Source organism: Gemmatimonadota bacterium (assembly GCA_026706845.1).
Lineage (GTDB): Bacteria > Latescibacterota > UBA2968 > UBA2968 > UBA2968 > VXRD01.
The window spans coordinates 1-53,090 of the sequence record JAPOXY010000141.1 but is presented as its reverse complement, the minus strand read 5'-3'; the positions used below and the strand labels follow the sequence as shown (position 1 = coordinate 53,090).

The following is a 53,090-nucleotide window of genomic DNA, read 5'->3' as shown; positions in this document are numbered from 1 at the left end:
TCGAAATCCCCCGAATATCGAAACCCTGCTCAATAGCACCCCTAAATCCAACACCTCAAAACGCTGCCTGGGCAGTGTCCCCGTAAACGCGCTACCGACAACGCGCACATCGAGCACATTGGGCAACAAACGCCGCTTAAACAGCGTCTCGATACGCCAATCCAACAGCATCCGAACCTGTGTAAAATCAAAATCACTACCGAATTCCGGCCGACTGTGTTCAACCTCCAGCGTAATTTTTCTTTGTCCAAAAATAAGTGCAAGCCCCGAATTTCTACCCTCGATATCCGCGTGCAAAAATACAGAACGCAAATTGCCCGGATCAATGCCTGGATTTGGCCGTTGCACATCAATATCCCCACTCAAATGCCAATCCGTCGTCTTCTCCACCGAACTGTGTTGCGCAACATGAATCCCACCGCTCAACCGCACACCCGCCCTTCGCGGACGACCAAACCGATAGCCCGCCGTTCCTCTTACACCCTCGCGCCAGAAAAAATCAAAATAATCCTCTAAACCATCAATTTGCTGAAAACTGGCCTTAAACCGGCTATATAATCTCGACCGATAGCGCGTATCTGTCCCGCGAAATCCCTCAAGCGAAACAAATCCCTTTTTGTCCGCTCCCCAGCGCACCGTTGCCTTGCCATTCAAAGACCACCGTTTCAAGCCGAAATTATACGCACCTCCACCTGCAAAAGCCGCTCGGCTTCGACTCGACCTCGAAGAAATTTTTGAACCCAGATGCCCGCCATCCACGCGATTGAACCACACCTCGGATTTGAATCGAAACGGCAATTTGCGTCCCTTCTTACCATCCTCCTCATTCTTCTTTTCCTCATCCTCCTTCACAAAACGCGCCAAAAACCCCTTTGGCTCATACGCTTTATCCAGCGTCATCGTGCTGTCAATGCGCGCATAAGCCTCTTGCTCAATATCATCCAACGGCACGGCGAGTCCTGTTTGAACGAGTAAACTATCCTGCTCGACACGCATAGAATCAACCACTACGATGCGATCCTGATCATAAAGCGAATCGGGCAACGCGACATTCACCTCATACCCCGTCAAACGAGAAATGCGCTGTCTCTCAAAAGGCGGAAATTTTAAACCAACCATTCCAACTTTAATATTTATATCCGACTGATAGCCCACCGGCAAATAGTAATCACCACCGAAATTGCTAAACTGTTGGCGCATAGTAATATTCAATTCGCGAATAGGCGGTGGAAACAAAAACGCCCGATTTGGCGTCAGTTCCACCTCCACGAGCGCGTACACACTATCAAGCACAGCCACGCGACCATTAAAAGCCGTCTTGAGGCTGTGTTTGGGTTTCACATCAATATCGTAAATAATGCGATCATCCATTTTGCGACGGCCTACGAGCACAAAATCATAGTGCTCCAATGCATCGGGATGCGTAACGCCAATCAAATTATGACCGAAGATTTTCGTCTCATCATCGTACAAATTCACACCCGCAGCCGCGGGCAGTGCAATCCCCAAATCCAAATTCTCTGTCTCGCGTTTGTCCTTAACGACCTCTCGCCACCCTTTTTTTTGATCCCAAAAACCATCGGATAAGCTCTCGACAATCGCGACAATCTCAGTATCCTTGTATAAAACAAACCGCGAATAAGCCTCAACGCGAAACGTCTCCAGACTATCCCACCACGTTTGCTTCTGCGCGATAACCTTACGCATAATATTGGGACCCATATCCTCAGCTCTCACCACGAGCGTCTCCAACTCAATCGGCACTGGCTCCAGAGCAAAATCGCGCACATCGGCTGCGTCCTCCGTCACCTGGTGCTGCTGCGATCGATAGCCTATATAACGCACCTCCACCACCGCGGGAAGAGAGCGCAAAGACAGCACATACTTGCCCTCGGTATTCGAAATCGTGCCATCATAAGCCCCCAGAACATGCACCGTCGCAGCGGGAAGCGGCTCTCCTGTTGACGCATCGGTCACAGTGCCCTGAATCACCTTTGCCTGCACCTGAGCAGCCAGCAAAAGAACGGCAAATAGCCATATCCAGCGCGTTGTCAAGACGCATTTCTGTACCTGTCTAATAGCATCCCTCATCTTTGGCATATCTTGGCCCGAAAGTAGCCTATCCATCATGAAAAGGCTTGTGTTTTTACTACTTTTACCAAATTTTGGAAGGTTAGTCAATTCATATATAGCCAAAACGGCCGCCCGTCGTCTATCCACGGGCAAAACGCCCCATATTGTGTCGCTGAATTCCTACGTCTCTCTCTCTGAGGCACATAAGTCGCCAGAAACACCAGTCGCCCAACCTCCAGCCTTCATGTTGACTGGTCATGGCAAATAGGCTATTTTTAGATATGGGTTAAAAAATTGATTGTAACCGGGACGAGCAAAACCGGAGAGACAAAATGGACAAAGTTTTTATCTATTGGGACGATTCCAACATTTTCATCAGTGCTCAACAAGTTGCCATTGACCGGGAAGGCGAATCTGTGCGTTCTCGCGTGCGTATTCACTTTCGGAATCTGCTGGAACTGGCGTGTGCCGGACGAAAAATTGAGCACGCTGTCGCCGTTGGCTCTATCCCACCAGAACTACGGCACGTCTGGAATCGTTTGGAGAACGAAGGCGTTACCATCAAGCTATTGGAACGCGGTGCAATACAGGGGCGAGAACAGGGCGTGGACCAGGTTTTGCAAACCGAGATGCTGCGCGATGGATTCGATTATAACGGCAACCCAGGTATTGTGGTCATGCTCACAGGAGACGGAGCCGGCTTTGATGATGGCGTCGGCTTTCACGCTGACCTGGAGCGCATGCGACGCCGAGGTTGGCGTATTGAAGTTTTGTCGTGGCGGCATAGCTGCAATCGCCGGATGCGGGAATGGGCGGAGGAGAACGGTAAATTTATTGCATTGGATGATTTCTACGACAGCTTAACCTTTCTGGAACGAGCTGCTCCAGGCGAACCCATCGCCGCTCCACGCTATGCGGTCCCAGTTGACCTTAACCGGCGTCTCCCTGAGAAATGATGTAACACCGATCATTAAGACGGGAAGTTGCACAACTTGGAATCTATATTTCCGCACGTTTTTCATACATCACAAGCCCAATGATCATGAAGATGATACCCGTAAAAATGGTATAGACACAAGGAGCCACATTCACAACTCCAAAAGGAGGCATCGCAATTTGTCCTAAGAATTCAAACGCCCTCTCCCCTTGCAGGAAAAGCCAGCCATATAAAAATACGGATACCAGACAAAAAGCAATCGCAGTCAATCCCCGATACCGTTTAACCGAAAACTTCACTCCCTCCATCCCGGTCACAAGACCGAGGATGAAAACCATATACGTCACAAGAATCAAGCCCGTCACCAGAGTAAAATGGGGAAATGACATCAACTCTATTACGCCATCTACAAACTCGGCCTTACGCACCATCCAGAAATACAGACTGCAAACTACCATTCCACCGCCCACAAAGCCTACACTCGCGACCGCAGCGACCTTTGTCAAATTCACGATATATTGTGAATCTCGTATCGCAAACATCTGATAATGCGTTTCGGATCGCCACTCGGAATTGAAGGCATGCGCCAGCAAAAAGGGCAAACTCAGAACAAGAGTAAAAACAGCCAGCATTGGCCAGAAATAGCTGAAACTGGGCCAAAGAATAAAAGGAAGATTATCGCCGGACTCGATCACATCCTTAAAATGCCAAACATATTCTACCTGCATAATCCCATAAGCATTCATCCCCGCAATTAAAAGCAGCACAAATAAAAAAAGGATTTTATGCGCTTTGAGTTCCTTCACGTATAATGCAAAAAATGGTTTCATATCACGATCCCAAGTAAAGAGTATTCGACCACCATTACACAATTCGGAATTTATATTTCCGCGCGTCTTTCATACATCACAAGCCCAATGATCATAAAGATGATACCCGTAAGAATGGTATAGACAAACGGCGCCCACGCTATTTGTCCAGAAGGCGTAGGAAGGATTGAGATTTGCCCTAAAAAATCTAACGCCATCTTTCCTTGCTGAAAAAATCGGATGTATAAAAACACGGCAAGTGCAAAAAAAGCGACCGCAGTCAATCCCCGATACCGCTTGACCGAAAACTTTATGCCTTCCATCCCGGTCACAAGGCCGAGGATGAAAACCATATATGTTACAAGCCCTAAACCACACATAAAAACAAAATCCCAAAATAAGGTAACCTCCATCCCATCAAATGATAGAATTTGACCTGGCAGATTGGCCAAAATCAGTAAATACAGGCTTCCTATAACAATCCCACCACCCACAAAACCAATACTCGCAACCACAGCGACCTTTGCCAGAATCACCGTGTATTGTGATACTGGCAACGCAAACATCTGATAATGCGTTTCCGATTTCCACTCAGAATTGAAGGCATGCGCCAACAAAAAGGGCAGACTGAGAAGAACGAGAAAAATTGCTATCGTCGTCCAAATAAATATCTGTTTGAATGCCTCTTCGAAATCCAAACCATCTTCTATTCGGATAAGCCCATACGCATTCAACCCCGCGATCAAAAGCAACAAAAATAGAAAAAGGGTTTTATTCGCTTTGAGTTCCTTCACGTATAATGCAAAAAATGGTTTCATGGCATACTCCTTGAAAGCACTGGATCGCGGCTAAAAACCTGCCGCGATGACGGGAGCCTGATCCTGCATGTTCTAAGTAGGGGACCGTCCCCTACAACAGAATAGTACCAAACCCTACATTACCGGGCGGGCACGGGGGCACCGCCCCTACGCTGATGGACGGACATAGAGACACCGCCCTCTCACATCGCCACCATCTCAAACATCTCGGAAAGCGACTCTCCCCGTTCCTCACGTAGCGCATCTGCATTGCCGGAAAGTGCGATCTCGCCCTCTTTCATAAACATCACATCTTCGATAAACTCGCCCACTTCATGGACCAGATGCGTCGAAATCAAAATCGTCTGCTCCCCAAATCGAAACTCGCTAAACAAAGCCTCGACAATGCGCTTGCGCGACGGGGGATCAATACCGGATAGCGGCTCATCCATCAAAACCAGATCACTCGGCCAGGAAAACGCGCACACCACCTTGAGCCGTCCCTGTTGACCCCGCGAAAGCGCGCCCACCTTCTTATCCTCATCCAGCCCCATAAAACTCAGCAACTCGCGCGACTTATCCATATCCCACCCTGGATAAAAACGCGCCAGAAACTCCACCTGCTCCATCACCTTCATCCAATCGTAAAACGGATTGATCTCCGCCAAATAAGCCACATGCTGCCGGGTCTTCACACTCACCGCTTGCCCCATCACCTCGGCGGATCCCCGCGACGGACGGGTCAAACCAGCTAGAATGCGGAACAAAGTACTCTTCCCACTCCCGTTCTCGCCCAACACACCTTGCACACGCCCGCGCTCAACCTGAAAAGAAACACCGCGTAGCGCCCACGCGCCCGGATATCGCTTCCAAACATCTCGAACATCGATCATCATGTCAAATCCTCCTCTATATCGCGCAACAAATCGGCAATTTGCTCGCTGGAAAGATCCAATTCTCCAACCTCGGCAACAAACCGCGCAACAGCACTCTTTGCCAACGCCCGCTTCTCAGCCTCAATCTTCTTCCCATCCTCTGTCACAAACGAACCCTGCCCACGCCGCGTAAAAACAAACCCCTCTCGCTCAAGCTCTGCATAAGCCCGCGCCATTGTATTGGGATTCACGCCCATTTCCTTCGCCATATCCCGCACCGAAGGCAACTTTGACCCCGGCGAATAAACCCCGCGCACCGAACGCTTTTTGATCTCGCCGATAATTTGCAAATAAATAGGCGCATTTGGATCAAACTCATAAGGTGGCATACAAATGCCTCCTGACTTTTTTTACAGTCATAGATCGAACCTCATATTTCCGCGCGTTTTTCATACACAACAAGCCCAATAATCATAAAGATGACGCCCATCAGAATCGTATAGATAAAAGGTCCCACATCAATTGCAAATTCAGCAGGAGGAGACATTGAAATCTGTCCGAAAAATTTGAATGCCCTCTCACCTTGTTGGAAAAGCTGACCGTATAAAAATGTGGATAAAACAAAAAAAGCAACCGCAACCAATCCCCGATACCGCTTAACTGTGAACTTCACTCCCTCCATCCCGGTCACAACACCGAAAATAAAAATCATATACGTCATAAGTACCAAACCAACCACAAGAGCAAAATCAAAAAATGCCGTAACTTCTGTTCCTCCTACTGACAATATCTTTACGTTCGGCAAAGCGGCCTTACGCGCTGCCCATAAAGACAGACCGATAGTCACAATTACGCCGCCTACAATGCCCTTGCTCGCAACCGCAGCGACTTTTGACAGAATGACCGTGTACTGAGGTACCGTTAGTGCAAACATCTGATAATGCGTTTCTGATTTCCATTCGGTATTGAAGGCATGCGCCAGCAAAAAGGGCAGACTAAAAACGAAGATAAGAGCAGCCAGCCCTGACCAGGGAATATTGAGAATTTGAATATGTCCCCCTGTCTCTTTTTTTATTTCTAAAAACGTAAAATTTTCTACCAGGATAAGCCCATAGACATTCATCCCCACAATCAAAAGGAGCAAAAACAGAAAAAGTGCTCTATTCGCTTTGAGTTCCTTCACATATAGGGCAAAAAATTGTTTCATGTCATACTCCTTTGAAATCGCGGTAGACTGGATCGCGGCTCAAGTTTGCCTCTGCATGCTTTAGGCAGGGGACATGCCGCGATGATACTCTCTTCTCACGTTTTACGTTTTATCCCTGACCTTCTTTCAACAATTCAAGAGCAGCGTTGATCAACGGATCCTGATCCCCAAGCTCGTCGAGAAATTCGACGTGAACATCCGGTGATATACCCTTACCCTCGAACGGCTCTCCATCGGGCGTCAAAGCCACCCACGACGGAAGAAACACGGTTACCCCATTCGCCAGGAAAATGGGCTTTGGATTGCCCGAACTACCGTAGGACTTCTCGCCCATCAGTGTGCATTGCGGTGCCTGCTTCATCATCAACAAAAACGCCTCGCAACTGCTCATATTGACCGGCCCCATCAAAACGACCGTGCGTCCTCGAAACCCGGGCCGAATTGGCTTCAGCGTTCGCTTCTTGATCCTGGAAAAACCAGAAGGACTGGAAGTGTCGCGATTGAGATGACCGGCATATACCACAGATCGCTCGACAAATCGACCGGCGATCTTTCTCGCCAACCGCTCGTCTCCCCCACTGTTAAATCGAATATCCAGAATCAAGGTATCATCCGGCGACAGCCCATCGATCCATTTCGCGGCGGCCTCGATATCTCGGGCCGCTTTTTGTGCCCAACTTCCAATCACCAGATACGCCGGTCCATCCGGAAACCTCCCGGTAGCCACCACGCGATTGACGGATCGAAGCTGAGGTACTATTCGTTTCAGCAACTCTCGATCTGCGTTGGGGCGAACATTGCGTCGAAAACCAGCTAATCGATCACCATCCGCATCGAGCCAAATATGCGCGTCGCGGGCGACCTCAAGAAGTTGTCCGGCAAGAATGGCAAACTGGCCGGGCGTCTTCGCATCAATCAACCGCGATTCGAACTCGGCAAACCTGGCGTCCCAATCTATGCTCCGCAGATCGCGATGGGAATACTTCTCCTCAATGGCCGACCTCAACTGCTTCAACGATTTCCGATTCTTTTCTGGATCCAGGGGTTTCACATCGCCTGAAAGAGCAGTCCCGAAAGAAATGGGACAGGGAACCGCGGAAAGCCCATTGATTCCCCGAAACTTCTGAGACCGCTCTGAATTAATGCCCAGGCTGTATTCGCGGCCCGGCTTGAGTTTAACAGGAAGCACAATAGTCGTATCAGAAATCCACCGGGGCTTTCCGGCAACCTCTGGGAACATAGATTTGTTCCCTATAATCGTAAACGACATGCCGCGCCTCATGGGCTGGTCAAAAGTAACGTGCAATTCCGTCGTAGCGGCATCTACCGACTGCGCGCCGTTCTCCGGCACAGTCCGTACCACACGGGGAGGTTCCTCGGCACCTGCGGTCATGCATCCGATGAATAAACAGAAGCCCAATAGTGTTCGACGCGCTGTTGCGAAAATCCCGAGACCAGAGCGATAGGACTTAAAATATCGAGCAATCATTTGACCCTCCAATCGAGTGAAAAACCAGTGGTGTCTTAGTGTTCTACCTAAATAATACACTGGCACGCCACAACTGTCAAGCGGAAAAATAAAAAAATCCTCAAAACCCGAAGGCTTTGAGGATTTACGTCGATATATGCCGAGAGAGTCGGAAAAAGGATTTCCCTCCTACTTCACATCTAGATCGCGGCTGAAACCATGTCTCTATGACAGCCAAATTATATCATTGCTCCTGCCACATCCTGGCCCGGGTTATGAAAACTGAGGGATCTTGTCGCCACTCTCCATAGCCGATACGTCGGTCATCCGTCAGATAATTGATCTTATCATCAATACAGGCAGCCAAATCCGCATCCTCAACCGCAAGGGAAAAACCGCCATACTCAACCGCAGCATCCAGCGCCGTCACCACAAACGCACCACCCGAAGCATGAACCGCATCGCGGTTGCCGACCTCCCCTCGGGCAAGCGCATCTACCCTACCAGACGCAAGCGCACCGAGCAATTCTTCTTCGCTGGCTCCCAGATAAACCACCTGTGGCATCGTATCTACAGGCGGATAAAGATGCCGCCTGCCATCGAGATTGGACGACGCGCCGGCAGCAGTAATAAAATAATCTGCACTCCCATCGGCGACCACTGTATCCATTTGCGTTTCAACACGCACACCTGCAGCCAAAATACCATCGGCATTGACAAGACCCGTCAGCACCAGTAAACGCGCCTCCCCCGTCGTACTCGCCAGCACACCCACGCGCACCTCGCTGGTCAAATCGTCGTGGCTTGTCCAGCGCATCCCATCTTCGGCACGCACCAGAAGCGATTGACGAAACGCAATATGCCCCGAAGTAAAAGTCACCACCTGATTGCCCATCTCATCGCGGGTTCGAGAATCGAGAATCGTAATACCACCGCCGACAATATCGTATTCCGGACCAGCCGACAGCAGCCAGATATTGGGCCAATCCGCAATACTGCGCCGGGAAAACGACAGCCCCGCGCCATCCATCGCTTCAAGAGCCGTCAACAAATCCGCCTCATAACCCACATGCGTATTAAACCCGGCAGAATTCGGATCGGGATCCGAACTGGAACTAACCGGCGCAAAAAAAGCGAAAAAACCAAAATTGAGAACGCGATCCGCGCAAGCCGACGACGGAGACATCCTCGTCACACTCGCCCTCCTCCCAACGGGCAAATTGACCACCAACTCATCGCCGGCATTAATCGGAATACTCGACCATAAACCGATCACGCGCCCATCCTGCGATACACGCGCCTGATAATAACCCGTCGCATCGCCCGCAATCTCCAACCGCGCCCGACCATCTTCATCCGTCATTCCCGACCACGCATACTCTGCCGCCTGTCCTGCGACAGAACGCGCAAACTCGACCATTGCACCACTTATGGGCCCATCATCCTGCTGCACAGAAGCCACCACCACAGCCCCCGACGCATTATTTTGCACAGCCAACTTACTCAGCGGCTGTCCAACCTGCTCATCTACCTCCATCATCACGCGCTCGCCGCCACAGTGCCACATCAGTCCTGCGACAAGGACCAGCACAACCACACCGCTAAACCCTCTCAACACTACAATCCTCCTCATATTATATAGTCCTCAGGCTACACTCACTCATCTCTCTTGTGCTTCATCCTTTGATAGCGCGTCACCTGATTCTTATTTTTTATAAAAGCAACCACAACGATCACCACAAACACACCAACAGCCAACAGACTTCCCACCTCTTTTTTTGGATGATCCATCCACCACGCCAGGGCAATCACCGCCCCAACGGATATGCCAGCCATCACTATCTCGCGTATCATTTTTCGCCCCTTCAAAAATGTAAATCCCTTCAAACCTCTTCGCATCCACCAAAAAATACACCATCGACAAATTTCAGTCCACATAAAAAGATTGACACAGGGACTGGAACAAGTAACACTATCATTTATATAATTTTATATATATCTTGAAACAGCACTCCAATGCACAACGTCAATAATAACAAACAAAACCTCTGGATCGCGGCTCAACACCATGCCGCGATGACGAGGGCTATCACCCGTATAACACTTTATGGGGCAGGCTTTCACAGTGAACTGGTCTGGTCCCGTGTAGAACCATCACGGGATGACGCGACCAGTTGTAAACTGTTCCACACTTCACATGCTCTTAACCATCACAACCACATACAACCCCGCAACCGACCTGGGCTATCTGCTACACAAACATCCCGGACGTGCACAGACCTTTGACCTCTCCTTTGGTCACGGACATGTATTTTATCCCGAAGCCACCGATGAAAAATGCACGGCTGCCCTATTGCTTGACCTCGACACCATTGGCCTCAAACGCCGTCGCCAAAACACCTTTGCACTTCGCGATTACGTCACAGATCGTCCCTATGTCGCCTCCTCGTTCACCAGCGTAGCCATCGCCCGCGTATTTGGCAGCGCGCTCAAAGGCCAGTGCGCCGACCGACCAGACCTCGTTACCCGGGCCATTCCCTTGCGCGCAGAAATCCACGTTCTACCGTGTCGCGGTGGCGACCAACTGCTCAACGACCTGTTTCAGCCATTGGGATATAAAGTCACAGCCAAACCGCACCACCTCGACGAAAAATTCTCAGAATGGGGGTACAGCCCGTATTACACCGTCGCACTCGAAGCAAACATCCCACTAAAAAACCTGCTCACTCATCTCTACGTCCTCATCCCCGTACTCGACGACGACAAACACTACTTCGTCAGCCAATCTGAAATCGACACCTTGATGCGCCGCGGCGAAGGCTGGTTATCAGACCACCCCAAACGCGACCTCATCATTGACCGATATCTCAGACACCAGCGCATCCTCACCCAGGAAGCCTATCGCCTTATGGATGAACAACCCCTATCGCGCAATATCAAAGACAACGAACTCGTCGTCGAAAACAACCTCAGGCTGAACCAGCAACGACACAATGCCGTACTCAAAGAACTCGAAATCAGCGGCGCACAACGCGTAATCGATCTCGGCTGCGGTGAAGGTCACTTCACACAAGTCCTGTCAGAACGCCCCCAATTTACCAAAATCCTCGGCATGGAAGTTTCACACCATGCCTTGAGCCGCGCCAAAAAACGCCTCGAGCAACCCATACAGCGCAACCGCATTGAACTCATTCACGGATCGCTATTTTATCGCGACACGCGCCTCGACAGCTATGACGCCGCAGTACTCTTAGAAGTCATCGAACACCTCGACCCATCGCGACTACCCGTCTTCGAACGCGTCGTATTTGAATATGCCCATCCCAACACCGTCATCATCACCACCCCAAACGCCGACTTCAACACGCTTTGGGAATCTCTTCCCGCCGGGCAATTTCGCCATCCCGATCACCGGTTCGAGTGGTCGCGCAAACAATTTCAACACTGGACGCAAGGCATCGAAAAAAAATTCAACTACCACACAACAATCAAACCCATCGGTCCCGTAGATCCCAAAGCAGGCCCACCAACGCAAATGGCCGTATTTAATACAAAATAAACCATGAACATCTCACTCCCCGAAATCTCCCTCGTCGTCCTCATCGGCGTATCTGGCTCTGGCAAATCCACATTTGCCAAAACCCACTTCAAACCGACCGAAGTCCTCTCCTCCGACTACTTCCGCGGACTCATCAGCGACGACGAAACCGATCAGACCATCACAAAAGAGGCATTTGAAACCCTCCACTACGTGGCAGCCAAACGCCTCGCCAATTACAAACTCACCGTTATCGACGCCACCAGCGTACAGGAAAGCGCCCGCAAACCCCTCGTCGCACTGGCCAAACAACATCACGTCTTCCCCATCGCCATCGTCCTCGATATGCCCGAAGACCTCTGCCGCGAGCGCAACAAACACCGCCCAGACCGCAACTTTGCGCATCGCGTTATCGCACAACAACGCCATCAACTCCGCCGCTCGTTCAAACGCCTCAAACGCGAAGGATTTCGTCGCATCTACACCCTGCGCTCAGAAGAGGAAATCCAGCGCGTGTGCGTCACACGCGAAAAAGTTTGGCCCAACCACCGCGACGAACGCGGCCCCTTTGATATCATCGGCGATGTACACGGCTGTTACGACGAACTCCTCGCGCTACTCGACAAACTCGGCTACGACATTCAGTCCAACCATATAACACCACCGCCGGGACGCAAAGCCATCTTCCTCGGCGACCTCGTAGATCGCGGTCCCCAAACACCCCAGGTACTCGATCTCGTCATGCAAATGGTCGATTCCGGCGCCGCCCTCTGCATCCCCGGCAATCACGACACGCGCCTCGTTCGCGCGCTACAGGGCAAAAAGGTCAGACCCACTTATGGCCTTTCCGAAACCCTCGAACAACTCGAATCATATCCCATTGAAGTCCACAAACGCTATGCAAAATTCCTCGACAGCCTCGTCAGCCACTACATACTCGACGACGGCAACCTCATCGTTGCACACGCCGGAATGAAAGAAGAACTCGCCGGACGCACCTCGGGCACCGTGCGCGCCTTCGCGCTATATGGCGAAACCACGGGCGAAACCGACGAACTTGGCCTGCCCATCCGCCTCAACTGGGCGGCGCGATATCGCGGCACAGCCACCGTCGTCTATGGACACACCCCCGTATCCAATCCCGAATGGCTCAACAACACCATCAACATCGACACAGGCTGCGTCTATGGCGGCGCACTCACAGCCTTGCGTTATCCCGAAAAAGAATGCGTTTCCGTACCCGCGCTCAAAACATATAGCAAACCCTCGCGTCCTCTTACCTCTCAGACCACGCGCTCTGCACAGCAAACGCACGACGACATGCTCGACATCGACGACGTCAGCGGCAAACGCGCTGTAGATACCTTTCTCATCCCGCGCATCACCATCCGCGAAGAACACGCCACTGCCGCACTCGAAATAATGAGCCGCTACGCCATCGACCCCAAATGGCTGATCTACCTGCCGCCGACCATGTCCCCATCAAAACCCAGTTCGCGCCCCAACATCCTCGAACACCCCGATGAAGCTTATGCCTACTACCGGGAAAACAACATCGCTCAGGTCATAGCTGAAGAAAAACACATGGGATCCCGCGCCATTGTCATCCTGTGCAAAGACGACGAAGTTGCCCGCTCGCGTTTTGGCCTATCCGAACCCGCACCCGGCGCGTGTTATACCCGAACAGGCCGCTCCTTCTTTGACGATACAACCCTCGAAACCGCGTTCCTCACGCGCCTCCAAAACGCCGTCTCCAAAACCAACCTCTGGAATGACCTCAACACCACATGGATAGCCCTCGACTGCGAACTCATGCCCTGGTCTGCGCGCGCACAACAACTATTACAAGAACAATACGCGGCTGTCGGCGCCTCTGCCCGCACCTCGCTCAACGCCACCATCGAAGCCCTCAACGCCACCGCGACCAACAATATCGACGTCGCCGACTGGCTCGCCAAATACAGAGCCAGTTCACAACGCATCGACCACTACATCCACGCATACCGCGCCTACTGCTGGCCCGTTCACAATCTCACAGACCTCAAACTCGCGCCCTTTCACATCCTCGCCACAGAAGGAAGCGTTCACCACAACCAGCCACACACCTATCACATGGAAACCCTCTCAAAACTGTGCATGACTGATCCCGAAATCCTCCACGCCACATCATACCGCATCGTCGATCTCAACGACACACAAAGTTGTGACAACACCACCGCATGGTGGAAAGAAAAAACAGCACAGGGTAGCGAGGGCATGGTCGTCAAACCCATAAATTTCATTGCGCAAAATAAAAAAGACCGGCTGATCCAGCCCGCCATCAAATGCAGAGGACGCGAATACCTCCGCATCATCTACGGTCCCGAATACACCACTCCCGAAAATCTCGAAAAATTGCGCTGGCGCAATGTCAAAACCAAGCAATCCCTTGCCCTGCGCGAATTTGCCCTGGGCCTCGAAGCCCTCAGCCGCTTCGTTCAAAACGAGCCCCTGCGCCGCATCCACGAATGCGTCTTCGGCGTCCTCGCGCTCGAAACAGAGCCCGTAGATCCGCGGCTGTAGTCAGGAAGGAGGTCGCAAATGTTTCTCAAAAAAGCATTTCTATTTGTTACCACCCTTGCATTGCTGGCCCTTGTGGGACAAGCCTCTGCTGGTCCCAATGCAAATGCCATGTTATCGCTCGATCTCATTCCCGATGGTGGGTCGGGCAATCAGACAGATGAGGGTGTTACCTCAGGCACCATCTCTGGACAGGGCACAAAAATTGCCGTTGAAGTCTTCGCAAAAGGTGTGACCACACCTCTCGCTGGCGTAGTAGTCATATTCGACTTTGATTCTGCTATTTTGACTTTTGACAAAGCCGAAAACAGTGCGTTCGCCTTTGTTGTTCCAGAACCAGACTCGACCGGCACAAATTTCGCATCTGCTACCCCTGTCACCTTGCCGGAATCCGGTTTTATAGCACGCGCTGAGTTTACCACCACAGTGGATGTAACGGATAAGGCATTCACCCTGGGCATTAAGATGGTTACACTTGCTCAAAGCGTGGCATTGATCGACGAAATCACAACGACAAATATCATATCGTTTAACGAGCCTACAAGCGGTGAATTTGAAGGCATGCTACTCCACCTCGACACACAAATTGAAACACCCGCTATACAGAACAACAGACTGATCATCCCCGAACAAACAGCAGACGACACGATACAATTCCAACTCTTTGTTCCAATGGCCGCAGACAAACAAACTTATGGTTACGAAATAGAACTCGACCTGCCAGACAAGACATTTTCTAACTACATCGGCAGCATATCGGGCACGAGCTTTACAGGTACTCCCCTGCGCCAAACACCGGACCGTCCTATCCTATCCGCACTACTCATCTCTACCCCTGCTGTGCCAGCCAATGGTTATCTCGGTCAAATTGACCTACAAGTGACCAAAACCCTTGAACCAGAAACAACGCTCATTGTCAAAACCGCTTTAATGGCCAATCTCAATGGCCAACAGGACTCATTGGATGTGTCCAACGCCGTGATCACTGTTGCTATCATTTCCGGCGATTTCGATGGCGACCACGACGTTGACTTTGCCGATTTTCTCGCCTTTACCGGCGTTTTTGGATTATCATCATCAGATGCCAATTACGATGCCCGCATGGACCTGAACGACGATGGTGTCATCAACTTTGCCGATTTTCTCATCTTTGTTAGCGTCTTTGGCACCACATACTCATAGATGAAACCAGATTTTTTTTAACCGTCGAGCTACCGCTCACTTTCAAAAAAGGATGTCACATGCCAGATCGTCCCAATATCCTCTTCATCATCACCGATCAGCAATACGCCGGGGCCATGTCCTGTGCGGGCAACCCCGACGTACACACCCCAAATATGGACAGCCTCGCCCAAACCGGCGTGCGCTTCACCCGCGCCTATTGCACGCATCCCCTGTGCGGACCCCAGCGCGCCAGCTATATGACGGGCCTCTATCCACATCAAAACGGCGCCACGAGCAACGGCACCCCGATCAAAGACGAATACAAAGGCAAAACCCTCGGCAACTTTCTCAAAAACGCGGGCTATGATTGCGCCCTCTCGGGCAAATGGCATGTCCCGGGCACCACACCTGAAGAAAGCGGCCTCGAAGTCATCTGTGGCAATCGCGACGACGAAGTACCCCTCCGCGCCATCGAATTTATGAAACGCGACCGCGACACCCCCTTCTTCCTCATCGCGTCATTCCTCAATCCCCACGACATCTGCCAGGTCGCCCGCAGTCAGCCGCTTCCGCAAGGTCCCGTGCCAGAACCCGCAACCATAGAAGAATGCCCGAACCTGCCCGCGAACTTCGCCATCCCACCCTATTCACCCGACATCCTCCAAATGCTGCGCCAGGCCAACCGCCGCGTCTATCCCACCATCGAATACACCGAAGACGACTGGCGACGCCTCCGCTTCCTCTATTACCGCCTGTGCGAAAAAGTCGATGCCGAAATCGGCGTCCTCCTCAACGGCTTGCGCGACCTGGGCCTCGAAGAAGATACGTATATCGTTTTCACCTCAGACCACGGCGACGGACACGGCGCACACAACTGGAATCAAAAAACCAGCCTCTACGAAGAAGTCATCAACATCCCATTCATCATCAGCCACAAAGGCGTCACGCAACCCGGCGGCGTCAACGACACGCACCTCGTCTCCCTCGGCCTCGACCTGCTGCCCACCTTATGCGACAGCGGCGGTGCAAGCGCTCCTGAGGACCTCGACGGATTGAGCCTGCGGCCTCTCGCAGAAGGCAACACATCCGGCGAGTGGCGTGACGACCTCGTCGTCGAAACCATCATCGACCTCGGCTCTGGTCCAGGCGGTAGCGGTGCTTCGCGCGCCGTACTCACCGACCGCTACAAATACAGCGCCTTTCCCATGGGCCGCCACCGCGAACAACTCATCGACCTCCAGAACGACCCCGGCGAAATGGTCAATCTCGCCGTCAACTCGCGTTTCAAAAATGAACTCGACGACCACCGCCGCCGCCTGCGCGACTGGTGCGAAAAAACAAATGATAGGTCTTTTACAGGTGTATAGTTTTACCGCTTAAATCTTTACCTTAACAGGAGTTTCAAAATGGCCGAAAACCTGCTCAAAAACAAACTCTCCAATGGCGGCGTTGCCATCGGACCTTTCGTCAACATCAGCTCTGGCGCACTCATCGAAATCGCGGCATACAGCGGATTTGACTTTGTCATCCTCGACACCGAACACGGGCCGCTCGACATTCCCACCTGCGAAGACCTCTGCCGCGTTGCACACGGCGTCGATATCACACCCATAGTCAGAGTCCGAGAAAATGACCCCGCACAGATCCTGCGCGCCCTCGACATAGGTGCTGGCGGCGTACAGGTACCGCAAATCTGCAACAAAGCCGATGCCGAAGCCGTTGTGCGGGCAGCCAAATACTCACCGCTGGGTATGCGGGGTGTCTCGCCCTATACCCGAGCAGCCCGTTATTTTGCAGATGGTGGTGCCATCTTTGAACGCCTCAATGCCTCATCGATGATACTCATCCATATCGAAGGCGTGGAAGGCCTTGAAAACCTCGAAGAAATCATCTCCGTTCCGGGTCTCGACGTCATCTTCCTGGGACCTTATGACCTGTCGCAATCTCTCGGCATACCCGGCGAGGTCAACGACCCGCGCGTAGTTGACCGAATGCGCGAAGCCGCAAACTTAATCAACGACGCCGGACTCACTGTCGGCACATTTGCCGACTCTCCCGAAGCCGCCAACCGCTGGATTGACGCGGGCGTGGGCTACATCTCGCTCTCCGTTGACACCGGCATCTACCTCTACGGCTGCCGCCACATCCTTCGTGAAATCCGGACCTGACCCACCATCGCAAGAAAAGAAAAAGGAGACACCGCCTGGTATCTCCTTTTTTTGCACCATATCCAGCGATTCTAATCACTCCCACCCGTGAAATAGCTCTTGGTCCCCTTAGCTTGCACCGCATCGCCGATTCGGTTCAAAGCGTGGACATAAGCCGCCGTACGCTGGGAAATACCCTGTGTCTGGGCAATATCCCAAACGCGCTCCGTCTCCTCGACCATCTTCTGTTTCAATCGCTGGTTAACCTCATCCAGCGTCCAATACAGACCTTGACGATTCTGCACCCACTCAAAATAACTCACGGTCACGCCGCCAGCATTGACCAGAATATCGGGAAACACCACCACATCCCGCCCGCGCAAAATCTCGTCCGCCTCCGGAGTCGTCGGACCATTTGCCAGTTCGTACACCGCCCTCGCCTTAATATCGCGGGCATTAGACGCCGTAATCTGATTCTCCAGCGCCGCAGGAGCCAGGATATCGACATCGAGCGCGAGCAATTCCTCATTGGTAATCGTCTCGTGATCGACCGCATTGCACACACTGCCCTCGCAATAAACAGCCTTAAGCGCGCGGGTCGAATCCTTGAACTGACGCACACTGGGAATATCGAGACCCTCTCGCCGATATATCCCACCCATAGAATCGCTCACCGCCACAACCTTGTAACCGGCGTTAAAAAGCAACTCAGCAATAATAGCCCCGGCATTGCCAAAACCCTGCACTGCCACAGTCGTCGTAGCGGGCGAGCCACTCAACCCGAGCCTGGGCAAAGTCGCCTCCATAGTAAAAAAAGCGCCCAGGGCAGTCGCCTTATCCCTCCCCAGGCTCCCCCCCATAGTCAAAGGCTTACCAGTAATCACCGCAGGCGCAATCTGCCGCTTAATAATGCTATACTGATCCACCATCCAGCCCATAATCATCTCATTGGTATAAACATCTGGCGCTGGAATATCGACATCCGGACCGATAAAATCGGCCACCGCGTCGATATAACCTCGACTGAGCCGCTCCAGTTCAAACGGAGACAGCGACTTGGGATCAACCGTTATGCCACCTTTGCCCCCGCCAAAGGGCAAATTGGCCACCGCGCATTTGAAAGTCATCCAAAAAGCCAGAGACTGCACCTCGTCAATAGACACATCTGGATGAAAGCGAATGCCTCCTTTGGTGGGACCTCGCGTATCGTCGTAGCGCACCCGGTACCCCGGGAAAATACGCAACTCGCCGTTATCCATCCGCACCGGGATAGAAACTTTCAAACTCGATTTAGGCAATTTGAGCCGCTCAATAGCCTCCTCGGAAATAGAAGCATACGCCAGAGCTTCGTCGAGCCGTTGGCTGGCATCGCTGAACAATGATTCGGACATCGTACATCCTCCTCAAACAGAAAGCCGTCAGGATATACCTGACGGCCATAGGGTAATCATCTGCAAATTCCAAAATTACTCATCGTCATCTGTAGAAATGGGCAAATCCTCGCGCTTCAAAACGCGGCGGCGGGGCCGACTACGCTGTTGAGGTGTGCGTTCGATCCGTTCCTGAACCTGTACCGTATAACGCGCCGTGGGCATAGCCTCGAGCCGCATCGGATGAATCGGTTCACCGGACTCTTCGCAAAATCCATACGTTCGATTTTCAATTTTTTGCAAGGCATTGTCAATCTCGACCAATTCGTTTCGCTCGTGATTGCCCAGCGTCGTCATCAACTCCAACGACGACGCATTACCTGCCGCATCGAGAGGATCGGCTGCGACATCCCCTCTAATTTCATCGAGATCCTCATCTTGACTGAGCACTTGCTTGAGCAACTCGCGCTTGCGCTCAGTCAAAATTTTTTTATAAAACGCGAGCTGTTCATCACTCAAAGGTTCATGCTTTGTCATTACCTATTGGTCCTTTTTTTATTTCCCAAAAATCTGCTCCCCATAAATTTGTCCGCAATTATATGTCAGCGGCAAAATAATGTCAAGTCTTGCAAAACAAAAGTAAATCGCAATTCCAGGTATTCTATCCCCCAAGCGCAGCCAAAAAATTCTCTACAGAAAGCGCATTGAGCACACCATCAGCCGTCAGACCACCCTTTCTGGCAATCCCCAGCCCAAAGCACATATCTTTTAACCCCTCAGTACTGTGGGCATCTGTATTTATCGAGATTTGCACACCCTTCTCCCGCGCATAAGACAAAAACCGCCAATCCAACTCCAAACGCGCGGGATTGGCATTGATCTCAATTGCTGTACGCGCCTCGGCCGCAGCGTCAATCACCGCCTTCATATTGAGCGGATAGCCCTCGCGAGACAATAACAAGCGGCCTGATGGATGCCCCAAAATATCGACATGGGGATTTTGAACCGCGCGAATCAACCGATCAGTAGCCTCTTTTTCGGTCATTGAAAACTTCGAATGCACAGACGCAACCACCAGATCAAACTCGGATAAAAATTCATCGTCAAAATCCAACCCTCCATCGCTCAAAATATCCACCTCAATACCCTTCAACACCCGAATACCCTCCACCGCATCGTTGACCCGATCAATCTCGTCCCACTGCAACCGCACGCGATCTTCATTCAGCCCATTGGCATAAGCCGCGGCCTTGCTGTGATCGCAAATACCGATATACGCATACCCCAGCGCCTTTGCCGCCCGTGCCATATCCTCCACACTATTCCGCCCATCGCTATATGTCGTATGCACATGAAGCGTACCCTTCAAATCGGATTGCGCGACCAACTCCGGCAATGGCGCTTGTGCCGCCCACTCGATCTCATCTCGTCCCTCGCGCAACTCGGGCGGAATATAATGCAAACCCAATGCGGCAAATAGTGCTTTCTCATCGGCACAAACCGCGTTTTCATCCCCCTTGAACAAACCGTATTCATTGAGCTTCATACCCCGGTCTTTTGCCCGCTGCCGCATCGCGGTATTGTGTTCTTTACTCCCCGTAAAATGGTGCAATGCATAGGGAAACGCCGCATCCGGCACAATCCTCAAATCTGCACGCATACCCGAATCCAGCACAACACTCACCTTTGTCTCGCCCCACCCCGTAACCTCTGCCACACCGGGATACGCGACAAAAGCCCCGGCAAGCGCGCTCCCGTCTTTCGCGCTCGCAACAATATCCACATCCTTGCACGTCTCCATACATCGCCGCACACTCCCCGCCACTGAAAGACGCATCGCCCCCGGTTGATCTGACAGATAAGCGCGCAACGCCTCTGCTTCATCTCGCGCCGTGCGGCTCAAAAAACGCCCGCGATGTTGCTGCAAATAAGATACCCCGCGCAAAATACTCTCAGCGGTCTTCTTCCCGAACCCACGCAACTTTTCGACTTCACCCGCCTCGCATGCTTTTGCCAGCGCATCCACATCGGCAATACCCAATTGCTCGTAAATAGACCGCACCCGTTTCGCCCCCAAACCGGGCACCTCAATCATCTCCAACAACCCCTCGGGCAGCGCGGAACGCAAATCGCCCAGGCCCGGCAACTGCCCCGTATCAATAAGGATTGCAATATTTGCCGCCATCTTCGCGCCAATACCGCGCACAGATTCCAATTCACCGCGCGCGCTCAAATCTGAAGCGGACGCCTGCAACAACTCAATCTGCCGTGCCGCATTGACATAAGACCGAATGCGAAACGCATTCTCGCCATTCAATTCCATCAGCGTGGTCATCTCTTCCAATGCCGCGGCAATATCTTTATTATCCATTCAAAACCACCGGGAAATATAGTGGACATTTGGCAATCTACATGGTTATTTTAACTTCAATCGCCTGGTCAAAGTTTGGAGAATATAGATACAGAATGGAGATTCGTCAATGAACCAAACCATAAAAATCGCCATCGTCGGACTGGGACGCATCGGCTGGCGTTTTCACTTTCAGCAAGCCCTCTCATCCGACCAATTTAAACTCACCGCTGTCGTCGATCCCCTGCCCGAACGCTTATCCGAAGCACGTGCAGCAGCGGATTGTGAAACCCATACCGATTTTGAATCTCTCTGGACCGGCCCATTACCCGATGTAGTCGCCATTGCCACGCCGACCTCATTGCACGAAGACATGACCATTCGCGCCCTCAACGAGGGTTGTCACGTCATCCTCGAAAAACCCATGACCACCTCCCTCGCCTCGGCAGATCGCATGATCGCCCAGGCTGAAAAAAATAACCGCCGCATCTTTCTCTATCAACCCCACCGCCTCACACCCGAAACGCAAACCGCGCGAGAAATTATTCAAAGCGGCATACTGGGACCCGTCTACGCCATACACAGGGGCGTATATCGCTATGTGCGTCGAAACGACTGGCAGAGCTTGCGAAAAAACAGCGGCGGCATGCTCAACAACTACGGTGCGCATTACCTCGACCAACTCATCTATCTCTCGGACGACTCGGCGATCACAGAAGTCGATTGCAAACGCTGGGCAATTGCCACCCGGGGCGACGCCGACGACGTAGTCAAAGCCTGGCTCAAAAAAGAATCTGGCCAACTCTTAGACGTGCATATCAATCAAGCCACTGCCCATATCATGCCCCTCTGGCATATCTGTGGAAAATACGGCACAGCTATCCGCGAAGACAACGTATTCAAAGTAAGATATTACGACCCAGCAGAAGCACCCCCGCTAAACGTCATCGAAGGCGCAGCACCCGAACGCAGCTACGACAATTGGGACCGATTGCCCTGGCGTGAAGAAGATATCCCCATCACCCGGGACAAACAGCGCGACTTCTACGCCAACATCTACGACGTAATTGTCAACAACGCCACGCCCTATATACGCATAGAAGAATCGCGCGAACTCATGCGCGTCATGGACTTATGCCGCCAAAGTGCCAAATTCTGATCAGGATGTGCCGGATTAAAGGATATACAGGATAAAATCCGTAGATCGAACCAACGATACAATCAAACTATCAGGAGACACGATGAAACTTTCACTCACCTCTGTCATGCTTCCCCGATGGGATTTGGAAACCACATTCAAAAAATTGGAAAAACACGGTTACGAAGGCATTGAACTCCGCTGCCGATACAATCCCGAAGACCCCAATGCCGAATTGTTCTATTGGGGACGCCACCTCACGGATGTCAGCCCAGACAATATCCTGGACAAGGCAGCGCAGATACGCGACCTCTCAAACCAAACCGGCGTGCGCGTTTGCACCCTCGCATCCAATTTCACTTATGATAAGATCGAAATCATCGAAAAAATATTCAAAGGCGCGCGTGCAATCGACTCCGATAACCCACCCCTCATTCGCGTTGGTGCCCAGAGCCACGACCGCCAGGCGCCCTATATTCCCCAATTCCTCAAAGCGCGCGCGAGTTTTGCCGACCTGGTCGAAATGGCGCGCGATTACGGCGTCAAAATCATCTATGAAATTCACGTTGGCACCATCGCTGTGAGCGCATCTCGCACCATCGCCCTCTTAGAAAACCTCGATCCCAATCACATCGGTGCCATCTGGGATGTGCCCAACATGATCCGCGTGGGACTTGAAGACAGCAAAATGGGCCTCGAACTACTCGGCCCGTATCTCGCCCATGTACACATCGGCAATGCCACACCCGTGCAAACCGAGCGCGACGAGACCGGAAGCATGCAATGGGAATGGAATTTTAGCGACCTGCGAGAAGGCATGGCAGATATTCCCCAAATTATCCAGGACCTCAAAGACGTCGGATATCGGGGTTATATCTCACTTGAAGAATTTGGTCCCGGCGATGACGAAGAAAAAATCAGTTCCCAGGGCAACTATTTGAAATCCCTCATCAATTAACAAGGAGCACACTATGGTCCCCCTCATCAGCAGTCTCGTCTATGGCCCGCTCGGCGCGTGTCAATTGCCCCGCACATGGTGGAAAGTACTCACGCGCAACGCCGGTATTTTAGACGACGAATACCCCGACATGACGGATAATGGCCTCGATCCCCGCGTACTGCGCGCATTAAACCTGGATATCGACACCACATTGGCCTACTTGCGCGAAAACATGCCCTCGTACCTCGATTTTGAAGCCTGGATACTCGAACAGAGAGGCGATGACTTCTGGGGCTTTGAACAGCAAGACGCCATCGTCCGATGGAATGCGTTTATCCGCGCACGGCGACACCGCGGGGAAAAAATCGAAGAAACGTACACAGACACGGGCCTGCCGCGAGATGCGGGTATTGATTCTGCAACCGTACTCAACTGCCTTCAGGATTTGCAGTTATTTTACAAGCGCGACCTGTCCGAACTGCGCGGAAGCATTGTGCCACTCGTCGCCACAATTGATTTTGGTCCCCTCGGCGTACGCCAATTGCCCCGCACCTGGTACAAAATCCTCCTCCGCGCAAAAGGCCTGCTACACCCCGACTATCCCGACATGACAGAGAGCGGCCTGGACCCTCGCGTACTGCACGCATTAAATCTGGACATCGACGCCACATTAAACCACATCCGCACAAACCTGCCTACCTACCTCGAATTTGAAGGCTGGGTGTTCGAACAGTGCGGCGGTCAAATTCCCTCGCAAGCCGTTGACGAATGGAATGACTACTTGTGCAATCGCATCCACAACGACGCCAAACGCGCAGAAATCCGCGCAACCGTGGGATGTGGCGACATATCCTCAGCCGTCGTGCTCAACCACACCGAAGACTGGCATCTGGCACACCAGTGGCTCTTAAGTGCCGTGTGAAAAGGAGAAAAAACTATGTCTATCGAACTCGGCAAATTGTCCAATGGCGTGGCACTCACACAGGTGACCACAGACACGCGCGACAAATCCAACATCTACTGTGAACTGCCCTACTGCTCTGCTGACTCGCGCGTCTTTGTCTATGAACAAAAAAATTCAGACACCGCGCCCAACACCACCGAATACGTCGCCTGCGAATTTGGCACATGGGAAACCGAAATAATCGGTCGCGGTCTGGGCGGACCTGGCATGACCCACAGCGGTATCTTCTTCTATAAGCGCGTCATTCCCAACAAATGCCAAGAACTCGTGCGCGTTGACCTGCGCACGGGCAAACAGCGCGTCATCCATGAATTTCCCGAAGACCTTCAAACGCGCGGCCTGGGCACCCTATCGCCCAATGAACGCTATTACGCTTATGGCGTCACCATCAGCTATCACCCCAAAATGTTTGGCATAGAACTCGTCGATCTCGAAAAGGGAACGCGAGAAATCATCAACACCGACCCCGACATCTGCAACCCACACACACAATTTGAACCCACAGAAGGCAAACAAATCATGGTTCAGCACAACCGGGGCTGCGAATTCAAACCCGATGGCACCCGCCTCAAACTCGTCGGCGACGAAGGCGCCACCGAATACCTCGTCGATATACCCGACGGCAAAGTCACACGCCTTCAGGTCGGACTACCCCATACGCCGAGCATCACCGGACACGAAGCCTGGATCGCGGGCGCGAATGAAATCCTCCTATCCGTCCGCGCAGAAGGTGAGTACGCACCCGACAAGGGCAACCTCGTCAAAGTATCGGCAAACAAACCCCCAGAGCGCGTCGGCACGCCGGGCTATCGCTTCAACCACGTCGGCACCTCCCCGTGCGGGCAATACTTCTTCTGCGACGACTGGCAGGGCACCAGCAAACTCATCGTCGGCAATATCCAGACCGGCAAAACCGCGGTCGTATGCGAAGCCCATACATCCATGAGCACCGAGCAAAACACACACGGGCATCCCTATCTCTCGCCCGATCTCAAATGGCTCGTCTTCAACTCCGACCGCTCGGGCCATCCTCAAATCCACGTCGCATCCGTGCCTTCTGAGCTTATTGCTCAATTGAATTAGGAATTACTGAGCAATACTACACTCATTTATTTTACAAATCCAACAGGCACATTGATATCAAAACAATGTGCCTGTTTTTATTTTATAAAGTGTTCATTTTCGGACACCACTGTATCAAAATCGGACACTTATTACAAGGCGTTCATGGCGCGAATTTTCATAACTACTTGTAAAACATAGAAAAGAGACTTTGGCACAGAAATTGCTTATCTATTTCCCACACATCCTCTCATTTTCCCGACAATTTTTTGCCAGGAAAGGAGTATCACTGATGAACCGCAAAAAGTTATTAGTCTCCGTGAGATGGCTGGCACTCCTCTTTCTCTTATGTGGGAGTTGTAAAAAAAATGCTGTTGAAAATCAGCAAGATGAGGACGCCCTTAAACCCCATCTCTCATTGATTGATGAAATTACACTCGAACGCCCAGAGGCAGGACCCGCACTCAGGATGGCAAACTCTATTGCGATTATGGAGGGCTATATCATTATTTTAGATCACCCGAGAAGGAGTGTCGAAGTTTTTGACAGAGAGGGAAGCTATAAGGGGTCTATTGGCAGTCGCGGGGATGGAGAAGGTCAGTATAAGACACCTCGGGAACCAGCGATTATCCCCAATACTGACCAAATACTCATCCACGATCAAGGGGGAAAGAGGCAGACGCTTCGCTTCTCGATCAAAGGTAAATTTTTAGGACAATTAAAACGAAGACGCTCCATGTATCAAATGTTGGTTTCTGAAGATCACAATCTCATTCATACTTATGTTGACAGAAACAGAAACGGTATGCTTGGTGTCACCTCCCTTGACACAGGCGAAGACCTCGCCAAATTCAAAGTCAGCGAGGCTCAATATGGGAGGCTTTTATCTACTTTTCGGCGTCTTCAGGGTCTTGCTTATGACGAGGAGCGAAAAATCATATACGTTGCTCTCCCCTGGGAAGCTAAAGTGATGAGAATTGATCTGGCAACACAGGAATTTCTCACGCCCATAACCATAAATCATCCCAAATTCATCAACCTCAAATTAGATGAGATCAAAACTGAAAACGAATCATCAAAACCTCCAAACTTTGGTAATTTTAGCAAATTGTACGGCCTGTCTCTCCTGTCTTCGGGAGATATTTTACTCAGGTACATGTTTGCGGATCCAGCAAACAGTACTGCGCTTATACTTCTATCAAACCTGAGCGTGCAGCCTTCCATCCAGGAAGTAAAAAATGAATTGGGACACTATGTATTCACTTGCCATGAGCAGTCTGTCTATATGTATTCGCCTCCCACTCATGGCGAAGATACGAATGGCAGGATTCGCGTCTATCGTCTTATTGCCCCTCAGAAAGCCCCTACCGGCTAATGGTGTGAAAGTCAGCAAGTATCTCTTAATTGCAAGGATAACCGATGATTGCCAATTATTTCCGAACATGGTTTCGCAATGTAATCAAGTATAGAACGCATGCAGCCATTAACCTGTTGGGTTTAGGGATAGGGATTGCGTGCTGCTACCTTTGTGTGCTTTATCTCCTTTACGACTGGAGCTTTGATAGATTCCATCAAGACCATCATAGGATATATCGCGTTTCCGGAAAAATAAAATTTAGAGAAACAATAAGAGGGTACCCTAAGGCGGGCACCTGGACTGAGACGATAGCTTTTCCCGTTGCACTATCGTCCATGATATCTGCCGAGTTTCCGGAGATTGAGCTTACAACCCGTGTAACGAGTGACCTGGTGGATTGGGCCGTGGGTACTCACAAAGAGTTTCTGCGACCCATGGAAATCACTATCGGAATGCAAAAGGTCTTATTTGTAGATAAAAGTTTCGAGGAAATGTTCTCATTTCCCCTTATTCGCGGTACGTTCTTCTCGCGTCCAGAGCAAGTCGTGATCACACGTAGATTTGCTCAGACGCTTTCCAACGATATTGACAGTTTGATTGGCAAAGTATTATGGCTGCGATTTTCTCACAGTCTCTTTAAAGACCGGGAACCCATAGTAGCCCCTATTGAAATAGGGGGCATTATGGAAACCCCTCCCCGCAATTCGAGCCTGGATTTTGAGATACTTTTGCCATTGAGTATGTCTGCAACCTTTTTGAATAAGAAAGAAGGGGGATGGAAGTGGCGCTTTCAGTCCACACATTACATACGTCTGACAGACAATGTAAATATAGAGGACATGGAGGAAAAGCTCACGGAGCTTATCCGGAAACAATCCTCCTTCAATTCGCTATGGGACTTAGGGGGTTTTCAGGCCAGACTTCAATCCCTCACAGATGTGCATCACGAGCCTGGATTGCAGCAACGGGTATATGGCGTACGTCGAAGTACCAATCCCTTGTATGGATATATCCTCGGCGGTATGAGCGTCCTCGTGCTGTCTGTCGCTTGTCTAAATTACATACTCCTCTATGTGGGACGGTTCAACTCGCGTGCCAAAGAATTGAGCTTACGACAAGTCTTTGGCGCGAACCGACGACACCTTAGGCACCAGCTATTAGTCGAATGCTTTGGATACAGCATGTTGGCTTGCATCATAGGCCTGGCAGTCGCAGAGTTGGCCTCAAGTCCCCTCGAAGGCATTTTGCAAACACCCCTCATGTCCTCAACGGACCCCATTCAGACCGCGATCATTCTCCTATCGGTTGCCTGCTTTATTGGTCTGGTCACAGCCCTTTATCCGGCAGCCTTTATGTCGTCTGTGTCTGCCGTCAGCGTTTTGAGCAAAACAGCAAAAGCGGTCAGGTCTGGACCCTTTTTGAAGGTATTGATGGCCATCCAGTCCGGCGTGACATTGGTATTTGTGTTTTGCACAATCATTATCTTTGAACAGACTTTTTTTGTCATCACGACGGATCCAGGGTTTGAACCCACCAACCTGCTGAAGCTCGATATTGGCGAACTAAACGAAAATGAAATTGACCGTCTGCAAGCGTCTTTATCTGAGCATTCGCTCGTGATATCCTGCGTGCGGACGAACCCACCTCTCGGATGGTCAAACCGAATCCTGATGAAAGACAGCAGTGGCAACCTCATTGATGGAGTGACCCATTATCAAGTGGATGGTCCCTTTCTCGAGACCGTTGGGTTGCAACTCTTACAGGGAAAACCATTGTATCCCAATCCCATCCCGGGCGATGTGATTGTGAATGAAGCTTTCCAAAAGCACTTAACGTCTTCTGAGGCTATCGGGCAGTTAATTGAGCCAGCGAATGAGCGGTCAAAGTCACGAGTGTTCGGAGGAGGTGTAAGTGGCCGCATCGTCGGTGTGGTCAAAGACTTTCACTTCCAGGACTTGCGCCACACCGTCTCTCCTGCCATGATCACCATTGCTCAGGAGCCACCCAGACGATCAACTTCCCCCGGAGAAATATTAATTCGTATCCGGGAGGACAGTGCCGATGAGTTTATCTCTTATATCGAGAAGACCTGGAAAGACCTGCAAATTGGCGGGTTATTGACATTCTCCTTCGTAGAAGATGAAAGACAAAAATTTTACGCCAAAGAAATCAGTTGGAGCAAAATCGTCTCTGGCGCAGCCCTGTGCGCAGTCCTCATCGCGTCAATGGGTGCTCTGGGCATGATCTCCCTGTCTGTGGCGCGTAGAAGAAAGGAAATAGCCATCCGAAGGGTCATGGGCGCAGTGCCATCCAAAATAGCCAGTGGCATAGTGCTGAACTACGCACTACCCGGATTTGTAGCCGCCGTCATCGCACTCCCGCTCTCCTATTTCTTTATGGACGAATGGCTCTCGATATTTGCCTACCGCTTTCAATTCGGCATTGGCACGATTTTAACGGCGATCCTATTGGGCATCCTGCTTCCACTAATATGCGGTTTCTTACACGCGCTGAAGGTTGCCTCAGAGAGTCCCAGTGCTGCCCTGCGAGAGGACTGATTAACGAGAAGGGAATACAATATGTTTCGCAACTATATTCTTGCTACTCTGAGAAATTTACGCCACCAGAAGCCCTATGCCCTGATCAATCTGCTCGGCCTGGGACTGGGTATTGGTTGCTGTTATCTCTGTGTGCTGTATATCCTGCATGATTGGAGTTTTGATAGATTTCACCAGGACTCTGACCGCATATACCGAATCACGATGCATGCGAAATATATGCCTGACGAAAGGATGATGGGACCTTCTGCAGGAAAGGATACTCACACCGCGGGTTTCCCTTCTGCTTTGGCGCAAGTCGTGATTTCTCAGATTCCAGAGGTTGAAACGACAACTCGAATTGTGCTTGCATCTATAAAATGGCCCAACTGGAATATCGTGTCTGAAAGAGAAAATTTTCGCAGCATGGCTGAAATTCGCGTCAATGAAATTATTCTGGTGGATGAAAGTTTCTACGAAATGTTTTCCTTTCCTTTCATAAGCGGTAGTTTCCAAGCCAAATCAAACAGCATTGTATTAAGCGAAGATTTGACCGCAATGCTATCGAATAACGCAAACGACCTGATTGGCAAAACATTGTCCATTCAATCTGAACGATACAAAGACGAGGCGTCAATGCAGTCCGTGGTGGTCACTGGCATCATTGAATCGCCTCCGAGCAACTCCAACTTGCGGTTCAAAGCCCTCTTGCCCTTTCACCTGAGGACAAAACTGCTTGGACAAAAAAGGGAAGGATGGAGTTGGTGGAGCAATGGTAGTCTTTATTTTATCCGTCTGAAACCGGGAGCCGATATAGTTTCCATAGAAGAAAAACTCACACAAATCATCAAAAAACATCCTCATCCACTCTATGATCCCAATTCTCTTCGCATAAGACTACAACCCATCTCAGAACTCCACTACGATGAATTTCGTGGTGCTTACCGAGGCACAGGATTTCTGCCCGGGGTAAATCCCCTCTATGCCTACATCCTCCTCGGCATTAGCGTACTCATCTTGTCCGTCGCCTGTGTGAATTATTCGCTGCTCTACGCCGGAAGATTTAGCGCACGCGTGAAGGAATTTGGTCTCAGACAAATTCTGGGTGCAGCGCGCAACCACCTCGGCTATCAACTTTTATTCGAATGCTTCAGTTTCAGTCTCCTCGCCTGTATTGTCGGCTTGAGTTTCTCCGAATTGATGGCACCAACGCTTGAGGGAGTTCTACAAACGCAATTCACGTCCTTTGCCAATCCATTCACAACAGCTATCATCCTCATAACAATCGCATCTATAACTGGCTTCTCAACCTCCCTCTATCCCGCTGCGCTCATCTCATCGCTTTCGCCCCTAAGCATTGTTCGCAGAGACGCTAAGTTTGGCAGGTCTGGTCCCTTCTTGAAAGTCCTCATGGGCATTCAGTGTGGTATCACATTAAGCCTTGTATTTTCCGCGCTTGTCATGGCTCGGCAAGTTTATTTTTTAACGACAAATGACCTCGGCTTCAATATCCACAACCTGATCAGCGTGAATATCGAAGACCTGCGTTCAACAGGAGATCAAGCAGGCGTATTACAGCAATCTCTTGCCACTATCCCTGGTGTTATCTCTATTGCAAAAACCCGTCAGTCCATTGGATGGTCAAATTTCGCAAAATTGCGAGACGATAGCGGCAACACCATCGAAGAAGTAAACTACTTTCAGGTGGATAATAACTTTGTGAAAACAGTGGGATTGGAGATCTTGTACGGAAGAGGATTTGAGGAAGGAGAGCAAACGGGTCACGTCATCATCAATGAGTCATTGCAAAAACGGATGGGAATAACCAACCCCCTTGGACAGACCCTATCCCCGACGGAAAATCGCTCGCGGTTATTTGGAAACGCCTCCAGTGGTCAGATCGTGGGCGTTGTAAAAGATTTCCACTTTCGAGACTTGCACCACAGTGTCTCACCGACTTTGATCACCATAGCCGAACCAGGACAGAGGAGAACGGATAGATTTCGAGAAATGTTGATCCGAATTGATGCGGAAAGAACAGCGGAAGTTCTGAACCACCTCCGCATTGCCTGGGAAGCCCTGGGGACTGGAAAACCATTGCGGTTTTCGTTTGTAAAAGAAAACTTAAAAAACGCATATACCCATGAAACGAGATGGAGTGCCCTCGTTGCTGGCGCGTCTCTATGTGCTATTCTCATCGCCTCAATGGGCACACTCGGCATGGTCTCGTTATCTGTTGCACGCAGAGAAAAAGAGATCGCATTGAGAAAAATCCTGGGCGCATCCCCCTCCAAAATTGCGGAAGGCATTGTCTTCAGTCTGACAGCTCCCGGCTTCCTGTCTGTGATTATAGCCTTACCTCTGGCCTATTTCTTAATGGAACACTGGTGGTTGTCAAATTTTCCGTATCGGATCGAAATGGGCGTTGGCACAGTATTGAGCGCGATTCTCGTAGGCGTCCTCCTTCCCATCGCAGGGGGATTCTTACATTCGTTCCGCGTCGCATCTCGAAGTCCTATCAATGCCCTTCGCGAGGACTGATACACAAATCTCTGTCTTTCATTCTCTCGATAACTATATTATACAGTCTTCAAATAACCCACAACCAAAAGGAGTATACATGAGCGAAAGACCCAATATTCTATTTATCATGACCGACGACCATGCATCGCATGCCATGAGTTGTTATAACAGTCGGATTAACGAAACGCCCAACCTGGACCGCATCGCAGAAGGCGGCATGCGCTTTAACAACTGCTTTTGCACCAACTCGATCTGCGCGCCGAGCCGGGCGGTAATCTTGACCGGCACGTACAATCACATCAACGGCGTAACCACATTGCGCACAAACCTGGACGGGCGACAGGTCACATTTCCCAAACTCCTGCAAGCAGCGGGATACCAGACCGCAATGGTGGGCAAATGGCATCTCGGGCACGGCGGGCACAATGACCCCACTGGATTTGACTACTGGAACGTACTACCCGGCCAGGGCGCCTATCACAACCCCATGATGTACGACATGGGCAAAGAAGTCCACTACGAGGGATACACCACAGACATCATAACCGACCTCGCACTGGACTGGCTAAAAGACCGCGACAAAAACAGACCATTCATGCTCATGTATCACCACAAAGCACCCCATCGCCCCTGGGAGCCAGACGACAAACACGCGGACATGTATGAAGACATCGACATCCCCGAACCCGAAACCCTGTGGGACGACTACAGCAACCGCGCCACAGCCGCATCTCAGGCTGAAATGCGCGTCAACCGGGACCTGAACCCTCGCGACCTGAAACAACCCGTACCCGAAGGCTTGACCCCCGAAGAAGACATGAAATGGAAATACCAGCGCTACATCAAAGACTACTTGCGCTGCGTGGCATCCGTCGATGACAACGTCGGCCGCGTACTGGACTACCTGGACGAAGAAGGACTGACCGACAACACCATCGTCGTCTATACATCGGACCAGGGCTTCTACCTCGGCGACCACGGTTGGTACGACAAACGCTTCATGTACGAAGAATCCCTCCGCATGCCATTCCTCATCCGGTACCCCAAAGAAATCAAAGCCGGCAGTGTATGCGATGACATGATCCTCAACGTAGATTTCGCATCCACATTTCTGGACTATGCCGGAATAAACATCCCCAGCCATTTTCAGGGACACAGCATGCGCCCCCTGTTAAATGGCGACCGACCCGCCTACTGGCGCGCCTCAATGTATTACCGATACTGGATGCACCTGAACGGACACAATATCTACGCACACTACGGAGTCAGAACGCATCGGCACAAACTCATCTACTATTACGCCGACGGATGTGGACAAGAAGGCGCCTCGGACGACGCCCGAGAACCAGAATGGGAATTATTTGACCTGGACAAAGACCCGTATGAACTGAACAGTGTCTATCACAACCCGGAATACGCAGAAATAGTCGCCGAACTAAAAGACGAACTCCACCGCTTGCAGGACGAAGTGGGGGATGAGCGATACGAGAAAGACGTGTAAGAGGAACCTTTAATGCCCAATGTCGTATTCATCATGACCGACAACCAGGGGGCATGGACCCTGGGCTGTTATGGCAACCCGGACATACAAACCCCCAACATCGACAGACTCGCAAATGAGGGAATTCGGTTCTCAAACGCCTATTGCGTCAACTCGGTCTGCTCGCCCAGCCGCGCCACATTCATGACCGGACTGATCCCCTCCCAACACGGCGTACACTGCTACCTCGGCGGAGAAAAACCAGACGCTCAGATGGGGCCAGACGCGTACTGCACCATTCGCGAATTTGCAAACCTCCCCCGCGTAATGGCAGATGCAGGACATGTATGCGGACTGAGCGGAAAATGGCACCTCGGAGACAGTCTGCGGCCCCAGGAGGGATTCTCATACTGGTTTACCCGACCAAAGGGACACACCACCACATTTTACGACGACGAATGGATCTGGCAAAACCGGGTCTATACCGAACCCCGATACACAACCGAAGCCATAACAGAACACGCCCTGGACTTCCTGCGACAAAACCACCACCAGCCATTCTTCCTCTACGTAGCGTACAACGGTCCCTACGGCCTGGGAACAAGCATGCTGGAAACACATCTCAACCGGCATACCGAATATTACGCAGACAAAGAACTGCCGAGCTTCCCCAGAGAACCAGTTCATCCCTGGCTACGCAGCAACCGGGACATGATCAACAACCCGGTAAGCATTCGCGGATATGCCGCAGCGGTAAGCGGAGTAGATGATGGGGTAGGCGAAATAACAAACGCCTTAAAAGAATACGGCCTGGAAGAAGACACACTGGTAATTTTCACAGCGGATCAGGGCTGGTGCGGGGGACATCACGGAATGTGGGGCATGGGAGACCACTCCCGACCATTACATACATTTGAAGAAACCATCCACATCCCACTGATATTCCGCCAGCCCGGACGGATACCGTCGGGCAGGGTATTTGAAGGGAGGACATGCAACTACGACTTCTTCCCATCCGTACTGGACCATCTGGAATTGCGGAATCGGATCGCCGACAACCCCAATCTCCCCGGCACAAGTTATGCCCCAGCACTCACAGGAGAGGAAATAACGTGGAATAATGAGATCTTCCACGAATTTGAAAACACGCGCCTGGTGCGAAATGACCGCTGGAAATACACCTGGCGTCACCCAGATGGCCCGGATGAACTGTACGATATGCAGGCCGACCCAGGAGAACGCAACAACCTGGCGAACCGCTCCCACGCAACAGTCATCAACGAATGTCGCAACCGGATCCAGAACTTCTTGAACCAGTACGCAGACCCCCAGTACGACCTGTGGCGCGGGGGACGCTCCAAAGCGGGGCGAATCCGATAACGGGACCTCATCCCAGTTAAATGAGATCTGGTCAGCACCCAGGGTCCAAAGGGTAAAGCACCAGAAAAAAAGACACCGATATATGGTGTCTTTTTTGTATCAACCGTAAAACGCCTTAGTCGGCCGCCTGCGCGTCCATTCCTTCAGTGGGTCGGGGTCGGCGGAAAGCCACCACCGCGACCTGTCGCAATATCCCCCGCAGATCGTCCAGAAAGGTGTAGAAAAGCGGTACCACAAACAGAGTGAGAAGCGTAGAACAGAGCAGCCCGCCCATCATAGTGCGACCCAGAGGCGCGTAAGGTGTCCCCAGCATAGAACTGTTCCCCAGTGCCATAGGCATCAAACCAAACACCGTGGTAAACGTCGTCATCAAAATCGGCCGGAACCGATTAAACCCGGCTTCCAGAATGGCCTCGTCACGTGCCATCCCCTCCGCGCGAAGTCGATTAATCATATCCACCAGCACAATGGCATTGTTCACCACTACCCCAACCAATACAATAAGTCCCACCTGCGCCATCGGATTCATCGCTGTATCCCACAAGTAGAGCGTCCAATAGACCCCCAGAAAAGAAAATGGGACAGCCAGTAACACTGAAAAGGGCAGGATAATGGATTCGAAGAGCACCCCCATGAGCAAAAATACGAAGGTGATGGCCAGAATGATTGCAAAATTCATCATGTCATTTTCTTCTCGATACCGCTGTCCCTCCGTACCCCGATCCCAAGAATACCCATAGGGAAGCGACATGCCGTCCATCACCCGATCAATATCTGTGAAGAGCGTCTTTAGATCATCCTCCATGGTAAAACACTTCAGCCTAATTCGCATCTTTCCGTCAATCCGCCGAATGGTCCCTGGCCCTTCGGTCACCCTGAATGAAGCAAAGGCGGACAGGGGAATACTCTGCCCGTCCCTGGAAGTAAACATATAATTTTTCAACTGCGCCACCTGCTGCCGGTCCACCTCTCGCAACCGAAGCCGAACTTCCACTTCCCGGTCGTCCGACTTGTAACGCGGCAGAAAGGTCCCCCGAAGTTGAAATCCGATACTCTGCCCCACTTCCTGCGCATTAATCCCGTATTTTTTAGCCCGATCCCGATTGATCACGACCTGCACCTCCGGTTCGGCCCGCTCCAGATCGTTTTCGATGTTTACAATCTCAGGGAGGGTCTGTAGCCGACGTTCCGCCTCCTCCACCAGGGGGATCAGCCCCTCCTGATCTTCACCGTAGAGAAACACCTTGATATTGGCATCGGTGTTCACCGCCTGTGAATTGTTGGTATTCACAGACCTTCGGACGCCCACATGCTTGGGGAAGTTCTCCTTCATATCTTTGATCACGTCCTTTTTGCTCATGCGCTGGTCCAGAGGAAAACCAATTTTCGCCCTCGCATCTCGATAAACCGTGTACCACCATTCCTCGGCGTCCTGATGATGGAGAAAAGCCTGGATACGCAGACCCGTTTTCCAGTAACTCAGCCGGATCGTTCGAACCCCATAGAGTTCCCGTCTGGCTTCAAAATAGGCCTCGTATTCGGCCCCCAGCTTGCTGATATCCTCAAAGGTGAAAAAAGGCGGCGGATAGGCCCGAACATAGACCTCGTTGAGGTTAAATCCGCCCGCGTTGGCCGTCTTCACCTTTTCCAGCGGATAAAGCATGGTGGCCATCATCCCCACCACAATCAAGGTCGTATCTCGCCGGTGTGTCACGGTCCAGGATAACATGCGGTGATAAGTGTCTCGCATCCAGCGAATCACCCTCAGGTCTGCCTTAATATCGCGCCCGCCAAATCGCTTGGCCGCAAGTGGGATAAACAACAAGGCGACAAACAAAGACCCGACAAGCGCCACCACCACAGGCATTCCGATGCGGGCGAGTTGGAAGGTGAGGTTCCTGCTTCCACCCATTAAGATCAGGGGCAAAAACACGACCACGGTGGTTAAGGTGGCCATTGTAATGGCCAGCCCCACCTCACTGGCCCCACCAATAGACGCTTCGTAGGGAGCGTCACCCTTTGCCCGCCTCCGGTAGATATTTTCAACAATCACAATCGCATTATCGACCACCATCCCCACCCCCACCATCAGCCCCATCATCGTGAAGAGATTGAGCGTCCATCCCACAAAATACAACGCTGTCGTCGTGATCATCAAACAAAGCGGAATAGCCAGCGTGATCAACGCGGTCATGCGCATAGACCGAAGGAACAACAGCAGCACCAGGGCGGCGAAAAATCCGCCCCAGAGACCGGTGTTCCGCAGATTGCGGATCGACTCTCCGACCACCTTACCCTGATTAAAAAAAGCGTCAAATTCGATATCCGTTCTGCTCTCGATCTGGTCTAAAGCGGCCTGGACCCGGTTGCACACATCCACCAAATTTTCGCCGGGTTCCCGAAACACGCCAAGATTGATGGCGGGCTTGCCGTCGATGCGCTGATACCACTGCCGATCGGGCACATCGTAAGCCACTTGGGCCACATCTTTTAAGCGAACCTCACTGTCCTGGGTCGGGATCAGGATATTTTCTATCTCTGACAGGCTGTGGTATTTCGCCATAGAGCGGACGAAAAATTTCTTGCCACCTTCCTGGACATAGCCTCCCGTGAGCGAGAAATTGTCTGATCGCAGCCCCATCACCAGTTGGAAGGGCTGCACCCCTCGCGTCACCATCTTTTCCACATCGATCTCCACCAGTACCTCGTTGCGATTCACCCCCCACAACTGCACCTGAGCTACCCCTTCCAGTCGCTCCAGGGGCCTTTTGATGTGGAGATCGGAAAAATAATACGGATCTTCTATCCCATCGGGCAGTGCCACCCCCACCCACATCACTTCCATGTCGGTATCTGGATTCCACTTCCACACAAAGGTGTGATCCCGCACCTCCTCGGGCAGGTCGATCTTGGCACGATCCAGGCGATCCACCAGTTGATTATAAGCCAATTGCATATTTGCATCTTCCCGCAGCCAGACCCCCATCCACAGGCCCCACTGAGAACTTGCGAAACTTTCAAAGCCTCTGACCCCCTTCACCGTGCGGATGTGCTCCTCAACGGGCCTTCGAATTTGCCGGTCAATCTCCTGGGGCGCCAGGCCCGGAAAGTCCACCCCGACCCAGAGCCATCGGTTTTCCCAGCCACTGGGGAAGGCCTGCGACTGAAGTCGAACATAAGACACCAAACCCACCACCAGCAACGCCACAAGCGTCACCGTGACCATCACCGGACGCGTGACCGAGATGCGTGGCAGAAAAGAGGAATGGGTTTTCAAGGCATTTCTCCTTAGTCCAGGGCTGGTCTTCTGACCTGTCTATTCATCCGACAAAGTAATACATCCAAAAGTTTCGCAATCATGCCATTTACATCAGCTTCCGGGATGTATCCTGCTCCAATAAGGAGAAAAAAGAAAAACCCATTATTAAATGGGTTGTATTAAATACCTCTGATATGGATAGGCCAGACCGATGGGTCTGCCCTTTTTGATGAGCGCAAGCGCCCCTTTACGCCTCCCAAATCAGTGCCAGCGCGCCCGTATAGCTATGCACAAAATTGCGCCCGCCCACAGGTGCCAGCTCTGAATTGCCAAAAAAGCCAGCCATTGGAAAAGCGCCCAGGTGTTTTCGAATCACCAGAACATCGTGATCGGGCTGTCCGTAAAGCCCAAATCCGCGTCCCATACAGTTAAAATACAAACCACATGTATTGGACGGACGCCCGACAGACTGCCGCAACTCCTGCATCACCTTCACCATATCTTCGTGCCCCGCGTGGGGCGTGCGCCGATTAAATTGAATGGTCTGCCCCACAGACACCTGTTCATTAACCGCAATCGCGCCCGAATGCTCGTCTATATGCGTCAGACTGCGAATTAAAAAATCGCCTCGCCCCCGTTCGGTTGCGTATTCATCCATCGCCAGCCCCACAAAAATATTGTTGCGCAAATCGGCCCTCTCCTCTGCCGAAAGCGTATTGAGCGCCTCCTTCAGCGCATCAATAGCTGGAACAAATGCAATCTGCTGAATCACATTGCCTTCGGCTCTGGTAATCGCATAAGCCTGCCCAAACGGCTGGCAACCTTGTGCCACCCCCGTAGCCACCTTGACCCCGGACAACAGCGCCACCACCACCCCGTGTTCACCAATCCACCGGCCACACCATTGCAATGTCCGCGGCGACGTTGAACCCCAGGGCCACGGATTGCCCGATGCGACACCTCCCACAACGGGCACATCGCCAGCCACCTCGGCAATCTGTTCAAGACAGACCGCCGGATTGGAGTAAATCCCACACATAAGCACCAGCAACGCATCCTCTGTTCCCTGAGCTACCACCTGCTCGCCAATACTGACCCCTGCATCGTCACCCTCAGCCACAAGAGGTATCACCTCAAGATGATCTCCCCCCAACACCAGCACAGCCACCCCTGGCTCGCGATCATTCTCTCGGGCATCTGTCAAAACACCCATGCCACTGCATCCAAATACAGCCTCTGTCTCCACCCGATCAATAACAACATCGACCATGGCAGCTGCATCGCCCATGTGGTGATAGGTCAAAAAAAGAAACGCAGCATCAACCGCGGCATCGCCCAGACCCTTCATCGCTTCAGACAAAGCGGCCTCAACAGCGTACATGCCATCGGCATCATTTGAATGTCCAGCTCCGGATCGCAGCATATCTTCTCCACGGCAAAAACAAATTTAAAAAAATAGCGTCAGGCAATATAGAGGCAAAAAACCGCAGATCAAACGATTTCCGAACCGATCTTTTTGAGCAGATGTATTGGATTTGCTTCCCATGCTATATTACTATAACAATACTTGCCACACACATGTAAATACCTTATATTAAATTGCTCTAAAATTACAGCTCTAAATCCCTATAAAACTCCCCAAAGAGCCTACCCAATGAATCTGAATCACAGCCTCCACAACGACACAGTAAAACACGTTGATCTCTCTTTTTACGTCGAAGTGCAAAAAGACAATTCCGTTGATCAGGTCATCACCAAAATGCAGAATAGTCAGCGCAAATGCGCGCTGGTCATGGACCAGGGCAAACTGATCGGCATTTTTACAGCGCACGATATTGCCCGCCGCGTGATCGATCAATCCGAAGTACTCAACGAGCCTATAGAAACGATCATGACCCCCGATCCGCTCACCTTGCAATCGGATATCACACTAATTGAAGCCATCCGATTTATGAGCGACAAGCCCCACCGCTATATGCCCGTCGTAGATGCAGAAGGGCGCGTATTGGGCACACTGACACACTATGCCATCATCAAATACATGAGCGATCACTTTCCAGAAGAAATCTACAACTTACCGCCAACCCCCGACCACTTTGCCAGCGCTCGGGCTGGTGCCTAAAATACTTCAGGAGGATTTATGGCCGAAATAGACATTGAAGAAACGGCCGAATCGGCGCTTTTCGAACTGTCCGAAATCGAATCAATTGCCATTCGCTTTGCAGGTGATTCTGGCGATGGCAGTCAGCTCATCGGCAAAGAATTTGCCAACACCTCGGCAATCGTCGGCAATGACATCAGTACCCTGCCGGACTTTCCCGCTGAAATCCGCGCACCTGCCGGCACATTGCCCGGCGTTAGCGGGTTTCAAATTCACATATCCAGCGAAGACATATACACCCCCGGCGATGAACCCCAGGTCCTCGTTGCCATGAACCCGGCAGCACTCAAAGCCAATGTCAACGACCTTCCAGACGGCGGCATCATCATTGCCAACACAGACAACTTCACGCGCAACAACCTGCGCAAAGCTGGATACGATGGCGACCCCCTCGAAGGCAATGACCTCTCCAATTACCGCGTGGTTAAAGTACCCCTCACCACGTTGCACAAAGAAGCCGTCGCACACGTTGAGGGCCTGAGCAATCGCCAGATTGACATGATGAAAAACTTCTTCGCACTGGGCCTGTCCTACTGGATATTTGACCGCCCGATCGAGCCTACCATTCGCATGCTCGAAAAGAAATTTCAGGGCAAAGACGAAATCATCGACGGCAATGTGAGCACCCTGAAAGCCGGCTACAACTTTGGTGAAACAGTCGAAGAATTTCAGGTTCAGTACCAGGTCAAAAAAGCCGTCGTCTCACCGGGCACTTATCGCGCCGTCACGGGTACACAAGCCACGGCAATAGGCATGGTCACCGCGGCACACAAAGCCGGCAAAACCCTCTTTTACGGCAGCTATCCCATCACGCCGGCCAGCGCGGTGCTCGAAGAATTGGCCGCATTGAAAAATTTTGACGTGCGAACCTTTCAGGCAGAAGATGAAATTTCCGCATTGGGCTCAGTCATTGGCGCTGCTTTTGGAGGCGCGTTTGCCGCCACGGGCACCAGTGGCCCCGGCATCGCACTGAAAAGCGAAGCCATGAACCTCGCCCTGATGATGGAATTGCCCCTCGTTATCTGCGACTTTCAGCGCGGCGGCCCCAGCACGGGTATGCCCACCAAAACAGAGCAATCAGACCTGCTCCAATGCATGTTTGGTCGCAATGGCGACAGTCCCATCCCCATTGTCTCACCGGCCACGCCCTCAGACTGCTTTGACATGGTCATCGAAGCGTTTCGCATCGCCGTTGAAACCATGAGCCCGGTCATTTTCCTCTCCGATGGATACCTCAACACCAGCGCTGAACCGTGGAAAATTCCCGATCCGGATGATATTCCGACCATACAGACCGAGCACAGAACCGATCCCGAGGGCTTCTTGCCCTATCTACGAGATCCAAAAACTCTATCTCGTCCCTGGGTATTGCCGGGCACGCCGGGCCTTGAACACAGACTGGGTGGACTGGGCAAAGAAGACGGCACGGGCAATGTATCCTACGACCCGGATGACAACCAGCACATGGCGAACATACGCGCCGAACGCCTGGCGCGCATTGCCGACCGCATTCCCCTCCAGCACGTCATGGGGCCCAAATCGGGCGATCTGCTCGTCCTGGGCTGGGGATGTACTTATGGTGCGATCCGGTCGGGAGTGCGCCGAATGCGACAGCAGGGCTATTCGGTTGCCGCGGCGCATCTGCGCTACCTCAACCCATTCCCCAAAAACCTGGGCGCAATACTATCGAGTTACAAAACCGTACTCGTGCCCGAACTCAACATGGGACAGTTGTCTTTGCTGCTCCAGGCCAGATATCCCACACAGGTCATCGTCCCCTTCAATAAAGTTCAGGGATTGCCCTTCAAAATTACAGAAATCTCCGGCAAAATTGCCGAAATACTGGGTGCTCCAAAGAGCGCATCGTTATAGAGGAATCCAAACATGGCAGACGCTATTGAAACACTGACGCGAAAAGACTTCGTATCCGACCAGGAAGTGCGCTGGTGCCCCGGTTGTGGTGATTACGCCATCCTCGCACAGATGCAGCGCGTGTTGCCCGAAATGGGCATTGCGCGGGAAGATATGGTCTTTATATCGGGCATCGGTTGCTCCAGCCGCTTCCCCTATTACATGAACACGTACGGTCTGCACACCATTCACGGTCGTGCGGCAACCGTGGCGACTGGCCTCAAAGTGGCCAATCCCGACCTGCATGTGTGGGTAATCACCGGCGATGGCGACAGCCTATCCATAGGTGGCAATCACCTGTTGCATGTGCTGCGTCGCAACGTCGATCTCAACATCATACTCTTCAACAATGCGATCTACGGCCTCACCAAAGGACAATACTCACCTACATCGCCGCCGGGCACGCGCACCTATTCGTCGCCCATGGGCTCTGTGGAACAGGACTTCAATGCCATCTCCGTTGCCCTGGCAGCCGAAGCCACCTTTGTCGCCCGCAGTGTTGACCGCAACACCAAGCACATGGCCGAGATTCTCAAACGCGCCACCGAACACCGCGGCACATCCTTTGTCGAAATTTACCAGAACTGCAACATCTACAACGACGGTGCCTGGTTTTTTGCCACCGAGGCAGATGTCAAAGACGATCAAACCGTGATCCTCGAACACGGCCAACCCATCATTTTTGGCAAAGACCGCGACAAAGGCATCCGCGTCAATGGACTCGCACCCGAAGTCGTAACCCTGGGCAATGGCGTATCGGAAAGCGACTTGCTCACACACGACGAAACCCTGGATAATCCAGCCCATGCGTATTTGCTCAGCCGTCTCACACATCCGGAATATCCGGTGCCATTCGGCGTATTTCGCTGTGTAGAACGTCCAATTTACGAAGAGCAAATCATCGCACAGGGCCGCCAGGCAGTTGAAGAGCGCGGCGCAGGCGATCTCAATGCCCTGTATCACGCGACAGACACCTGGATTGTTCCCGAAGGTCCCGACGCCGAAACCGTGCAAGAAGTCCACGAAGAATTGCCCACATCGAATATCATTCCCGATATCGAACAAGAAGACCCCATGGCACCGCGCACCGCGCTTCAGCAACTGCTCTACGACCCCATCTCATCCCTCGACCTGCCAGCACCCGAATGCGTATCTGCTGAGACCTCGGTAGCCGATGCCGTCGAGACCATGCGCAGTAAAAATCTGGGATGTTTGCTGGTCGTTGACAAACAGGGCTTGTTGCGCGGCATATTCGCACAGGGCGATCTCTTTGAAAAAGTTGCCGGGCGCGATATAGACCTGACAAAAATAACGGTCGATAGCCTGATGACCAAAGACCCCACCGCATTGAAAACATCTGATCCCATCGGTCACCTCCTGCACCTGATGTCTCTGCACGGCTTTCGCCACATACCCATTGTAGATCCCGATGGATGTCCCGTGGGTCTGGCATCCTTTAAAGTCATGCTCAAGTTCACCGGCGGTCTCTTCTCAGACAACATATCGCCCAACTAACGCGCGTCAACATCACAGCGCAAAAAGAGTCCGCAAGCACCTCGCGGACTCTTTTTTATTGGAGAAAAAATGAACGATGGCATCATCGGCTCGGGCGGTATGGCGAGTCATAATAAAAGAGGAAAACACGCCGTGAGCACCGCTGCCGAACGCGACTATCTGTTGGGAACAAATGACGAGGAACTGCACCGCCTGCAAGCGCAACACAATGCATGGCAGGCCGAAACCACAGACTTGTGGGATCGCGCCGCCTTTCGCGCTGGACAAACGATTCTCGACCTCGGTTGTGGCCCGGGCTTTACGAGTTTAGAACTGGGCGAGCGCGTGGGCGCAGGTGGGCGCGTTCTGGCCGTGGATGGATCAAAAAAATTCGCGAATTTTCTCCGACACCGCGCTGCATCAGCCAGTATGACGCAAATCGAGGTCGTCGTAGCGGATGTCCGCACCCTTGACCTGCCAGCCGCTTCTATAGACGCTGTGTTCGCTCGTTGGCTACTCTGCTTCATAAAAGAGCCACAAAAGGTGATTGAGCAGGTAGCCCGCATGCTTAAAAGGGGCGGACGCCTGCTCGTTATGGATTACTGCGCTTATGGGGCATTTGTCGCCCAGATCCAATACCCCCACTTGCGACGCGTGCTACAGGCGGTACACAGGAGCTTCGGCGATGGACTCAAAATCGGCGATAAGCTACCGCACCTCATGGAACGTTGTGGCCTGGAGGTCGTGGAAGTCATTCCCATCGGCGGCATTGCCCGCCCGGGCAACCGCATCTGGTGCTGGATAGAAGATTTCTTGCGCATGTATTTGCCCGAACTCGTGGCACGCGGCGCATTGCGCGAAGAAGATTGCGCGGCGCATTGGGAAGAATGGCAAACAAATGCCCGCGATCCACAAGCCAATATTTCATCGCCATCAATGGTCGGCGTAATTGGCGTCAAGATCTAAGTTTGGAGGAAAAATGAACGACATTCGCATTGGCATCATCGGCTCAGGCGGTATGGCGAGTCGCCATGCCCAGCACTTTTCCCGAACAGATGGCTTTGAACTCATTGCCATTGCTGCGCGAAACATAGAAACCGGGCCAGCACTCGCCAACAAGCACGGTATAGATTACTTACCGACCTATCGGGAAATACTCAAACGCGACGACATCGACGCCATCGCAATATGCACCTACAACGACACCCACAGTGAAATCGCCCTTGCCGCACTCGATGCAAACAAACACGTTTTTACCGAATATCCCGCGGCGCGCAATATCGATGAAGCGCAACAATTGCTTTCCAGAATCGACCAGTCGTCCCTTGTGCTCAGAGTTGGCCACAACGAAGTACTCTCGCCCTCTCACCGGACACTCAAACGACAAACAGCCCAAACGGGAAATCTCATAACCGCACTATTCACCCGCCTCACCCCGGGCCGTGGTCAACGTCCCGAAATCCTCTTTAATATCTCCATATCGGGTCCACCAGCCCTCTTTTTTGTCTATAACATCTATCCACTCGTCGATTGTTTTGGTCCCGCCACCTGGGTTGAAGCCGCTGCCCACTATGAAAATCTGCGCGATGACAGCACCTACGATAGCTTTGCAAATTCCGTCGCAGTCGGTTTTGAAAACGGCGGTATTGGTCAGTGGAACTGGACCGGTGGCATCGAAATTTCCGATGCCGAAGAATATCGCCACATCGTCATGACAGACGGGACGCTCATCAACAGAGGCGATGGCTGGCACCTCTCGACAAAATCAGGCGAACACGACCTGCCCGCAGCCGAATCATTGGACATCACAATCCAAACCCAATTCCTCAGTGATATCCACAATGGCAACTGGCAAACCGACGCGCGCACAGCCATCAACGCCGCGCTGATCGGTCTCGCAGCCGAACGATCAATTGAGGAAAACCGCCGCATAATCCTCTCAGAACTGATCTAAACGCTACACCTTCGGAACCTGCATCCCACAAGGACGTTTAATCCTACGAAAAAGTCATTAGAAAATTTCTACACTAAACCAGAGAAAGGCACGCCAATGAGATCATTTTCCAGGCTTTTATGCCTCGTCTGCATCGTGTTTACTGCTACCAGCGTTCGGGCCGAGACCTCATTACTACAGGCCATGCGGGAAGAACTGACCCGCTCCTTCAGTTCGCTCCAGAAGCAGCCGGTCCCACCCTACTACCTCAGCTATGAAATCACCGAGACGCAGGGAATCAGCGTCGAAGCCTCCTTCGGCGTGCTCACCTACAGCCGCGAATCGCAGCGGCGGCGGCTCGATATCGATCTGCGCGTGGGGGACTACGCCTTCGACAATACGCATCAGGTCCGCGGTGGCCCCCGCAATTGGTCCGATCGCTATTCGAGAATCGAAATTCCCATTGAGGATGATCCGGACGCCATCCGCAGCGTGCTCTGGTACCACACCGACAAAAAGTACAAACGCGCCATTGAAAAGCTAACCACGGTCAAGACCAATGTCCGGGTCAAGGTAGAAGAGGAAGACCAGTCGGACGATTTTTCCAAAGAGCCGGTCGAGCACTATGTGGAAGACATCGCCTCCTTCGACATCCCCCGCGACGAATGGGAAGCCAGGCTCAAGAAATACACGGCCCCCTTCGCCCAATACGGAGACATCTACGAAGCCGAAGCCAGCCTCTCGGCTAATATCTCGACCCGCCAATACGTCAACAGCGAGGGCAGCAAGATCCAGACCTCACAAGTACTCTACCGACTGTTCATCTACGCCTTTACCAAGGCCGACGACGGCATGGAATTGCCGCGCTACGAATCCTTCTCGGCCTTTACCCCGGAGGGTTTGCCCAGCGACGATGAGGTCCTCGCTCTGGTAGAGCGCATAATTGCTGACTTGCACGCCCTGCGCGACGCCCCTATAGTAGCCCCCTACACCGGTCCAGCGATTCTCTCGGGCCGCGCCAGCGGCGTTCTCTTCCACGAAATTTTCGGACACCGCATCGAGGGCCACCGCCAGAAACGCGAGGACGAGGGCCAGACCTTCAAAAAGAAAATAGGAGAAAAAGTCCTGCCCGAGACCTTCTCAGTTTACTTCGATCCCACTCAGACGAGCAGTGCTGGCAAGGATCTGGTAGGAGCCTACGCATACGACAATCAGGGCGTCAAGGCGCGGCGGGTCGTCGTCGTCGAAAACGGGATTTTCCGCCGCTTCCTCATGTCGCGTTCCCCGATCGAGAACTTCCCCAACTCCAACGGCCACGGACGCAAGCAGCCGGGCTATGCCCCCGTAGCGCGCCAGTCCAACCTCATTGTCGAGACCTCGGAGCCGCTGACCCGGGACCAGCTCAAGGAAATGCTCATCGAACAGTGTCGCAGGGAAGACAAGGCATTCGGCCTCTATTTCGAGGATATCCAGGGGGGCTTCACCATCACGGGCCGCACCTTCCCCAACGCCTTCAACGTGCTTCCCATCATGGTGTACCGCATTTATACCGACGGACGCGAGGAACTCGTGCGCGGAGTTGACCTGATCGGCACGCCGCTCACTGCCTTCAGCCAGATCGCCGCTGCTGACGATCAGACCGGCGTATTCAACGGCATATGCGGCGCCGAGTCGGGAGGCGTACCCGTGGCCGCGGTCTCTCCCGGCATATTCATCTCGCAGATTGAAGTGCAGAAGAAAGAGAAATCCCAGGAGCGCCGGCCTATCCTCGAATCACCTTTCTCCGAGTCCGCTGAAGAATCGGACCTCCCTTGAGCTTTTCCATCCAGCAGGAGCCATCCCATGTACAAAAGAACCTTCATCCACGTTATAGCTATCTTCCTGGCGTTTTCCGCGGTCCACGCCGAAGACGACATTCTGCAACGCGCCCTGCGCGACGAATTGGCGCGCTCAATGCAACAACTTCAGCTCGAAGACCTGGAGCGACCCTACTTCATTTCCTACCGCGTGCGCGAAGTGAAATCCAAAAGCAGTTCAGCGACCTTCGGCAGTCTGCTCAACAGCAGTGAGAGGCACTCGCGCGAACTCAGTGTCGAAGTGCGGGTCGGAGACTACGCCCTCGACAACACCAACTTCCGCTCGTTCTCTTTCGGTCGTACGGGCGTAGTGTACATGTACGGGGGCAGCGTGCAATTGCCCCTTGAGGACAACTACGACGAGTTGCGACGCAAGATATGGCTGGCCACCGACGGTGCCTACAAGAAGGCGCTCGAAGATCTGGCCAGGAAACGCGCGACCTTGCAAAACAAAACCCGCACCGAAGAAATTCCCGATTTCAGCAGGGAAAAGTCCGCCACCAAAGTACACAAAATGGCACCTATTGTCCTGGATCTCGACGCGCTGGAACAGCGAGCGCGCCAGCTCTCGGGCCTGTTCCGCGAGATGCCCGACATCTACACTTCAAGGGTACGTTTCAACGGGTCCAACACCTCGTTCTACTACTTCAACAGCGAAGGATCTTCCTTCTCTCGCACGAGTTCTTCACTATCTCTCACCGCGGTCGCCGCCACCCAGGCTCCCGACGGAATGCCGCTACAGGACTTCGTCGCCGTGTACGCCCGTTCACCGGAAAATCTTCCCGGTGACGACGAGTTGGCCGCGAAGATCAATACCATGGGCGAGCGTCTGAAGCAGCTACGCCAGGCACCGCTGGTCGAGCGCTTTACCGGACCCGTGATATTCACGAGCCAGGCAGCCACAGAGCTGTTCAATCAGGGATTTGTGCCCTACATGCTATCGACGCGCCGGACACTGTCCGACAATCCGGACTACGAGCGCTTCTATCCCCAAAAAAAAGAAAACCCTTTTCTGGACAAAATTGGTGTACGCGTCCTACCCGAATTCCTCAGCGTGCGCGCTGAACCGCTCATGGACGCCTATAAAAAGCAACCCTTGTTCGGCGGCTACAGGGTTGACGACGAAGGCGTTCCAGCGCGTCCAGTCCACCTAGTGCGGGAAGGCGTATTAGAGACCTTGCTGACGACGCGCACACCTGTGCGCGGCATTGACCAGAGCACGGGCAGTCGCCGAGGTCCGGGCGTCGCCCCCAGCAATATCCTGGTCGAGGCGGAGAAGGGCCTGAGCGAAAAGCAGATCCGCGAGGAATTTTTCAAACTAATCAAAAGGCAAAAAAAACAGTACGGCTACATCGTCACCCACATCGCCAACCCGTCGTACAATGTTTCTGAATCTCCGGTTATCTACTATTCCTCTCGTTCCTCTGACGACGAGAACAAGTTGCAAAACGCGATCTTCGTCTATAAAGTCTATCTCGACGGCCGCGAGGAACTCGTGCGCAACGCGGAATTTGCGGGCATCGGCCTTTATACCTTCAAAGACATCGTGAAGGTGTCTAAGACGCACGCGGTCAACACCGTTCCCTTTCGCTCGCAGGACAACTCCTCCCCCTTCGGACGAGGTGAGTCAGTTCTCGTAAGTATCGTCACTCCTCGCATGGTCCTGTTCGAGGACATCACGATCAAGCCGCCGAGCGGCGAGATTCCCAGAGTACCCGTGTCCCTACATCCCTTCTTCGACAAGTGAGGGTCGTGCCGCTGAGAATAAGCACAAAATATGCGTGACAGTCTGCGTTGTTTCGCGTATCATGAAGATCAAAGTATTTTCCCACAACTTTCAGCAAAAAACAATGCCCCAAACCATTTCTCTAAGCGACCTGGACTTCCAGTCGGAAAATATTGACCTACAACGCGCTGCCGAGACATTCAAAACCCATGGTGCGATAGTCGTGCGGGGACTGCTCCGCGAATACATCGACGCACTTCACCGCGACATCGAAGCCACAGCCAGGCAATCCCTCGACCTCCTCGATCAAGCCAGCACAATACCCGAAGGATGGCGCACGCCCAACAGCACCCTCTTTATACCTGCGCCTGAAAATTACGAACGCGATCGACAAATCATGGTCCTGGGCATCAACTACAACACCAGCGCCACCTTCTTTCGCTCGGCATTTCACCCGCCCACCCTCGACATCGTCGAAGCCATCCTCGGTCCCAACATCGAACTCTACGGCAACGGGCAATGCCTGTACAAAGAACCCGTCGGAGGCCATCCCAAACACCTGCACCAGGACTCGGCCTATTTCGAACACCGGTACGAAGGACCTGTTGGCATCCTCACCTACGTCGTCCCCACCGACCTCAAAAACGGTGCCCTCCACGTCGTACCCGGCTCTCACAAACTGGGACAACTCGACCACATCGACACCTTCTCGCACCTGGGACTTGCAGACGACGAATGGCCCTGGGAGCGTGCCCTCCCAATACCCGGTCAACCCGGTGACGCCATCTTCTTCCACGTCAAAACCGTTCACGGCTCCAAACAGAACCATTCGAACAAACCCCGCCCCGTCTTCATACACCGCTACCGCAGATCCGACGATTACGTCGTCATACGCGGCACCACCACAAAAAACCGCGCAGAATCGTCAAAGCGTCCGATAGAAGAAAAAAAAGAAAATGGATTCATGGTACGCGGTTTTCGACCATATTAAAAAAGCGCGGGACATAATCCCACGCTTTAATTTTCACCATCTGAACTTCTCTAAACCTGCGCCTCCACCATCACCTCAATAGCTGCCAGATGCGCCGCAACGCGCACATCCATCGGCTACGCCGTCGGGCTCTCTGACGTCACCAAATGCCCGTATTCCCACCCCGCGCTTCCGCTAATTCCTATCACATTTACAAAACTTTTCAGACTTGACTTTATTGCTTAATCTATATATCGTCTCAAGTCTGTATATCGTCCTTTGTGGAGTCTGCTTATGCACGCCCTTCATCTATATAGGACCACCGCAAGTTTTAAAAGATTTTTCGTCATAGTAGATATAGAAACACATACATGCTGAGATTTGCTGAAGAAATACTGCTACTTCTCCACAACGAAGACCGAGGTGATTTCGCACCCGGTCTTGCACCAGACACTTTGAACATCGTCCTCGCTGGTGCCGTATTGATGGATTTGGCCCTGGAAAACCGCATCGATACCGATCTCGAGCATCTCTTTTTGGCTGATGCCACGCCTCTCGAGGACGACCTGCTCGATCCCACCCTTGCCGACATCGCGCGCGATACGGACACACGAGACGCCAACTATTGGCTCGCAAAAACGACCAAACGAGGCGACGAAATCCGCGATAAAGCACTTACGCGTTTAGTCAACCGGGGCATATTAGAACCCGAGTCCGAAGATATCTTTCTCCTCTCGCGCCTGGTGTCGCGCTCCCGCCGCTATCCTACCATTGATGGAAAAACATTAGAAGAAGTCCGGTTACGCATTATGCGCGTACTGTACACCGATGAAATTCCGGACCCACGCGACATCGTCATTATCTGTCTGGCGGATGCCTGCGGCGTTTTCAAGAATATTTTATCCCAGTCAGAACTATCGGAGGTACAAGAACGGATCGAACTGATTCGAAAAATGGACCTGATCGGCCAATCGGTTACCAAAGCGATCCGCGAGCATGAGCCTCCTACCCCTCTCCCTACTCCACGCAAGGAGATACCTCAGGCACCGGGGTTGCCGCTTATTGGCAACACCATCGGCATGAAGCGCGATTTGGGCTCGCTTCTCGTCAAACAATACCGAAACTTAGGTCCGATTTTTCGCATCAAGGCATTCAATCGCCGCTTCGTCGTCCTCGTAGGTCCCGAGGCGAATACCTTCGTAAAGCGAGGGGGTAAATACCTGCGCACGCTTGAAAACTGGGTGGATTACAACAAAGCTGGGGGAGTCGGACGTAGCATAATCAGCATGGATGGTCCCGACCATATTCGCCTGCGCAAAGAACTGGCGGATGTGTACACCCACCGCCTCATTGAAGGCCGCGTGGCAGACGTTGTCCGCGTTCTTCAACAAGACATCGCCGGATGGCCACAGGACAAGCCGCTGCCGGGCTTATACACCTGGCAGCGCATCGTCTTAGATCAGATCGGTGTGCTGGCCCTCAGCATGCCTGTACACGACTACTTAGACGACATTATGATTTATTTTCAGAGCAAGATGAAAACCTATGTCATGCGACAGCAACCCAGGCTGATGTTATATCGACCACGCGTCCGGCGTGCCTTCAAGCGAGTGGAAGAACTGGCTCAGCGCATTCTGGCAGATCACGAACCAGAAAAACGCCGCAACAAGCCACCGGATGCCATTGACCATTTGCTGGAACTGCACCACAGGGATCCGCAATTTCTTCCCGAGACCGATTTAGACATGTTGGGACCTCTCTCGGCCGGTCTCGATACCGTGGCAAATATCTGTGCCTTCATGTTCTACGAATTATTGAAGCGACCGGAGCTGCGCGAGCAGGTAATTGCTGAAGCAGACGCCCTCTTTGATCAGGGTATGCCTACCGTGAACGATCTGCGTCAACTCGACGTCATCCACCGCACGGCAATGGAAATAATACGCCTCTATCCCCTTGCTCCAGTAATGTCATTGCGCACAGTAGCCAACTCATTTGAATTTGAGGGCTATAAGGTCCCCGCTGGCGAGACCCTTCTTATTGGATTCACAGTACCGCACCGGATGCCGGAATATTTCCCCAATCCGGAGCGCTTCGATATAGACCGCTACACCGCAGAACGCGCTGAGCACCGCCAGCACGGGGTCTATGTCCCCTTCGGCTTAGGAGCGCATCGGTGCCCAGGCAACAGGCTCGCCGAGGTGCTCATTGCGCTCAACATGGCGACCGTCCTCCGCGAAGCCGAATTGGTTCTCCATCCGCCCGATTGCGAATTGAAGACCAAACGGAGCTATGCCCTCCTACCCAACTACAAGTTCCGCCTGGTGCGTCGGCACCGATAGCGAAATGGAGTGTCAAAATGCCCACTAAAAAGCCACGAGCTCACCCCAACACGTCCGCACCCCTGCGCGTTTGGGCGAGGCTCCTCTGGGGCCAGGACGGGGTGAGGGTTGCACCTCAGCACCGGGGACGAGTGAGGCGAATTCTCCTTGGCTCGGCCCTGATGGTGCCGCTACGCTTGATCGAAAAGATGCGCTACGGGCGCGCCGTGGCTCGGACGAAAATTGCGCATCCACCGATCTTTATCATCGGCCATGCCCGCTCGGGCACGACGCACTTGCACTATCTCCTGACGCGCGATCCGCAGTTCGCAATCGTCTCGTTGTTCCAATCCATCGCCCCGACATTCTTTCTGATCGGCCGTGGTTGGATCAAGCGTTTCATGGCCAAACAGCTCAAGCCAAAACGTCCGCAGGATGATGTCAAACTGGCGATGGACCTGCCGAATGAGGAGGAATTCGCGATTGCCAATTCCTCTGAGCTATCCAGCGTTCACTTCCTTACATTCCCATCCAGGGCGACGGAATACTTTGAAAAATATATCTTCCTGAGGGGACTGACTGAGCGGCAACAGGCGCGCTGGGATGCCGTCATCACGGACATCATTAAAAAAGCCACCCTTGCGGGCGCTGGAAAACAGTTGGTACTCAAAAGCCCCTCCAACACCGGCCGAATTCCCCACCTCCTGCGCCTTTTCCCCAATGCCAAGTTCATTCATATCGCAAGAAATCCATGCGATGTCTATTACTCGACAAACCATACATTCAG

At 52.3% G+C, this 53,090-nt stretch carries 39 protein-coding genes and 1 pseudogene; 26 read left to right on the top strand and 14 right to left on the bottom strand.

The annotated features are described in order from the left end of the window. The coding region (locus tag OXG87_14020) for a DUF5686 family protein (protein ID MCY3870671.1) at window positions 1–2,100 on the bottom strand (2,100 nt) is incomplete at its 3' end. 305 nt (window positions 2,101–2,405) lie between these two features. On the opposite strand from OXG87_14020, the gene OXG87_14015 reads away from it, so the two are divergent. After that, a complete protein-coding gene (locus tag OXG87_14015) occupies window positions 2,406–3,029 on the top strand; it encodes an NYN domain-containing protein (GenBank protein ID MCY3870670.1) in 624 nt (207 codons plus the stop codon). Window positions 3,030–3,072: 43 nt separating this feature from the next. Here OXG87_14015 and OXG87_14010 read toward each other — a convergent pair whose 3' ends face one another. From OXG87_14010 to OXG87_13975, 8 genes are all read right to left on the bottom strand, one after another. After that, complete coding sequence (locus OXG87_14010) at window positions 3,073–3,840, bottom strand: hypothetical protein (protein MCY3870669.1); 768 nt, start codon at window positions 3,838–3,840, stop codon at window positions 3,073–3,075. Window positions 3,841–3,890: 50 nt separating this feature from the next. After that, window positions 3,891–4,637 carry a hypothetical protein gene (locus OXG87_14005; GenBank protein ID MCY3870668.1) on the bottom strand — a complete coding sequence of 249 codons (747 nt, stop codon included), beginning with the start codon at window positions 4,635–4,637 and terminating at the stop codon, window positions 3,891–3,893. 182 nt (window positions 4,638–4,819) lie between these two features. Then, complete coding sequence (locus OXG87_14000; protein ID MCY3870667.1) at window positions 4,820–5,512, bottom strand: ABC transporter ATP-binding protein; 693 nt, start codon at window positions 5,510–5,512, stop codon at window positions 4,820–4,822. After that, complete coding sequence (locus OXG87_13995) at window positions 5,509–5,880, bottom strand: GntR family transcriptional regulator (GenBank protein MCY3870666.1); 372 nt, start codon at window positions 5,878–5,880, stop codon at window positions 5,509–5,511. The genes OXG87_14000 and OXG87_13995 overlap by 4 nt, the downstream gene beginning before the upstream one ends. Before the next feature lie 41 nt (window positions 5,881–5,921). Next, entirely contained in the window at window positions 5,922–6,698 is a 777-nt protein-coding gene (locus OXG87_13990; protein MCY3870665.1) for a hypothetical protein, read from the bottom strand. Between the two features lie 109 nt (window positions 6,699–6,807). Beyond that, complete coding sequence (locus OXG87_13985; GenBank protein MCY3870664.1) at window positions 6,808–8,187, bottom strand: S41 family peptidase; 1,380 nt, start codon at window positions 8,185–8,187, stop codon at window positions 6,808–6,810. A 223-nt stretch (window positions 8,188–8,410) separates the two neighbouring features. Continuing rightward, on the bottom strand, window positions 8,411–9,799 hold the full coding sequence (locus OXG87_13980) for a transporter substrate-binding domain-containing protein (GenBank protein ID MCY3870663.1): 1,389 nt from the start codon (window positions 9,797–9,799) through the stop codon (window positions 8,411–8,413). A 23-nt stretch (window positions 9,800–9,822) separates the two neighbouring features. Continuing rightward, entirely contained in the window at window positions 9,823–10,020 is a 198-nt protein-coding gene (locus tag OXG87_13975; GenBank protein ID MCY3870662.1) for a hypothetical protein, read from the bottom strand. 343 nt (window positions 10,021–10,363) lie between these two features. On the opposite strand from OXG87_13975, the gene OXG87_13970 reads away from it, so the two are divergent. Genes OXG87_13970 through OXG87_13950 form a run of 5 tightly spaced genes read left to right on the top strand, consistent with a single transcriptional unit; the run spans window position 10,364 to window position 17,595 of the window. Further along, window positions 10,364–11,725, top strand: coding sequence for a 3' terminal RNA ribose 2'-O-methyltransferase Hen1 (locus tag OXG87_13970; GenBank protein ID MCY3870661.1), 1,362 nt, complete (start codon window positions 10,364–10,366; stop codon window positions 11,723–11,725). A 3-nt stretch (window positions 11,726–11,728) separates the two neighbouring features. Further along, window positions 11,729–14,266, top strand: coding sequence for a polynucleotide kinase-phosphatase (locus OXG87_13965; protein MCY3870660.1), 2,538 nt, complete (start codon window positions 11,729–11,731; stop codon window positions 14,264–14,266). Window positions 14,267–14,284: 18 nt separating this feature from the next. Further along, window positions 14,285–15,445, top strand: a complete 1,161-nt coding sequence (locus OXG87_13960) for a hypothetical protein (protein MCY3870659.1) — start codon at window positions 14,285–14,287, stop codon at window positions 15,443–15,445. 59 nt (window positions 15,446–15,504) lie between these two features. Beyond that, window positions 15,505–16,794 carry a sulfatase-like hydrolase/transferase gene (locus tag OXG87_13955; protein MCY3870658.1) on the top strand — a complete coding sequence of 430 codons (1,290 nt, stop codon included), beginning with the start codon at window positions 15,505–15,507 and terminating at the stop codon, window positions 16,792–16,794. A 39-nt stretch (window positions 16,795–16,833) separates the two neighbouring features. After that, window positions 16,834–17,595: an aldolase/citrate lyase family protein gene (locus OXG87_13950; GenBank protein MCY3870657.1), complete on the top strand. Its 762-nt coding sequence runs from the start codon at window positions 16,834–16,836 to the stop codon at window positions 17,593–17,595. 71 nt (window positions 17,596–17,666) lie between these two features. Here the strand turns inward: OXG87_13950 and OXG87_13945 are convergent, their stop codons facing one another. The 3 genes from OXG87_13945 to polX all read right to left on the bottom strand — a co-directional run bounded on the left by OXG87_13945 (window position 17,667) and on the right by polX (window position 21,315). After that, window positions 17,667–18,965: a Glu/Leu/Phe/Val dehydrogenase gene (locus OXG87_13945; GenBank protein ID MCY3870656.1), complete on the bottom strand. Its 1,299-nt coding sequence runs from the start codon at window positions 18,963–18,965 to the stop codon at window positions 17,667–17,669. Window positions 18,966–19,040: 75 nt separating this feature from the next. Next, window positions 19,041–19,481: a TraR/DksA family transcriptional regulator gene (locus OXG87_13940; protein ID MCY3870655.1), complete on the bottom strand. Its 441-nt coding sequence runs from the start codon at window positions 19,479–19,481 to the stop codon at window positions 19,041–19,043. A 124-nt stretch (window positions 19,482–19,605) separates the two neighbouring features. After that, on the bottom strand, window positions 19,606–21,315 hold the full coding sequence (gene polX, locus OXG87_13935; GenBank protein MCY3870654.1) for a DNA polymerase/3'-5' exonuclease PolX: 1,710 nt from the start codon (window positions 21,313–21,315) through the stop codon (window positions 19,606–19,608). Window positions 21,316–21,424: 109 nt separating this feature from the next. On the opposite strand from polX, the gene OXG87_13930 reads away from it, so the two are divergent. The 9 genes from OXG87_13930 (at window position 21,425) to OXG87_13890 (ending at window position 34,675) form a co-directional block, all read left to right on the top strand. Then, a complete protein-coding gene (locus OXG87_13930) occupies window positions 21,425–22,453 on the top strand; it encodes a Gfo/Idh/MocA family oxidoreductase (GenBank protein MCY3870653.1) in 1,029 nt (342 codons plus the stop codon). A gap of 82 nt (window positions 22,454–22,535) precedes the next feature. Continuing rightward, window positions 22,536–23,390, top strand: a complete 855-nt coding sequence (locus OXG87_13925; protein ID MCY3870652.1) for a sugar phosphate isomerase/epimerase — start codon at window positions 22,536–22,538, stop codon at window positions 23,388–23,390. Window positions 23,391–23,403: 13 nt separating this feature from the next. Next, entirely contained in the window at window positions 23,404–24,294 is an 891-nt protein-coding gene (locus OXG87_13920; protein MCY3870651.1) for a hypothetical protein, read from the top strand. A 15-nt stretch (window positions 24,295–24,309) separates the two neighbouring features. Continuing rightward, window positions 24,310–25,419, top strand: a complete 1,110-nt coding sequence (locus OXG87_13915; protein ID MCY3870650.1) for a hypothetical protein — start codon at window positions 24,310–24,312, stop codon at window positions 25,417–25,419. Window positions 25,420–25,609: 190 nt separating this feature from the next. After that, window positions 25,610–26,773 (top strand): 6-bladed beta-propeller, encoded by a 1,164-nt coding sequence (locus OXG87_13910; GenBank protein ID MCY3870649.1) that lies wholly within the window; start codon window positions 25,610–25,612, stop codon window positions 26,771–26,773. 44 nt (window positions 26,774–26,817) lie between these two features. After that, window positions 26,818–29,313, top strand: coding sequence for an FtsX-like permease family protein (locus OXG87_13905; GenBank protein ID MCY3870648.1), 2,496 nt, complete (start codon window positions 26,818–26,820; stop codon window positions 29,311–29,313). Window positions 29,314–29,334: 21 nt separating this feature from the next. Then, entirely contained in the window at window positions 29,335–31,833 is a 2,499-nt protein-coding gene (locus OXG87_13900; GenBank protein MCY3870647.1) for an ABC transporter permease, read from the top strand. 79 nt (window positions 31,834–31,912) lie between these two features. Further along, complete coding sequence (locus tag OXG87_13895; protein MCY3870646.1) at window positions 31,913–33,316, top strand: sulfatase; 1,404 nt, start codon at window positions 31,913–31,915, stop codon at window positions 33,314–33,316. A gap of 12 nt (window positions 33,317–33,328) precedes the next feature. Next, window positions 33,329–34,675, top strand: coding sequence for a sulfatase-like hydrolase/transferase (locus OXG87_13890; protein MCY3870645.1), 1,347 nt, complete (start codon window positions 33,329–33,331; stop codon window positions 34,673–34,675). A 115-nt stretch (window positions 34,676–34,790) separates the two neighbouring features. On the opposite strand, the gene OXG87_13885 is transcribed toward OXG87_13890, so the two are convergent. Further along, window positions 34,791–37,952, bottom strand: a complete 3,162-nt coding sequence (locus OXG87_13885) for an efflux RND transporter permease subunit (protein ID MCY3870644.1) — start codon at window positions 37,950–37,952, stop codon at window positions 34,791–34,793. Window positions 37,953–38,181: 229 nt separating this feature from the next. Continuing rightward, window positions 38,182–39,357, bottom strand: a complete 1,176-nt coding sequence (locus OXG87_13880) for an FIST C-terminal domain-containing protein (protein ID MCY3870643.1) — start codon at window positions 39,355–39,357, stop codon at window positions 38,182–38,184. A gap of 231 nt (window positions 39,358–39,588) precedes the next feature. On the opposite strand from OXG87_13880, the gene OXG87_13875 reads away from it, so the two are divergent. The 11 genes and pseudogenes from OXG87_13875 to OXG87_13825 all read left to right on the top strand — a co-directional run. Continuing rightward, window positions 39,589–40,056 carry a CBS domain-containing protein gene (locus OXG87_13875; protein MCY3870642.1) on the top strand — a complete coding sequence of 156 codons (468 nt, stop codon included), beginning with the start codon at window positions 39,589–39,591 and terminating at the stop codon, window positions 40,054–40,056. Window positions 40,057–40,074: 18 nt separating this feature from the next. Beyond that, window positions 40,075–41,967, top strand: a complete 1,893-nt coding sequence (locus OXG87_13870; protein ID MCY3870641.1) for a 2-oxoacid:acceptor oxidoreductase subunit alpha — start codon at window positions 40,075–40,077, stop codon at window positions 41,965–41,967. A gap of 12 nt (window positions 41,968–41,979) precedes the next feature. After that, a pseudogene (locus OXG87_13865) lies at window positions 41,980–42,990 on the top strand (2-oxoacid:ferredoxin oxidoreductase subunit beta). A 90-nt stretch (window positions 42,991–43,080) separates the two neighbouring features. Further along, window positions 43,081–43,521: a CBS domain-containing protein gene (locus OXG87_13860; protein MCY3870640.1), complete on the top strand. Its 441-nt coding sequence runs from the start codon at window positions 43,081–43,083 to the stop codon at window positions 43,519–43,521. Window positions 43,522–43,590: 69 nt separating this feature from the next. Further along, the gene (locus OXG87_13855; GenBank protein ID MCY3870639.1) at window positions 43,591–44,466 is read left to right on the top strand and encodes a methyltransferase domain-containing protein; all 876 of its coding nucleotides are present in this window, start codon (window positions 43,591–43,593) and stop codon (window positions 44,464–44,466) included. A gap of 13 nt (window positions 44,467–44,479) precedes the next feature. Next, window positions 44,480–45,454: a Gfo/Idh/MocA family oxidoreductase gene (locus OXG87_13850; GenBank protein ID MCY3870638.1), complete on the top strand. Its 975-nt coding sequence runs from the start codon at window positions 44,480–44,482 to the stop codon at window positions 45,452–45,454. Window positions 45,455–45,550: 96 nt separating this feature from the next. After that, entirely contained in the window at window positions 45,551–47,248 is a 1,698-nt protein-coding gene (locus OXG87_13845) for a metallopeptidase TldD-related protein (GenBank protein ID MCY3870637.1), read from the top strand. Window positions 47,249–47,275: 27 nt separating this feature from the next. After that, window positions 47,276–49,036, top strand: a complete 1,761-nt coding sequence (locus OXG87_13840; GenBank protein ID MCY3870636.1) for a metallopeptidase TldD-related protein — start codon at window positions 47,276–47,278, stop codon at window positions 49,034–49,036. A 103-nt stretch (window positions 49,037–49,139) separates the two neighbouring features. Beyond that, window positions 49,140–50,006, top strand: coding sequence for a phytanoyl-CoA dioxygenase family protein (locus tag OXG87_13835; GenBank protein ID MCY3870635.1), 867 nt, complete (start codon window positions 49,140–49,142; stop codon window positions 50,004–50,006). A gap of 350 nt (window positions 50,007–50,356) precedes the next feature. Then, window positions 50,357–52,324, top strand: coding sequence for a cytochrome P450 (locus OXG87_13830; GenBank protein MCY3870634.1), 1,968 nt, complete (start codon window positions 50,357–50,359; stop codon window positions 52,322–52,324). Between the two features lie 131 nt (window positions 52,325–52,455). Further along, window positions 52,456–53,090: sulfotransferase (locus tag OXG87_13825; GenBank protein ID MCY3870633.1), on the top strand; the 635-nt coding region annotated here is incomplete at its 3' end.

What these genes read in the sequence shown, in the direction of transcription:
- OXG87_13950 (MCY3870657.1), top strand. Translation starts at nt 16,834, where the DNA reads ATGGCCGAAAACCTGCTCAAAAACAAACTCTCCAATGGCGGCGTTGCC.
- OXG87_13920 (MCY3870651.1), top strand. Translation starts at nt 23,404, where the DNA reads ATGGTCCCCCTCATCAGCAGTCTCGTCTATGGCCCGCTCGGCGCGTGT.
- OXG87_13880 (MCY3870643.1), bottom strand. Translation starts at nt 39,357, where the DNA reads ATGCTGCGATCCGGAGCTGGACATTCAAATGATGCCGATGGCATGTAC.
- OXG87_13840 (MCY3870636.1), top strand. Translation starts at nt 47,276, where the DNA reads ATGTACAAAAGAACCTTCATCCACGTTATAGCTATCTTCCTGGCGTTT.
- OXG87_13965 (MCY3870660.1), top strand. Translation starts at nt 11,729, where the DNA reads ATGAACATCTCACTCCCCGAAATCTCCCTCGTCGTCCTCATCGGCGTA.
- OXG87_13845 (MCY3870637.1), top strand. Translation starts at nt 45,551, where the DNA reads ATGAGATCATTTTCCAGGCTTTTATGCCTCGTCTGCATCGTGTTTACT.
- OXG87_14000 (MCY3870667.1), bottom strand. Translation starts at nt 5,512, where the DNA reads ATGATGATCGATGTTCGAGATGTTTGGAAGCGATATCCGGGCGCGTGG.
- OXG87_13990 (MCY3870665.1), bottom strand. Translation starts at nt 6,698, where the DNA reads ATGAAACAATTTTTTGCCCTATATGTGAAGGAACTCAAAGCGAATAGA.
- OXG87_13970 (MCY3870661.1), top strand. Translation starts at nt 10,364, where the DNA reads ATGCTCTTAACCATCACAACCACATACAACCCCGCAACCGACCTGGGC.
- OXG87_13905 (MCY3870648.1), top strand. Translation starts at nt 26,818, where the DNA reads ATGATTGCCAATTATTTCCGAACATGGTTTCGCAATGTAATCAAGTAT.
- OXG87_13930 (MCY3870653.1), top strand. Translation starts at nt 21,425, where the DNA reads ATGAACCAAACCATAAAAATCGCCATCGTCGGACTGGGACGCATCGGC.
- OXG87_14010 (MCY3870669.1), bottom strand. Translation starts at nt 3,840, where the DNA reads ATGAAACCATTTTTTGCATTATACGTGAAGGAACTCAAAGCGCATAAA.
- OXG87_13955 (MCY3870658.1), top strand. Translation starts at nt 15,505, where the DNA reads ATGCCAGATCGTCCCAATATCCTCTTCATCATCACCGATCAGCAATAC.
- OXG87_13945 (MCY3870656.1), bottom strand. Translation starts at nt 18,965, where the DNA reads ATGTCCGAATCATTGTTCAGCGATGCCAGCCAACGGCTCGACGAAGCT.
- OXG87_13860 (MCY3870640.1), top strand. Translation starts at nt 43,081, where the DNA reads ATGGCACCGCGCACCGCGCTTCAGCAACTGCTCTACGACCCCATCTCA.
- OXG87_13855 (MCY3870639.1), top strand. Translation starts at nt 43,591, where the DNA reads ATGAACGATGGCATCATCGGCTCGGGCGGTATGGCGAGTCATAATAAA.
- OXG87_13850 (MCY3870638.1), top strand. Translation starts at nt 44,480, where the DNA reads ATGAACGACATTCGCATTGGCATCATCGGCTCAGGCGGTATGGCGAGT.
- OXG87_13995 (MCY3870666.1), bottom strand. Translation starts at nt 5,880, where the DNA reads ATGCCACCTTATGAGTTTGATCCAAATGCGCCTATTTATTTGCAAATT.
- OXG87_13960 (MCY3870659.1), top strand. Translation starts at nt 14,285, where the DNA reads ATGTTTCTCAAAAAAGCATTTCTATTTGTTACCACCCTTGCATTGCTG.
- OXG87_14005 (MCY3870668.1), bottom strand. Translation starts at nt 4,637, where the DNA reads ATGAAACCATTTTTTGCATTATACGTGAAGGAACTCAAAGCGAATAAA.
- OXG87_13895 (MCY3870646.1), top strand. Translation starts at nt 31,913, where the DNA reads ATGAGCGAAAGACCCAATATTCTATTTATCATGACCGACGACCATGCA.
- OXG87_14015 (MCY3870670.1), top strand. Translation starts at nt 2,406, where the DNA reads ATGGACAAAGTTTTTATCTATTGGGACGATTCCAACATTTTCATCAGT.
- OXG87_13900 (MCY3870647.1), top strand. Translation starts at nt 29,335, where the DNA reads ATGTTTCGCAACTATATTCTTGCTACTCTGAGAAATTTACGCCACCAG.
- OXG87_13925 (MCY3870652.1), top strand. Translation starts at nt 22,536, where the DNA reads ATGAAACTTTCACTCACCTCTGTCATGCTTCCCCGATGGGATTTGGAA.
- OXG87_13890 (MCY3870645.1), top strand. Translation starts at nt 33,329, where the DNA reads ATGCCCAATGTCGTATTCATCATGACCGACAACCAGGGGGCATGGACC.
- OXG87_13870 (MCY3870641.1), top strand. Translation starts at nt 40,075, where the DNA reads ATGGCCGAAATAGACATTGAAGAAACGGCCGAATCGGCGCTTTTCGAA.
- OXG87_13915 (MCY3870650.1), top strand. Translation starts at nt 24,310, where the DNA reads ATGTCTATCGAACTCGGCAAATTGTCCAATGGCGTGGCACTCACACAG.
- OXG87_13830 (MCY3870634.1), top strand. Translation starts at nt 50,357, where the DNA reads ATGCTGAGATTTGCTGAAGAAATACTGCTACTTCTCCACAACGAAGAC.
- OXG87_13940 (MCY3870655.1), bottom strand. Translation starts at nt 19,481, where the DNA reads ATGACAAAGCATGAACCTTTGAGTGATGAACAGCTCGCGTTTTATAAA.
- OXG87_13980 (MCY3870663.1), bottom strand. Translation starts at nt 9,799, where the DNA reads ATGAGGAGGATTGTAGTGTTGAGAGGGTTTAGCGGTGTGGTTGTGCTG.
- OXG87_13975 (MCY3870662.1), bottom strand. Translation starts at nt 10,020, where the DNA reads ATGATACGCGAGATAGTGATGGCTGGCATATCCGTTGGGGCGGTGATT.
- polX (MCY3870654.1), bottom strand. Translation starts at nt 21,315, where the DNA reads ATGGATAATAAAGATATTGCCGCGGCATTGGAAGAGATGACCACGCTG.
- OXG87_13875 (MCY3870642.1), top strand. Translation starts at nt 39,589, where the DNA reads ATGAATCTGAATCACAGCCTCCACAACGACACAGTAAAACACGTTGAT.
- OXG87_13985 (MCY3870664.1), bottom strand. Translation starts at nt 8,187, where the DNA reads ATGATTGCTCGATATTTTAAGTCCTATCGCTCTGGTCTCGGGATTTTC.
- OXG87_13835 (MCY3870635.1), top strand. Translation starts at nt 49,140, where the DNA reads ATGCCCCAAACCATTTCTCTAAGCGACCTGGACTTCCAGTCGGAAAAT.